Genomic DNA, 57,671 nt, shown 5'->3' with positions numbered 1-57,671 from the left:
CCCAAAAGGGAGTAGAAAGATGTTCTAGTAAACATCAGCATCTCTGCGCAATCAATTGGACTAAAAGAAACTCCCAAAAGGGAGTAGAAAGATAGCTCTACAAGATAGTGGGTTATCGACCATTATAGATTGGTATGATAGGGGAAACTCCCAAAAGGGAGTAGAAAGTTGTCGGTACTAGAATTGGATATGATTGAGAATATAATGGATTGTTGAAACTCCCAAAAGGGAGTAGAAAGTACAGAGAAATTCTAAGCGGTAGTGTGAATGTTGTGTTGTTGAGAAACTCCCAAAAGGGAGTAGAAAGCGATCACTCTTCTCAACAAGTATCCATATGTCCATATATGAAGAAACTCCCAAAAGGGAGTAGAAAGGACTTCATAGTAGACGTCTTGGCAGGAATCGTAGAGAAAACAACAGATAGAAACTCCCAAAAGGGAGTAGAAAGATATGTTAGAAACTTTGTATCCCCTATTGCAATTGTCTTCAGATTAAGGAAACTCCCAAAAGGGAGTAGAAAGGTGTGATATCAATTTGATATCACAGATGATATCAATTTGATATCCGAAACTCCCAAAAGGGAGTAGAAAGTTTTTTGTTACAAATTCTACAAATTCTTCGTACGTTAGGGCGAAACTCCCAAAAGGGAGTAGAAAGTATGCATTAACATATCATCATCAATTACTTCGTTTTCTGCTAACATAGAAACTCCCAAAAGGGAGTAGAAAGTGAGAATGTACTTGATTAACGCATTTAATGCAACATCGTAGTAGTTGAAACTCCCAAAAGGGAGTAGAAAGCTAATGGAGGGAGCTGGTCTAATAAAGGTTGAGCCAAATCCCGAGAAACTCCCAAAAGGGAGTAGAAAGTTTCCAATACTTTCTCTATTTCAGTATCAGGGATATTGTATTTAAATGAAACTCCCAAAAGGGAGTAGAAAGATGCTAAACTCTCTAATCTCAATATAGTCTTTCCTGAATATAAAAAGAAACTCCCAAAAGGGAGTAGAAAGCTTCCATGATTCTTGTTGGGTCCTTTGGATAATCAAATATTGATTGAAACTCCCAAAAGGGAGTAGAAAGAGGTGCATTCAGATTTCTTCTATATTCCTCTCTAAGTATCTTCATTGAAACTCCCAAAAGGGAGTAGAAAGGGAAAAACTTTATCCATTGGCAATGGATTGTTATGAGACTTTCTTAAGAAACTCCCAAAAGGGAGTAGAAAGACAAATCTAGCTAGGTCACGAGTAATATTTTCATATAATCCCCTCAGGAAACTCCCAAAAGGGAGTAGAAAGGCCTGGAGGTACACCGCCTAACAAAAACTATCAACAACAGAAACTCCCAAAAGGGAGTAGAAAGCAAATGACTTTGAGAAACCAGGTGTCTTTAGATTGTTTCTGTAATATGAAACTCCCAAAAGGGAGTAGAAAGCTTCTATTTCATATTTCTCTGCAAGTTCAAATAGTTCTTGACTCATGAAACTCCCAAAAGGGAGTAGAAAGATACTGAATAGATATATTTCTCCTATACCAACTACTGATATCGAAACTCCCAAAAGGGAGTAGAAAGGAGTCATCGTCAAGAACATAGCCATGAGGACAATGGAGTACTAGAAACTCCCGAAAGGGAGTAGGAAGCTCTAGTGGCTCTATTTTGCTACACTAGCTCTACCTCTTCTACTGATTCTATAGCTCTTTGTCTCTTCTTTCTATAGCTCTTTACATCTGCGCTATGCTTCAATACTTCTACAAATGTTGCTGCTGAAGCTAAAAGACCTAGCATCCCTATAGCTCTAAACTCTTTCTCAAATATATCTATAGCTCTGTATTCTTCTAGTTTTTGAAGCACTATATGGGGTATCCGGAACCCTGCTATCTCTATGCGAAGTAGCCATAGGTAAGCTATAGTTGCTATAGCTATAGCGAGTAGCTGTAGAATTTTCACCATTCTTCTATAGGGAGGTATATCTCCTAGACACATGATTAGTACTGGAACCAATATCACTAGAGTTAGTGTTGTTAGTGGCTCCATGTTAGGAACCTTATGTAGATTATATATCTCCCAAACTATTGTAGCTAGCTCACGAATAGCTACTGGAGCACCAACTATGATTGGAAGAATCTTCGGTATACCCCAGAACCTACTGTATCCATAGACCGTTGGGTGATATGTGACAGATACCATTAGATAGAAAAACATTATAGCATATATCACGATACCGCCAAAAACCATTAAGACAATTGCTGGATAGATAGCATAGATAGATGCTACAAGACCTAAACCAACCATGTAGACCTCTAGACGAGGCTCTAATGCAGCAATAATTGAGAGTAGCACATAGAGTCCTAGAAAACCTAGAGAATAGAGCGTATATATGATACTTTGCCAGAGGTACTGATCTTCACCAGTAAAATAGTTGGTAAGAGCAGCTAAACCATAGAGTATAGCTGAAAAGAGAGATATCATAGGTGGTGCATAGACATAGAGCTTAGGCTTCTCAAAATTCGACAAAACTCTACACCAAGTCTATCTCGATAGATCTAGGCTAAAAATCTATCGCTATAGAGATACAGTAATGGTGTATCTCTATCCCTATGATAATGATGACAGTGTATCTAGTCAATAGATCTACTTCAAATAGAGCTTGAGGCACTTAGTTCTAGAACCCTGGTTTACTGGATCTCGATAGGAGATTCTGGATAATCAATTACACTCTATACAGCATGGATACTGTACATCAATCTCTATCCAAAGACGCTTAGTTATATCGTTATGCTAGATTAGAGTTAGGTGTAGCATAAATGCTTTAGATATTGCTATCATCTGGTGCAATATTTATTGAGTAATCACCATGGGTTGCCAAAGATGTTTAGAGATACTATCTCTTTTAGCGGTTTTCGAGGTCTTGGTGATGGTGATTCTGAAGCTATACCTATTGTTATTAATGCTACAACTCTGTATCTATCCGGTATATTCAGAATCTTCTTGACTTCAGCTTCATCAAATGCACCGATCCAGCATGTTCCATAGCCTAGTTCTGTAGCTTCTAGAACTATATGCTCTAGAGCAATAGTTGTATCTATTATAGCCCATTTAGGTGATTTCTCTACATCAGCAAGACCAACTACTACACAAGATGCATCCTTTATAAAGCTCTGATTCCTACAAGCAGGTACAAGCTTCTCCTTGATCTGTTCATCATCAACAACTATGAAATGCCATGGCTGTCTATTTCCAGCACTTGGAGCCCATCTAGCAGCCTCAAGTATCTTCTCTAGATCTTCTCTCCTAATAGGCTCATGTTTATATACCCTAATGCTACGTCTCGAGAGTATAGCTTCATATACATCCATAGACACCACCAACAAATACAGAAACAACAGAAAATAAAAAATTAGCTATATCTACACAACTACACAAAGAAAGATACGTCAATTCCTAGACCAAGCCCTTCAGTATCTTTGACTCAAGCTTATCAGCTATATCGATTTCACTTGGCTCTAGCTCTCCCACCTCTATAACGCTCCACAACTCTGTATGTGTATTCACTTCACCTGGAGCTACTCTCCTCAAAGGCCCTAGAGTCTCTAGCTCTAGAAACAAGTTGTTTGTATAGATCTCTACAGATACATTGAAATCTGGATAAACAGCATCTACATATCTAAACATCTTGATAAACACATAGCCATCAACATAATAAGCTACCCAAGGAGGATTAGCTCTTACACCAATCTTAAGAGGCTTCTCTATAGAGGGATCCTGTACAACAACTATATAGCTATCTGTGAAAATAAGCCTCTTATCCGAAAGCCGTGTATATGGCCATAGAGCTACAACTCTATCAGGTAGAAGACTCTCTCTATAGAAAGGCTTTATAGGCACAATAGCAAATCCACCTCTCTTCATAACAGATAGAGCCCAACAAGAAAACTCTATAGACCATCTACCGATATTAGTCACCCTATGAACAACTTCAACAAAACCACTATTCCCCAAAGGCTTAAACACTATACTCTTCAACACATTATTCAGAAGCTCTGGATTACCCATCACCTCTACAACATCATCTCTAACCTCGATAGAGACAGGTCTATCATCTATAGAGTATGTTCTAGGCATAGACTCTGGAGCAATCCAGAGCCTATGTCCACCATATATCCTCCAGAAACCATCAACAGTCTCTACACCAAAATCAGGCAATACACTAAACAGATTAAGGTTAGGTCTATCTCTAGGAGCTAGATAAAGTACTCTAGGACCAAAATCCTCAGCAACACCTATAGCCATACCACCCATATAAAACACTCTAACCCTAAAACCATCAACATTCATCTCCATACCCATTGAACCACCTATAGATAGAAGTTACTACTCAATACTTAAAAAACTTGATCAATTCAGCAAAATACTCTAGTTATCTCTTCACAAAACGCTTAGAGAGAAGCAGTAGAGAAGCTATAGATACGACAATGAGTATAGATACAATAGCTAGAGTTTCCCCAGAACCTGCTACCGTATATGTTGTTGTGACTGTTTTTGTTAGTATTGATTGTGAGACTACTGTATATGTTGTATGGATTGTGGTAGTTTCTCTACTGACTACAGTAGATATAACTGTTGCTATATCTCTTGTTGTTAATGTTTTTGTAACACTACCTCTTACTGTAGTTGTAACAGGAGTTGTGACAAGTAATGTGGTTGTAACAGGTATTGCGAATGTTACTGTAGTTGTTACCTTATGTGTAATAGTTTCGGTAATAATCTTCTCTATGCAGGGATCATGCGGTAGATATACATAGAGAGACCATGTATATGGATTAAACTGGTTTCTGTAATCATCAATAGATGCATAGCCATTTTCTACAAGCCATTTATTTACATTAATTAGATGAGTCTCGTTATACCTTAGATAAACAACTGCTACAATCCTATTGTATCTATCCATAACATAGACATTATCTACATCTAGATACGCTCTATACCCATATCTATGAACTATATCTGCTAGAGCCTCTCTAGCTATCTCTCCTTCTGGTGTATCTCGTTCAGGTGCATCTATATCAGCTAACCTAACTCTACCTACAGGAAAAGCATCAAGTGTATCTCCATCAACTATACGATAAATATCGACACATACATCAATCTCTATATCTTGTCCCTCTAGATAAATTGTATAATGGATAGCCATAGATATGAATATAAAGAGAAACACCAACAAGATATATCTAATATCTCTATACCTCTAGCTTCAAAAATATGGTTGAAGATATAAAAATTATTATGTTTATAGCAAACGCTTTAGCTCTTGGTTATAGAGCCAGATTCTCTATATAGATGAAGCAGTTTAAACTGTTTTTACATATTTAAAGAAGTATATATAGAGGTATGTATATAGGATCAATAGATATAGTGTTAAAGAGTTTAACAAATATTTAAAGAACATGTTTATATTGTTGAAGCTATTGTTCAACAGATGGTGGTAATCTATGATCCGTATAGCTGTTGTAGCCACTATGCTTGGAAGCATAGTAGACCACATGATCAAGGCTGTTGAAGAAAAAGCACAAAAGTATGGAGCTAATATTGTTGATGTGTATAGAGTTCCAGGTCTTCTCGAAACACCTCTAGTAGTTAAGAAAGTTCTAGAGAAAAACTATGTAGATGGTGTTATAGTTCTTGGAGCAATATATAAAGAAACATCACTAGAAGAATTCCTTTTTAATCAAGTTGTTAACAAGCTCTTGGATCTATCTCTAGAATATGGAAAACCTATAGGCTTCGGTATCTCTGGCCCTGGTATCTATTGGAGCAATAGACTTGTTGAAGAAGGTGGTAAAGAGATTACAGAACTAACCCTAAGCGCTGTTAAAAAGGTTGTAGATATACTGAGATCTATAGATAATAGATATAGAGATAACGAAAAACACTCTCTAGATATAGCCACACATTGATAAGCATCTACATGATCTAGAGACACATCATTTTTCAATACACATCTCTATATACTCAATCCACAAACCTAGTTCTCCCTATACTCCACATCTCTATAATACTCTATATCTATGCATATCAAGAAACATACTACACATATACCATTAATACAAGAAATGGAGAATACATAAAGATGTTCAGTCTCTACCTAGATAAACATATATGTTCTCAATATCTTTAGCCACATCTATTGATACATATAGGAGATCTCTATATATTGACTACTGATGTTCTGTTATGAGAATAGATATACTGATACATAATCAATAGTTAAGCACTATAGTGATGTTCTTATATCTAAAATAGATCTAGTAGCACTATCATATAGATCTACTAACATCTACTAATATCAGATCTATTAATTTCTGGTTCAGTAGCCATGGATAGATCAATAAGGTTAGATTTTTATGCTTTCTCTCTGATGGATCTATAGGTGCACTATATATGGATATAAGTGCACCTATCTTTGACTCCGAGAAACTAAAGACCTGTAGACTACTTAGTAAAAGAGTTAGAGTTAAGTTCTATAGAATCCATGATACATATAGTCATTGGAATCTTGTTGAGAAAAACATCAATACCAAGGACATCGGCATATATATACACATACCTTTCTGTAGATCTATATGCATGTTTTGTCCATATTTTAAGGATGTGTTGAAGAATGAGCAAGAGCTTGAGAAGTACTTTAACTTTTTGTTGAAAGAGATCAAGATGTATGGTAAACAATTAAAAGAGAATGATCTTAATGTTACAGATATACATGTTGGTGGTGGAACTCCTAGTCTTGTTCCACCGAAACTATATAGAGAACTCATCGATACGTTAGCACAATTCTTTAACATTAAGTGTAGCATAGGTATAGAGGTTAATCCTGAAGATTTTAAGAATCGTGAATATGTAGAGAATCTCTATTCAGCTAATGTTGATGAAGTTAGTATAGGTGTTCAAAGCTTCGACAAAAGGATACTAATGTCTATTGGTAGAAAGCATTCTCCAGAAGATAACATAAAGGCTATTGAGAATAGCCTTAAAGCTGGTTTCAAATGGATTAACATAGACTTGATGATCCTTAACCCTAATATTAAAGACTATATCGAGATTCCTCTAGAAGAGAAGCTAAAGATATTTAGAGAAGATATGGAGAAATGCTATACACTAGGTGTTCATCAAATAACGTTCTATCCAACAATAATACCAAGAAGCTCTCCAGGATATAGGTTAGTAGGATACAATAAACTGAGTCAAGAGCTAGACTCAATTGATCTGTTTATTGATGAAGCTATAGACTTTGCTGAATCAAATAATCTATACTTCATCAGGGTATACTCTATCTCTAGACAACGCTATGAATATGCCACAATGAACTCGCTATGGATAGGACCTTTACTAGGGTTTGGTTCAGGTTCATGGAGTACTTTATCCCTATATCAATACATAAACATACACAATCCACTAAAATATATTAATCTAGTGGAAAGAGATATACCTCCAGCTATATACTCAAGAAACATAAATCCATCAGCAAGGATATGGAGATTATTCTTTGACCAACTAAGTAGTTGCGAAATATCTGATAAAGCATTTAGATTAATATGCTTGAATAAAATACCTCTCAGAATAAAGCTTCTGCTAAAGATTATGGAGATAAATGGTCTGGTTAAGAGAAATGGAGATATCTATAGACTATCTAGACGAGGCATTAAAGAAGTATATAAATCCGTTATGAACTATGTAACTAAACCAGTTAGACTAGCAGAAGCAATTACAGAGATATCTAGGTATGAGGATTACCCAAAGATAGTTGAAATAGTGTAGTTCTTGCGTCCTACTACACAATGTATGTGGATAATGTACTAAGTTACTAGATACTGTATAATTTATTCTCTAGATAGAATCGCGTGGTAAAATACATATATAGTCTCTATACAAACCATATATAGGGAATAAGGATGAGTGACGTACTTAGTAAAGAAGAGAAAATAAAGATACTCAAGGCTATTGAGGAAGATATAGAGTTTAGATACGCTATAGCTGGTGCATTAGGGATACTAGATATCCTCAGAAGACTAGATGCAATAGAAAAAAGACTAGAAGAACTAACAAAAACAATAGAAGAACACAACAAAAGACTAGAAGAACACAGCAAAAGACTAGAAGAACTAACAAAAACAATAGAAGAACACAGCAAAAGACTAGAAGAACTAACAAAAACAATAGAAGAACACAACAAAAGACTAGAAGAACACAGCAAAAGACTAGAAGAACTAACAAAAACAATAGAAGAACACAACAAAAGACTAGAAGAACACAGCAAAAGACTAGAAGAACTAACAAATGTTGTTACTATGCTTGTTAAAAGGACATCTGATCTTGAGCAGACTATTGGTGGTTTAACTGAAGCCTCTATTGCTAGATATGTTTATGAAGATCTTGCTAAAGATCTTTCTCATAAAGGTGAACATATACTCAAGAGAGTTAGGAATGCTAGACTTGATGATGTTGATATAGATCTTCTTATAGAGACAAATAGATCTGTATATGTTGTTGAGGTTAAGGTTAAGCCTAGACATGGAGATATAGGTATCCTCTTAAGTAAAATCGATTTAGTTAAAAAACACTATATAGAGAAAGAAGTTGTAGGTATTCTAGCAGGAGTATGGATAGGTAAGGAAGTAGAGAATTATGCGAAAGAAAAAGGGATAGTAGTCTACATCTACTAGAGCCATTAATAGAAAATCTTCTATATACCACATCTTTTATTATTGACTAAGTACTGCGATATCGTTGAACATGATTAGTTGATTCAGATTTATGTGTATTGTTTATTGTCTTATTTGTGTAGATAGTGAATTTATATATTTGGTGTAGGATTTTTAGGTAGAGGTGTAGTTTATGGAGAGTGGATCTCGAGAGAATATAAGTAGTAGAGAGATTGCTAGAAATGCTTTTATAGCTATTGCTAGCACAATAATGTTTATTGTGCTTTATGTTGTGGTTTCAGCTTTAGTAAAGTTTGTTATCAGTGATCTTCTATTGACTAGACTCAATATCGATATAACTGGTTACGAGATTTATATCCAGCTCCTATTAGCATTAATGTTTGGTTACCTCATAGTTAATAGTGTAGCCTGGTTTTTCTACTGGTCTACAAGACCTAGATACGGTCATTCAACAGCTGTTGCTGTTAGAAATGTTGTTAGAATTATTGGTGTAGGAGCTATGGTTGCAGCTATAGCTGGTGGTGTTGCTGGAGGAGTTGCTGGTGTTGCTCTAGGTGGCTTCTTGGGCATGGTTATTGGATTTGCATCACAACAAGTGCTAGGACAAGCAGTAGCAGGTCTATTTGTACTTATCTCGAGACCCTTTAGGATAGGCGATGAAGTTATTGTAGCTGGTGAAGAAGGTGTTGTAGATGATGTATCAACAATGTTTACAGTAATCAAGAAATCAGATGGATCAAGAGTACTGATACCCAATACCACGATTATCGGTGGAAAGATATATATAAAGCCAAAGAAATAGATACAAACATTACAACATATAACAGTATATAGAGCGCCAAAGAATTCCATACACATCACTACTTTTCCTACATACTTCAGAAACCCTCTAAACCTCTTCTCAGATCTCTCAACAAGTATATGTAACCATGTAATCCATTGTCTCTCTTGAAGCTTTACGAATACATCTACATAAAGTTGACTAGCTCAATTACTACTGATGTTCAATTAACACTACTGATGTACCTACACCATATCTCTGACCTCAGTACACTTTCTACAGATACCATGAATTTTAGAACAATCTAGAGAGCTATAGCGATAACAGCTATAGATATTAGGTTCTCCCATAGTAGTATGAAACCCCGCTATAATCCTTATATATCTCGGTAGGTACTCCATGAGATACTTTAGCCATCTTTAGCTCACCGTTATACGGATTCACATTGTCTACATAGTATGTTCCATAGCTGTACTTCTCGTCTTTAAGCAACTAGTAAAACATTGTTATATTTACTGGCTCTATCAATGATTTATCTGTATAAAGTCTAGGGTATCCATGTTCTGAGTATAGCTCTAGCTTGATGAGCTGAATGTATGTAGTGTTTGGAAATATGTAGTATATTACGTGAAGACCTTTAGCGGTACCTTTACCATCACCTTCATAACCTATCCTCGTGTAACCAATGACACTACTTCTATACTCTATAAGAGAATCCTGTAGTATAGCTATAGTGGTTCCCTCTATTACCATTTTGATACCATCTTTATTGATATCGCCTCCTGAATCCATATAGAGAATAAGTCTTAAAGCATTTGCTACACAACTTAAAGCAAACTCATATCTAGAAATACTGGAGCCTTCAGCAACAACTCTCCATCCAACAGAGTTTCCGCTAGAAATATTGAGAGAACCTTCTGTAATTGTAAGAGAAGCTATAGAAGATGAGAGAAGGTTCATAGATACTAGAATAGATATTAGAATAGGTAACAAAGACAACTTAACTCTATTACCTCGATCACTCATACAGATGCATCTCTACTACAAACACATTATGTTTGTTGATAGAGTTGCATCATCATGTGGAGAAGTATATCTTTTAAACTCCTTTTCCAGAGTTCATCAAGATGCTACTTCTCCTTGCACCTTTTCAAATAAGAGGTATAAAAATCTATGTGAAGAGTATCACCATACATATCTGAACACAAATACATGGCATAAAATCTCTGAATAAGAATATGTATACAGAAGTTTATAGCATCTATAGATATTTTTACTGTATTTATATGAAAGAAATATTTAAATACGCAACCATTCTAAGTCTCTAGAGAGTTATCTAGATGTTAATGAAAAGGTGCTAAACATTATGATCTTTAGCGACAACGAGGATCTCTACTCTCGCTTAACTAAGGTGTTATCACCTAGAATGTATGAGAGACTCATGAAGATTAGAGATCCTACACTACATAAATGGATAGCAGAAGTAATAAGTATAGCTAAACCTTCTTCAGTATATATAGTGACCGGTGATAGAGAGGATATAGAGTATGTAAGGAAAGCTGCTATCGAGAGAGGAGAAGAAATCTCTACTATATACCCTATGCATACAGTGCATTTTGATGGACCTAACGATCTTGCTAGAGATAGAAAAAACACAAAAATCTTGATATCCAACAATAATAGTATTCCTCTTATCACTACATACAGTAGAGAGTTAGGTCTTAGAGAGATTTTCGAGTTAGCTGAAGGCATTATGAGCGGTAAAGAGATGTTCGTATCTTTCTATTGTTTCGGACCTAGAGATTCCGATTTCACTATGTATGCTGTTCAAGTAACTGATTCTGCTTACGTAATCCATTCAGAGAATATTCTCTATAGACCTTGTTATGACGTATTCGTTGAAAAAACACCAGATATTGAATATGTGAAGTTTTTTCATTCATCTGGAGAATTGAATGAGAATAGATGGTCTAAGAATACAGACAAGAGAAGGATATACATAGATCTTGAGGGAGCTACAGTCTATAGCATAAACACTCAATATGCTGGAAATAGTGTTGGTCTCAAGAAACTTATGCTCAGATTCTGTGTATATAAAGGTTATAGAGAAGGATGGCTATGTGAACACATGTTTATCGTTGGGGTTAGAGGAAACAGCGATAGAGTAACATATTTCACAGGCGCTTTTCCTGCGGGATGCGGAAAAACATCAACTGTTTTTGCAGCTGATATAGTTGTTGGAGATGATATAGCTATCATAAAAGCTGTAGATGGTATGGCTAGAGCAGTAAATCCTGAAGTAGGGATGTTCGGTATTGTTGATGGTATCAATCCTGAAGAAGATCCAGAAATATATAGACTACTTACATCACCAGAAACAGAAATTATATTTGCAAACACGCTTCTAACAGATGATGGAGAAGTATGGTGGAGAGGAAAATCAGAACCACCTAAACCAGGCATCAATTATGCTGGTAGATGGCCTCCTGAAAACGATAATGCTCTAAAGATCCCGCCTTCTCATCCAAACGCTAGATTCACTATATCTATCAGATATCTAGATAATCTAGATCCGAAAATAGATGATCCTAATGGTGTTCCTATACATGGAATGATTTTTGGAGGACGAGACTACCACACGTTACCTCCAGTTGTAGAGTCTTTCGATTGGATCCATGGAGTAGTCACTATGGGTGCTATTCTAGAATCAGAAAAAACGACAGCTATACTAGATGGTGTTGGTGAAATGGAGTTCAATCCGTTCGCTATACTAGACTTTCTATCTATATCTATTGGTAAATTCTTAAAACTACACCTAGATTTTGGCGAAAAACTGGTAACTAGACCTAGGATATTTAATGTCAACTACTTCTTAAAAGACGAAGAAGGTAGATTTATAGCTGATAAAAGAGATAAAGCTGTTTGGCTTAGATGGATGGAACTTAGGGTACATAGAGATATTGATGCTATAGAAACACCTATAGGCTATATACCTATCTATGGAGATCTCGCTAAACTATTCAACAAGCATCTAGATAGAGAGTATCCTGAAACAAGATATGAGAAGGAATTCATGTTGAGGATAGAGAAACTAATAGATAGAATAGAAAGAGGGTGGAACATATATACAACTATACCAGATACACCACCGATATTCTTCGAAATTATGAAGAACCAAAAGAGAAAACTAGAAGAAGCAAAACAGAAATACGGAAACAAGATAAACCCATTCAAATTCGACAAATCTTGACACAACAAAATACTACCAGATGCTATATCAATGAAAAACACTTAAGCATTACTACTATAGTAAGAAGTCTATATCTTAATTATTCTATATTCTAGAAAATAAGTCTGTATACTGTTTTCAACGCTATATCGATATTTCCGTTTATTGTTTGAGTAAAAATACTGTTTACGATTAACGTTACTTTACTTTAACTAGCATTGATTTAAGTTCTGTACCGTATCTTTCTCTAAATTTCTTGTGTAGAAGCTGGATAGCATTATCTATAGCTACTTCTGCTTCATTTCTATCTCTATGTGAATACATCACGTATACCTCAAGAACCTGTTTCCCTACCTCATCTCCTTTGGGATGAGTTTTTATGTATAGATTTGAAAACACTTTAAGAACATCTTTAACTATTGGTGCAAATGTTGCTTCAGGCACATCCTCGATTACAAATAACCTCTCTACTATATGTATTGGTGGCCCTATAGCTCTTAATCTAGGTTCAACCCATGAACTCCACATAATCTCCATTTCTTTAGGCACACCTGGTAGAGATACTATTATTGTTTCTCCTACTTCAAGCCAAGAACCAGGAGCTGTACCGATGGGATTGGGTATCGGGATAGCGCCTTCGGGTAGATAGGCCATCTTGATCCTCTCTATTGTTAGCTCTATGCCATGTAAACTGTATCTAGCTTTAATCATTTCTAGTGCTTCTTGATTGATAACTAGTCTCTTGTTTACAGCTTTTGATATAGCTTCAAGTGTTCTATCATCATGTGTTGGCCCAAGACCACCTGTTGATACTATAACTCTTGGCTTCTCCTTCAACACCAATGATATGTATCTAGATATCACATCTACATCATCTATTAACGATAATACACCTACAACACGAAAACCTAGAAGAGTTAATCTTCTGCCAATGAAACTCGCATTAGTGTTTATAACTCTTCCCTGCACAATCTCGTTGCCAAGCGTAAAGATCCATGAATCTAGCTCTATATCCACCACCTCAAAACTATTGATACTGTTATCTACCTCTAACTTATATACTTAAGACTATTAATCAGCATCGGTGTAACTACGTGAAGCTGTATGCCGAATGTATAGCTTGTCAAATCAATATAAGGCTAAAAGATATAGAGAAACTCATATATGATGAAGATAAACGTGTAGAGATGATCAAGAACATTGTGGAGAAAGTTAGCAATAGATTGAAGAACTGTAGAGATAGATACGATAGTCTATGTATACCAACAGTTATAGCAACAGATCTATTCAGATACATAAAGCATACCACAGGACTTTCTGACCCATATAGAGAGCTTAAGAAGAGAGCTAATGAAGAAGCTCTAAAGATCTATAGAGAGATAAAACAGATAATAGAAAGCATACCTAGCCCTATAGATAGACTCCGTATAGCTATAAAGATATCGCTTATAGGAAACACACTAGATACAGGTGTTGCAGGATACACACCACCAGATATTAACGACATTAAGAATCTAGCCAATTCTCTTGAAATATACGGAGATATAGATCCAATAATCAACATCTTTATGAATGCTAATGACGTAGCTATCCTAATGGATAACTCAGGCGAAGCTGTATTCGATAAGATTCTAGCTGATGTACTTAAGTATATGGGTAAGAAAGTAATAGCTGTTGTTAAAGGTGGTGCTTTTCAAAACGATATAACTATAGAAGATACTGTAGATGCTAATCTACATGAGAGTTTCGATAGAGTTATTGATACATGTAGTGATGCCTCAAGCATATTCTTAGACGAAGTAAAGCCAGAAGTTATTGAGATACTTAACAATGTTGATGTTGTTGTAGCTAAAGGTATGGCTAACTATGAATATATAACAGAGATAGAGAACATGTTGAAGAAACCTGTGGTATATATGCTTGTAGCTAAATGTAGACCTATTGCGAGAGACATAGGTGTTCCTCTAGGTAAAGCTGTTGTAAAGATAGGGAATAATTTCTAGAATATCTTCTTGAAGCCTTATATAACTACTAAAGTAGTGTTGGTGAGAGGTTAAGAGAATTGTCTTATGAATGGATCTGGACACCTAGAAGAAGAGAGAGACCTATAGCTACCTACACACTTATAGCCATTAATGTAGCAATATACTTTGCCTCATCAGCTCAAAACTTTTTCTCAAGTGTTACACAAGAATGGGTAGATAGATTCGCTTATGTACCAATAATGCTTCAAAACCCTACACAATGGTATAGAATTCTATCAAGCATGTTTCTCCATGGAGATATATTCCACATATTCTTCAACATGATGTTTCTCTACTGGTTTGGGAAAGAGATAGAGCAACTACTAGGGGTAAAGAAATACCTAGCTCTATACCTAGCTTCAGGTATAGTTGCAACAATTTTTCACACAGGATTCACACCAATCATGGGTACACTAAACCTCATTATACCCGCTCTAGGAGCTTCTGGAGCTATAAGTGGACTTCTAGGTGCCTACCTAATGCTCTATCCTAGAAGAAGACTCAATATATGTTGGTTTCTATTCCTGATACCTCTATGTTTTACTACAACAGCTCTATTCTTTCTATTATTCTGGTTCGCTACACAAGTTATATACGGATATCTACGTTTTGGTGGAATAGCGTTTTTTGCACATGTAGGAGGATTTATAGCTGGAATAGCCTTGATATACCTTCTAAAGAGAAGATCTATAGAAACCTTCTACTATTTCCTTAAACCATATGATCTCTACACAACCAAGGGCCTTGGATCTATAGCTAAAACACTACTATCAATACTCCTTATAGCTGTTCTCATAGGCTCTACATACTCTACCGCAAATGCGACAAGATCAGCAAATGTCTACATAATTGATGTAAATGTGTGTAACCAAGACATATGCTTTAGAGATCAAGCAGCATATACACCATTAGGAGATGAAGCTATATCTCCATCAATAGATCTACCCAGGATAGCATTCAACAGACTGCTATGGTCAGGAGTAATAAAGAACGATATAGCTCCACCATCAACGCTTGTCCCCATAGACTTTAGAGGTAATGTTGTTGCACGTGATTACGGTATAAGGATCTTCATGCAAATAGTTGGTAGAGGTGTATATGATGAAAGAGGTGTGCTTATCAATTTTACCGGCAGTATTGTAACTGATGTAATAAATGTAAATATATGGGGTATAGCTAGCCGTGGTAACCGTATATATATCGATAGAGTTGATCTTAAATCACAAGATGTTGCAAAAAACGTAGGCGAATTCATTGTTAGACCCTTTGCCTTGGTATCTTCATTTATAACGCTATCCTCAATATTTGTTGTAGTTTTCAAGGATAGAGATATAACCGAAGAAGAGTTCCTGGGACCCCCTATCTATACACCATGGATCTAGAAACAGAAGACTGAACCATAGATAGAAGATGCTTTTGTATAGAGTATCGCTATGAATACCTAATCACTATGTAGAGTCCTATCAAAACCTTGGTTAAGGCAATCAGATACACAAATTCTATAGGTTCTCTAAGAATAGTTGAGGCAAGTATTGTTGCTACTACTGGTTCTGTTAAAGCTATAGATGCTACAGTAGAGCTTCTATAAAACTTCAAAAGATAGTTCATAACTGTGTGTCCACCTATTGTAGGTATTATTGCTAACATCAAGAACCACATCCATGAAGATGGAATATAGCTCAACACATTCTCTTCCACAAATATAGAATACAGAAGTACTACTGATGCACCTATCCCATATACAGATGCTGTATAGAGCTCTAGATCCATCGATCTCCTCAACACTCTACCTATATGGAAGTATAGTGCAGCAAATATTGATGCTGAAAAACTCTGAACCACTCCCACAATATCTATGGTAGCTGATGTAAATGCATCTCGAAAGAGCATCAGTATACCTAAGAAACCTATGATAGAACCTAAAAGAGTCGGTAAATGACTTATGCTCTTTTCATAGACTGTATAGGCTATAGAGAGATGAAGAGGATATGCAACAACTATTGTAACACTCACAGCTATAGGCAATCTGAAGAGAGACTCCATCCACAGAATTAAGTGTAGAGCGAGTGAAGAGCTTGAAACAAGAAGAAGAACAACCTCTCTTCCACACAACCTCTTTCTACCTCTTCTCCATAGACCATAGATTATGCCCAGAACTATAGATGATATAGAGAGTCTCCAAAAAGCACAAGCAACACCACTAGCATTTGATAATTTCACAAGTATAGATGCTGAACCTATGCTAAGTATAGAGATTATGTAGAGCAACACATGGCAAAAAGGTATCTCTACACCATCTCTCGATACCATTAGCTAATAAACCTCTACACCATCTAAGAGGTAAAACAAGTAATGGTAGAGGTAATTGAGCTATATAAATCTAGCAATAGATCTACCAACAGTAGCAATACTATCGGTACAGATATTCGCTATAATGGATCCTCTAGCAGCTGTTCCAGCACTAGTTGAAGCTCTATCTGGTTTTGGTGATAAAGAGGCTAGAACTTATATTAATAGAGCTTCGATAGTGATATTCGCTCTACTAACAATATTTTCAACAATTGGTGGAGCTGTACTACATATACTGGGACTCGATATCTCTTACCTCAAAATTGCTGCAGGAGTGCTCCTTATGGCTATATCTATAGATACATTGATAACAGGACACAAGCCATCCAGAATAAGTGTTGGTGAATACATTATTGTACCTATAGCTACTCCATTGATAGTTGGTCCAGGCACTATGACACTACTTATAGCTTCGTCTAAAGTTTATGGAATAGTCAACACATTACTAGCTTCATATATAGCCTTCTTAGCTACATACATAATACTCTTGGTATCAAACAAGATTGTAAAGCTTCTTGGTAACACATTTATACATGGTTTAGGGAGATTTATGTCGATAATCATAGCGTCTTTTGCTGTAGAAATGTTTGTATCAGGTCTAAGAAACATAGTCTCTACACTACTTAGTAGCTGATGCACTATGATGTGTAGCGATAGTGTTCAAGAATTCATAGAGAGATACAATATCTCTGCTACTCTATACAGATTTAGCGATACTGTTGAATCTGTTGAAAAAGCATCACATATGTGTGGTGCAGATCCATCGAGTATCATAAAAACACTAGTTCTGATAGCTGATTCTCTACCTGTGATAGCTATAGTTCCAGGTAACAAGAAGCTTAGCTACAGAAAACTAGCAAATGTAGTAAAAGCTAGATCCCTGAGAATGGCTAAACCTCATGAAGTAAAGATGTATACAGGTTTTGATGTAGGTGGAGTTTCTCCTCTAACTGAGTGTATAAAGAGCTATATGATTGTTGTTGATCAAGATGTTGCTGGAAAAGAGTATGTATGGTGTGGTGGAGGAGATTTATATTCTTTAGCTCTAGTAAAGGTTAGAGATATATTAGCTATACTTAATCCAGTAATAGCCGATATATCAGATCCACCTAATAACTAAATCTATTCAAGTCTCTGCAAGATATCGATAAACTGATTATAGTGATACATAGCTATTGATACTGTGTTCTAGATAGAAACCTCTGGTTAATAGAGTAAAAAGCTGTATCTCTCTATAAGCTTCTCTTTATCCACAATATTTATATAGTCGAATATCGTGCCACTACTCTCTCTAAGTCTAAGAACATCGACTAACTCTCTATACCTTCCACCAACAATTCCGCTAGCGATTATAGCTGCTCCTTCAGCTGCTTCTTTAGCTATCCTACCTCTACTCTCTAGTTTAACTATCATAGGACTCTCTCTAAACTTCTTGAACAGATTCTCCTCTAGATATCTAGATAAATCCTCCATAAACTTCTTCACTCTAGTGAAGCGTCCGCTAAAGTATATAGAGTCTGGTTCTGTTGAAACCATTAGCACAGAGATGTCTTTCGCTATAGATTCAAGCATAAGTCTATATCCCTCATCTTCCATCTCAATAAACATCTCTATAGGTGTTCTAAATGGATCTATATTCGATAGATATGCTGCACCACCTCTAAACAAAACCTCTTTAGATACCTCTGCAACATTTGCTACAGCATAGAATATCTCGCCATCGATAAAGCCTCCCCCAAGATAGCTTGGAAAACCAGATGTTCCAGCTAAAGCATCAACTATTTCACCACACTTTACAGCTATAGCTGATGTATATGCGAAACCTACTTCAACAGTAATCAGGTTTACTGAGCTATAGCTTATGTTTTTTGCTTCTGCATGTCTCGCTATAGCTAGTGCTACAGAGTATATCTTGTCTGATGTACCCATATCTATCCTATTGATTTTTCTATACCTAGGGACTGTGGGTAGATGTATAACACCTGGGGTAAAGTAGGTCTTTTCATTCAGCTGTTTATCTTCTTTCAACATCTTCATTAACTTCCTTAAACCAAGTATCCTCAGCCCTCTCTTAACATCGTTTTCAGTTACAAAAGTAGCCATAGCTATCTCTTCATCAGTAGCATCTCTAGCTAATTTAAGAGGCATACCATAACCACTTGAAGCAACAATAGCATCAATTCGATAAACATTATCTATCTGTTTAAGCCTCTTGACAACTATCGATGGGTCTCTAACCATCTCATCTCTAGGTATAGACTCGTCGACAAGAATCTCTCCAGACTCGTCATCAAAACCAAATATATCGTAGCTCTTGGTACCCGAATCTGTTCCAATAACTCTAACCACAACTCTCTACCTCTAACCCTCTGTTTCTACCATGTGTAACAAACACAACCCCACCACCATTGCCTCTCAACAATTGTTCAAGTTCTTCTACAGCTCTTTTTGCAGATTCTTCACTATCTGTTATACCGTAGAATGTTGGACCCCATGAAGATTGACAAGCAGCATATGTGTATCTAGTCATTATCTCGATACCTCTCTCTACAAGAGGATCACAATACACCCCTCCTTGATACTTCATCCATATATAACCAAGCCTTCTATTGAATTCCGTCAAACCTTCGCCAAAACTCTTGAGATCCTTTTCAATAAAACTAGGTATAATCTTCATGAGGACAAGTCTCGATAGATATGAAGCTTCTTCATCACTAGCTCTAACCTCCTCTAGAATCTTAGGCTCACTACTAACTCTAAGCTTATTCAGTTTTCTCCAAGGCCTCTCTGGAACAGCTACCACAAAGAACCAATCATCAGGAATATCTCCACGAAATATCAGCGGCGGGATACTTCTATCCCTAAGTTCTTTCCTAAACCCACCCTCAACTATAAATCCACCATATCTACAAGCATATAGACCTAGAGCTGTTACAAGACCTCTCTTAATAGTTAGAGCTATTTCTTCAAGAGATTTCCTAAGATTGTATAACTCTGAGATACCTAAACCTATGGATAGCCCAAGCGTGGTTATGTACCCTAGACCAGCATTCTCATAAAACCTTTCCCTAACTCTAACAACTACACCACCAGTTTCAAAACTCTTTACCAGAGATTCTGCAAACCTTTTTGCATATGGATCATCAGCTTGAATATCTCTACTCTTCTCAACCTCAACAACAATGAATGGGTAATCAATAGTGAATCCAACTGTTCCGAAAAGTCTTCCAAAACCTCCATGAAGATCCATATTTCCTGCATGAAGATGAGCTGGAGCCTTGATTCTTAAGCATTCCAATGCTATTCACCTAGAAGCATATTGTTATCAATCCTAAAAAGCTTAACAATTAAAGAAGCATAGCAATAATATCCAGCACACAGGATTCAAGATATTTCTAAATCGATAAGCTGTAGCTTAAAGCCTCTATAGTTGATAGATATTCTCTCAATCATCTCTATCTATACACATGTATCTACAGAATATATATAGATTTTTGTGATTTTTGTATCTTTATCTCGATAACAATATAGCTAAAGCATTCATGGTGATTATTTTGAGCTGTAATGTATCTGGATGTATTACTAAATACGATTTATCTATTTATATCACAATAATTGTCGCTATAACTATAGGTTTTTCAGCTCTTTCGAGAATCACTCAATACATTAACACAATGAATAAACCATACATATTAACTACAACTATCCTAATGTTTATAGCTATAGCTCTAGCACATGAATATATACACTATTTTGTAGCTAGATACATTCTTGGAAAAGATGCTAAGATACGTTTATCCATAGGTTTAGGTGGATTAGTTATAGAGTATAAGGAGATTCTATGGAGCGAGTACATCTATATAGCATTAGCTCCACAGATGCTTATAACACTTCCTCTAGCAATAACATATACATTGACTAGAGATCCATTCATCTATATACAGCTAGTGCTACATATATCTGCATCAGCAGTAGATCTACTGAATATAGTAAGAGCTTTAACAATCTTCAGGAACTGTAGATTCATACTATGCAGAGAAAATAAAAAGATTGTAGGATACATGGTTATGAAACCCAACGGCAGATGCACAATATACAGAATATAAGATAACGCAAGACTAGAACCATATACATGAAACCACATGAAATAGATACAGGCTTAAGTATACAGAATATATCCTATATAGTGCTCAACTCTAGAACAATCCATCAAATTACTCACAACACCACTAACTATCATACACATTCAATACTAAATCATTCTCTAACACTATAAAAGAAGCTATTCACCTAAACATAATCACATTAAAACAAATCTCTATTCAAGACTATCTATATGCTTTTCCTATCTTAATCAATACCACAGAAACTAATAACAATACAACAAAAGCTATAACTAATGCAGGCTCTGGAACTGGAATAGGTACAACAGTTTCCGTAGTAGTGACATACGCATTAATAATAACACCATCAAGAGAAACAACAAGACTATTACTACATATACTATCTACACAAAATTGAGTATCGTTATCAATATTCCCAGAACCTTCGGTATTTATTTTTCGCGCTTCTAGAGATAGTTTTCTTGAACCATTAACTGAGTATTTAACCTCAATCTCAACACCATAAACATTAGCGCCATAACTTCTAACTACACCAATACCACTAATATTCAAATCATTATGAATCAGATTAACATTAGCTACAGGAAAACCATTAACTGATAATATTGTTGTAATTTTGATATCATCTAGAGTTATTGTTATGTTTGTATTTTTGGTTGTTTTTATCTCTATGAATGCATATATGCCTGAAGTATTCACATATATTCGAACATAATGTATATCTACTGCTCCCCCTTCATCATCTTTCCACATTATCTGGCATTCTCTTGGATAAGAAGTTGAGTTACAGCACAACCATACTGCATAGTTTGTTATAGGGATTGAGCATACACCTCTTCCTGCTGGACTTATCCATCCAAATATATTCCCCCATTCATTATCTTCTCCATCGAGAACTATACTTAGTTTTCCTGATACTGATTGTGTATTAATGTAGATAGTAGTTATGGTAATAGCTATCAGTAGAAGTAGTAAGGATACAGCTATTGATTTTATCCAAATAGTTTTTCCCTCTATAACCATTTTAAACAACTCTATATAACTATAGGTGAAGTAGTTAATAAATTTCTCTTACATAACTTAGTTAAAACTTGTGAGATAAGTAGTATAATAGATATACATAGAGTAGCATATATAGTATTGTTAATACATTTTGTATAAGGATTGTCAATACTGTATTACCAATGGGTATAGAGATCTATAGAGCGATATTTATAGAGAGACTCTATCGCTTATGGTTATCGATAGATACATCCTGTAGCAGATCCTGTGATACTTCATTATCTTTTGATGTTCTTAGTCATTTCTTTTCTTATTTTCTCGAGTTGCCTAGTGATTCTTATCTCGAACCTCTTTATATATAGTGATAGAACTGCTACTACAGATGATATAAGACCTGTTGCTGTAAGTATTACTGCTATAACTCCTTTAACATAATGTTTTATGCCTGTAAAGAAGTAGTGATATGCTGTATATCCTCCTAAAACAAGTCCTGGTATAAGCATTAGAATTCCTATTGATGATATGAATAAAGTTGGATTATATCTCCACATAAGTCTAACAATATCTTTTGCTATCTTGAGTCCGTGAAGAACATTTAATTTCTTTGCTTTTGGATCTACTCTAGATCTATACTCTATAGGTATTTCACATATATTTCCAAAACTAGCGAAATGACTAACTATCTCAGATTCTAGGCTAAATCCATCCATCTCAAAATCAATAGTGCTTAACTCATCTACTCTAGCCATATACATACCGCTTAATACATCCCTTAAATTAGTACCAAAGAGTATATTAAAGAATTTTGTAAGAACCTTGTTCCCAAACCTGAAAACAGGTTTTTGAGATCCATGACCATAGATTCTAGCACCTATAACTAGATCACATCCATTACTCTCTAAAGCCTCAACCATAGCAGATATGTATTTCGCTGGATACGTCCCATCACCATCTATAACAACTACATATGGAGTTGAAACATATCTCAATCCAGTTCTAACAGCATCAGCTTTACCTCTACCTTCTTGAGGTACAACAAGAACTTGACGTGATCTAGCTATCTCTACAGTTCTATCGCTACTTCCCCCATCAACAACAACTATATTGACTCTAGAGATACCTATAGAAACTATCTCATCTATCACCATACCTATAGCTTTTTCTTCATTAAGTACAGGTATGATTACTGAAACCATAGATAGATCTACAGCACTTCTATATATACTCTTTAAAGAAACTATCTCTGCTTGATTTTCAACACATATACTTTGCATCACCAATTCCACACCCTATATACATAAACTTCTTCAGCACATGATTCCAATAAATTCTACTGAATACACATAGATACCCCCAAGGATATGTTTATCGATAGAGATAATCATATATCCATCTATAGGTATACTGGATAGAGCTAGATATTTAGAGCTACTACCACTAAAAACATTAACTACTGTATTGGTAAATTCCATACACTGCTAAGCCCTTCTACTGCTCTCCTCACTACTGCAATTCCCCATTTAAAAACTTTACTATAGTATTTAAATATACTGGCTAGAGATGCGTATTAAGTAGTATCGCAGTAACTAAATAACTATGTACATTAAGTATATAAAATCTATCCGATAAAAATTTAGGTTATATCACTTCAAGCTCTATTTACTGAAGTACATGAATACCATATACTATCTAGTACCCATATATACATTCTAATGTAGTACATCCTCTAGAACAAGTAGAGATATTTAGTAGAATTCTCTATATGTTTTTCAATATAAAATAAATTTGATTGATTATTGATATAGAATTGTTGTAGAGCTTACCACTCTAACTCTATAGCTAGTTTCTTATTTACGTAGAATGGCTCAATACGTATACTATCGATTGATGCTCTACTGCTTGTTACATGTACTGCTAAAGCTATAGTATTCAATCCGTTTTTAAGTAGGGGTTCAGGTATGTAGAATTCTCTCTGTGGACCTTCATCAACATATCTACCAATAATCTGTCCATTGAAGAATACCAAGATCTTGACATTACTAGCTTTAATGATGAGCTTTAGTGGAGCTACAGTATCTATTGGATAATCTATATGTATCTTGTTTCTGATCCATAGAACTCTACCTTCGGTATCCTTAAAGATCTTGGGGATCTCTATACAGCTCCACGAGCTATCATCTAGATCCTCTGTATACCACTTCTCCTCTAGTCCTTTGGTATATGGTTTAACTTTCCATAAACCATTGACCTTATACTGATATATCTTTAGGATTGGGTGTAGAGCTATACGAGACCAATCTATATATACAGCAATTTCGTTAATACCTTCAGTAAGATACTCTGTTATATCTATAGGTCCTGTATATATCGAGACATATCTCTTGTTCACAAATATTAGGGCTCTTGGATAGTAGAAGTAGTTACTATAGTATGTAGCTTTACCTAGATCTAGAATATATCTACCTCTCTTTTTATCTATATCTAGATACTTTATATAGAGACCTTGTTTCTCAAGAGAATTAGCTGTATCACTAGAACTCTCTGCATCTATATTATTCAGTATCTTTACCACTTCCTCAGGATTGTTAATGAATCTAGCCATACTGAAGTCTCTACCATATCTAGTCTGTATCTTTATGTATCTCCAGTCGTTTAGCTGAATCTCTTCAAGTTTACCTAGGTATATGCCTCCAACAATACCATTGGGGATATAGACAAGACCATCATTTGGATGACCAGTAGCTTCTAGAAGTATAGTTAATCTATTTGCACCTTCTTTCAGTATATTTGATGCATCTATTTCTAGAGTATGGTATCTTGATCCAAGTGTTTTTCCATTAAGTATAGCTGTAGCATAATCGTTAAAGTAGCTTATATAGATATAAGAATTCTTGAGGTACTTAAAAACATCTCTATCTATATTGAAGTCTATTGTATATATGTAGTAGCCATTAGATGTATATCCAACAATCTCTAGAGGCTTCATTGCCTCTATCTCTCTCCCATCGACATCTATGATATCCTCTCTATATCTCCACATATGTCCATACATAATTTTGTGTTGATCTATATCTCTACAGAAATCTTGACTAAGACTAGATCTATAGAGAACTCCATGCATATTCTCAAACTCTATAGATCTACCGTTCACGTATATAGATGAGAGAGGTCTAGAAGATACAAGTAGTATAGATCCACAGCTCTCTTCATCAACTTCTGCTTCTAGAACCAAGCCATCTTCTCTAGATGTTGTTCGCCCAATGAAGTATATATTCGATACCACAATAATTGGAGGATCTACATCATCTATATACCATGTTCTACTAGCTCTATCTCTAGATAGAGCCACAATATATAACCTCCTACCTTCTGATTCTAGAATAGCTATAGAGTCTATGTAGCTATGCACATAACTTAATATAACTAATCTATCGTTCCTCTTATCCACATCCATACCTTCTGTATACACAATAGATATAGGTTTACTAGACTCTATACCTATTTCTCCAACTTCAGATACATCACCATAAACCATGATGAGAGTATCTACATCGAATCTCTCTATGAGTAGCGGTTCTGATAATGTATAAAGAATCCTGAATGGAGTATCCTCTATCTCAGTATCTAGGAGAACTATTTTAGCATTTCTATGAGGAACCATAACAATGTTTCTGTATGGATATACATGACCTCTGTAGATAATCTTCGTGAGTTTAGGGTATATATCTAGATTCCTTAAGATAGCTATAGCTCCACTATCACTAACTCTAGCAAATACCTCAACATCTTTATTGCTCACCTCTACAGCACCATCAACAGGGACTGTTTTTGTTAAAAGTTTGCTGAATGACTTGATGAACATAGCTATCCTCTTCAAGACATAGTATCTCTGCGATAGCTCTCCCCACTCTCTTATTGGTGCTTCATAGTCATACGAAGACGTTATATATTTACCTGTATAGTACCCTGGATTTGTTCCTCCATGAAACATGTATATATTTACTGAATTGATTCCTAATCCTATTGCTGTCTTCAATAGAGTTTCACTCCATTCAGCAGGAATAGATCCTCTACTAGTGGGATAGAGTGAGCCAAAGTATGTAAACCATCCACCCTCTAGCTCCATAAACATCTTCAAGAAACCTTTCCGCATCTTCATATAGCTCTTGATCTTATTGTCGAATTCCTCTATATCCCATGGTACTGGATAATCATCTATAGTGTTTGCAATAGGTGTATCCTCTAGAAACCAATCCTCATTTGTAACTATAGGTATATCCTCTACATATTTTCTAGCTATCTCGTAGAGCTTCAATATGTATGGAGCATCACCCCAGAAATACTCGTTCTCGATTTGGAGAAGAATCGTAGGACCATTACGTGGAACTGTGTATCGAGCTATTATCGGTAGCACAACTCTATACCATTTCTCAACAGCTTCGATATAGTCTTTATCAATAGATCTAAGCACCTTTGTTTTTCTATAAAGCCAGTTAGGATGTCCACCACTATCCCATTCAGAACATATGTATGGCCCTGGTCTAGCTACAAAAAACATACCCAAACTCTTGATCATCTGGATATAGCTCTCTAAATCTCTACTAAACAAATTTGATTCATAAGGTGAATCAAAAACCCTATTGCTAAATATTGCACTATCTTCTTCAGGTTCATGCCAATTCCATGGAATATAGCTAGCAGCGCAATTAAAACCAGCTCTCCTAACCTTCAGCAAACGATCATACCACAGAGCTCTAGGCACTCTAAAATAATGAACTTCACCACACATCAAAAAGACTCTAGAGCCATCAATAGATAGAAAATCATTATCGTACGAAATCTGTATAAACCATCACCTACGATCTCCATTATCCACTAGATCGATACTCTGTATCGAACTCAAATACACATATAAATATAATTTAATTAATAGATAAACAATACAAAAAATATTGCATCTGGATATATCTAGTTTCTATATCTTCTCTATACCTATAGCTTTAGCTAGCTCATATATTATTTGTGGCTTCCACCACTCAATATTCAACGCTTTGATTATACCTATAATCCATATCACCAAGAGACCTAACGATATAAGCACCTGTAGGATCCAGCCCAAAATCGGTACAAGACCTACTATACCACCAATGATAGAAGCAATAATAGCTATTATGAAGAAGGATATCGATAGATATGACCAGTATTTAGCGTATCTATAGTTAGGTTTGAGTGCTAGCGCTAGTATAGCTCCAACAATAGATAACAACCATGCTAACAATCCCCACAACTTCTCGTCATCACTAACACTATAGCTACTTTCTTGAGACATGAGATTCACCACTACTGCTTCTAACCCTCCAACCACTGAATTTAAAATCTTTTATTAAGTCATCAAAGATTATCTAATGTAGATACGAGTTTAAGGTCTTATACATAGAGGTTAATTTAGGGAATAACTTATCGGTAAGTCTCTTCTTAATATAATAACCTTTATGATAACACACTCTACTTGGTTCTGATGATCTCCAGTAATAGTCATCCTCTTTAATTTCTCTGAACGGATACAGCATCTCTAGTAATGCTTATTGATTTATATTAATTTGATACACTTTAGATTATTAATTGAATAGAGTTTGCTCTATATTAAACTCTTGTTGTTTATTGATGATTTTATTTGGTATAACAATTGGTTTTAACTTGATTCAGTAGATACTACTAAACTTATTAATTAGAGTAGCCAGAGTATTCTGTGGTGGAATTATGGAGGTTATTGTTAGGATAGATGCTAAAGGCTGTATTATGATACCTAGCGATATTAGGAAAAAGCTAGGTATTGATAATATTGTTCGTCTTCGTGTTGAAGAAGATAAGATTATTGTTGAGCGTATTAAAGATCCTATAGAGTTTCTAGAGCTATCGGTTGTTAGCGGTACGAATGATGTAGAGATGGAGATCGGTATGCTTAGAAAGGCTATCGATGAAGAGATAGAGGGAGGTATATAGAGGTATGGTGGTTATAGAAACAGATCTCGTACTAGCTTTAGCGTCTAAGACAGATAAACGCCATCTAGAAGCAATGAACATCGTCAGAAATGTGAAGCATCTGATGTTATCTCCCTACACATTAGTTGAGTTAGAGATACTGATAAAGTCTAACAAGATAAAGGTTATTCTACCAGATTTTTATAAAGCTCTAGACCAAGTCATACAGTTCTATAGCATAGGGATCATCCAGGTGAAACCTATCCACATGGTTATAGCTCAGAAACTTAGAGAAACATATGGTCTCACCCATTTCGATAGCCTCCATGCATCAGTAGCTATAGCTGAAAACGATGTTCTATTGAGCTACAATAATGTGTATAGCAAGATAGTAGAGCTAAAATATCTTCATCCAACCAAATTATTGAAATCCAATAGCTATCACTAAGCATTTTTCATAAACTACAGATAGCTAGGAGCTATCTGTATTAAGCATTAAGTTGATGTTATATGCTTATATCTGTGCTCTACTTCTTCTACTTGTTGTCTATTTTCTAACTAGAGAAGTATAGAATTACTAGACAGATTTCTGAACCGAATCCATATAATTCAATTCATTTATTCTTCATAAACTATGTAGCACCACAAACTTCACTTCTACTGATTATGAAGATATAGCACCAATACTTGAAACATATATTAAACAACATTATCTGTTCATCTTTCATAAACAATCTCTACATAAAGATCACACTTTATATCTCTAGATCTCTTAATGATACATGAACCTTTAGTAACACAAATACCTGCAATTATGAATATGATGTAATTCAAACCTATAGACATAGAATACTTACTTCAATTGTATCTTATCTTAACTACAGAATTACTAAACCTTATACAGAGTTCTTGTTTCTGAGCTAAGTTCTTTGAGAGATTTCTTTCCTTAACAAATATATTGCTAGAGAATAACTCAGACATTTAGAGAGTATAGTGAAGTGTTTCCTGTATATAGTGGCCATGTATGTAACATTAGTTAGTAGATCTATTGAAACTTTATTTTAATTCAGATCTTATTGCTATATTTTGTAGAGGGGTATTAGTAAATGGTTCAACTTGTTGAAGAGAGGACTCTATGTAGAGGTAAACGTGTCGAGCTTATCCAGAGAGTATACATGTATAGTACTGAGGTTTTTGTTAAAGACGTTGTTAGATTTGGTCAGAGTGTGGCTATTGTACCGTTTAAAGATATGAGAAAAATTGTTATGGTTAAGCAGTTCCGAGCTCCTATCAATAAATGGATCCTAGAGATTCCTGCAGGTAGGATAGAGTTTGGTGAATCACCTGAAGAAGCTGTTGTAAGAGAGCTTAGAGAAGAGGTTGGCTATGTACCTAAATATGTTCAGAAGCTTGTCTCGGTATATATGTCACCTGGATATAGTGATGAAGTTATACATATATATGTAGCTAAAAATCTTGAGTATGTAGGTGCATCTCCTGAAAAAGGAGAGCTTATAGAGATTGTTGAAGTTGATATTGATAAAGCTCTCGAAATGATTCTAGCAGATGATGCTGCTGATGCTAAAACACTTATAGCACTTCTATCTGTTAAACAACTTAGCTAAAATGAGGATACAGAAAATTAGTTATTGTATAATAAATAGAGATGATAGATAGAATAAAACTCTGGATAGCTTTGTGAAGTACTGAATGAAAGCCCTAGACCTGGTATAGAGATGAGCTAGAGATTGTGAAGATTTTGGAGAGACTAATGCCATAGATTTCGTCAGAATATAATGAAATATTTCTGAGATTAGTAAGCCATGGACTCATTAACAAGTTTTAGATCACTAGAATTCTTTAAGATATTTTTACTCTCATTAATTAGCTATTCGAGGTGATAGCTTGTTAATAGGGATATACGGGTTTGGATCTATAGGAAGACTGGTGGCTAGAGAAGCTATTGAGCGTGGTTATGAGATTGCAGGAGTTATTGATGTAGATAGAGCTCTGATAGGTAGAGATATTGGAGAGATACTGGGAATAGGGTCCATAGGGCTAGAGGTTTCTGATGATGTGAGTGTTCTTGGTGATGCAGATGTTGCAGTACATGCAACAGGATCTTATTTAGACAAGGTCTATAACCAAATAGTCTCTGTACTGGATATGGGGATAGACGTTGTATCTACATGTGAAACTCTTGCATATCCTTACTATAGGTATCCTGTCTTAGCTGTTAAGCTCAACGAAATCGCTTTAGATCAAGGTGTATCAGTTTTAGGCACAGGTATTAATCCAGGGTTCCTCTTAGATACTCTTACAGCATCTTTAGCTTCATCAGTAACACAGGTAAAGTCTATAAGAGCTGTTAGAAGTGTTGATGCTTCTAAGAGGAGAGAATCGTTTAGGAAGAAGATTGGGATAGGGATGGACTTTAGGGTTGTTGAAGATATGATGAAACGAGGAGAGTTATCGGGACATGTTGGTTATGCAGAATCTGTCTACCTTATAGCTCATGCAGGTGATCTTCAGCTAACAAAAGTTCTAGAAGAACAAAAACCATTGGTAGCTGAGGAAACAATAGAGTGGATGGACTTAAGAATAGAGAAAGGCTTCTGTAGAGGAGTCAAGGGTACCGGTATAGGTTATGTATATGATAAAGAGATTATAAGGATAGAGTTCTACGCTTATGTAGGAGCCCCAGAATATGAAGAGATAACTATCGTGGGGAAGAACTATTCTGTAACATGGAAAAGTAGTGGAACACCAGGTGACCAAGGTACTGTTGCAGTTGTTCTAAACATAGCTGAAAAGATAAAGAGGCTACCACCAGGCCTCCATTTAATGACAGACCACATACCATTTAAAATAAGGTTTCTACAGTAAATACATTAGATTTACTCTCTATACCATAACTTTTTCTGCAACAAAAATTCTATGGAATAGTATAGATAGTCTCGTTCTAGTGATCTCTTAAGCTATTAGCCTACATCATATAGAGAGCGATTTACTGAATGATATCTAAATTCATGAACAATTTTGAAGTGATGTTGTGATATCAAGCTAGAAATGTTAGAGTAATAGAGGCGAGATCTAGTGTTTGTTATTACTATCACATTACATAATGATTTAATACATCTATAGGTATAACAAATCTTATATTGAACTATAAAAGATATGAGCTATAGAAACTATCTCAATACCATCATGATGAACAATACACTAAACTTGTTTGATGATACATATGTAGCTGATCTCGATTGACTTAACAATTTTGTTTAGGAAATAATGCAAAGTTGTTTAAATCTTGATGCGTTTTGAGCCATATAGATATTGTTGAACATTATGTAAATCTCTTCTAAATTTCTAGAGCTAAGATCTTTGACAATTATACATAATCTCTCTAGATCTTCATCTGTGTAATTGTATCTATAGTTTACATCGTGTTCACCTAGACCATGAAGCCTGAAGTAAGCTACAGACTTTACTACAGTTGGAAACCTTTTGAGAGGATCTACAATCTCTACCACATTCCTGAACCTAGATACAATATCGGCTACTTTATCCAGGTTCTGTAGCCATGAACCTCTAGGCTCCCAACCAATAACGAATCTATCTGTATCAACTGTAGAAAAGAACTCTAGAGCATTTCTATAGTTTTCTTCGCTATAACCAAAGCTTGGAGGTGTTTGAATAACCACAACTTTTGCATTTAGAATCTCTACAGCTTCAACAACTTTCTCCCATGCCTCGAAAACCTCTTTTGTTGGTCTTAGAAAACCGTATCTATTGCTAAGAGATTTATCTGGAACATGTTTCGCTTTTCTCCATGTTGGTGAATCTAGTGGATGGGTTATTGCTTGCCAAGCTTTTAGAGAAAATACAAATGATTCAGGAGCTTCATCTCTATATCTCTTAAGTTTATCTGTACCAGGTATATTGTAGAACGTCTCCTGTAGTTCAACAGCATTGAATACCGTGTAGTACTTTGATCTAGCTAAGCAGTATCCACAACAACCCACATATGTCTTCATAGAGCTCACTAGATAGAACTCATACTGAATCGCTATTAAATGTAGAGCTTTATTATGCTTTCTGTCAAATAGTGGTAATACCTAATTAACTGGATTGTATCTAGCCATAAATCCATATGAGGTTTAAAACTTATATAGTGGTATATGCTAGCCTCTCTGGGTCTAAGGTGAACAGAAAAAAGATATATGCATCAATAGCTGTAGTAATTGTAGCCACAATCACTATTGTTATTCTATATAGCTACTTCTCCCAATCAAGTAGATCGACATACCCAGATCATGAAGTTCCCAGCCCACTAGAGAAGAACATTATCTACGCTTATAGAGATGCTATAACAGGCATAGATCCAAGTATAGAGGATGACACAGGTATAATAGTGCTTCACCTAGTATATGAAACTCTCCTGAGATATGATCCTATTAGAAATGAGTATCAGTATGTATTAGCTAGAGAAATCGATAGAGTTGATGAAAACACCTGGAGAATTGTTTTAAGAGATGCACAGTTTCATGATGGATCACCTGTTACAGCATACGATGTCAATTTCAGTATATGGAGATCAAAGCTTATGTATGAAGAAAAAGGTCTAGGACTTGGCTATATATGGGATTGTTTAGATGAGATAGATGTGGTAGACAACAAAACTCTCTATATAACTACACTATACTCATGTGATATAAGGGTATCTCTTGCAGCTGCTTATTCAGCATTTATATACAGTAGAAGGATTCTAGAGCTCAGTAAAGCAGACGATATGTTATCTGAAAAACTTACCGAATGGTTTAATTCTGGAAACTCCCTTGGTTCAGGACCATACAGACTCGAGAGATACGAGCCAGAGAATATAGTGGTTCTACGTAAGTTTGAGAATTGGTGGGGATGGAGAGAGATAAACAATCCAGATGCACCCGATATCGTCATAATAAAGATTGTTGAAGATCCGGGAAGCCAAGAAAGAATGCTTAGAACAGGACACATAGATATTGCTTCATCCGTACCTAGAGGATCGCTAAACAGTTTAGAGAAAGATGGCTACAAAATCCATGTTGTTGATACTTTCCATAACTTCATAATGATGTTTAACACAAAGAGATGGCCAACAAATATAACTGAGTTCAGGAAAGCTATAGTCTATGCTATACCATGGAATAGAATTGTGGAGCAAGCACTCATGGGCTACGGTAGAAAGGGAAGTGGATTAATACCATATGGTTTTCCAGGATATAGCAAGAAATGGGAGTTGAATCAAGATCTAGAGAAAGCTAGAGAACTTCTCGAAAGAGTAAGGCTTCTAGATAAAAAGATAGATTTAGAGATCGTCATAACGCAAGGATATGAAGAAGAAGAAGTTTTCGCCAAAATGCTTAAGGAAGCTCTATCAACATTAGGCATAAACCTCCTTATAAAGCCTCTACCTTGGCAACAAGTCAAACAGCAGGGAGAAGCTGTCTGGAGTGATCCTGAATCAGCACCACACATAATTATAAATGACTGGTGGCCAACATATATGGTGCCTTATGATTACTTCAGTCTTCTTGAGTGTCTTGAGCCTGAAGAAGGTGTGTATAATTACTGGAATTGGGCTGGATACTGCAATAAAGAATTCGATGAACTGCTTTACGAAGCTTACTATACCTCGCTCCAAGATATAGATAAATCGTTATCTCTCTATGAAAAAGTTCTAGAAATTGTTTTCGAAGATACGCCTGCTGTTAATCTTTGGGATATGCAACACATATATGTATACGATCCTAGACACGTGGTGATAAGATATGAAGCAATAAACCCGCTATACACATACACTATATTCTTCCAGTATGTTGAGGTGAAGCTATAGCAAAATGTTGTCACTAAACTATCTTCTGAAAAGATTTTTTGCATCATTATTCCTAATACTTGGCACCATAGTTATAACGTTTCTCCTCATCAATTTTGCTCCAGGTGATCCTGCTCTTGTATGGGCTGGAAAACCTCGTGGACCTCAGGCATCTATAGCTATTGAGAAAGCAAGAGAGTATCTAGGTCTTGATCTACCTCTCTATACCCGTATAGCTATACATGTATATAGATTCTTTACAGGAGATTGGGGAACATCTGTTCAATTCAAGCTACCTGTACTCAATCTTGTTGCTAGAAGTTTTATGGCTTCTCTAGAACTTGTGGTATATTCCTTTATTATAGCTATACCGATAGCACTATGGCTAGGGACTACTGTAGCTCTTCGTAGAGGAAGTTATATCGATAGATTGGTATACTATATATCTGTTGTTTTTGCTGGTAGCCCAAGATTTATGGTGGCGGGAATTCTCTATCTCATTCTATATCTATCTGGATACAGCTTCTTAGGTCTAAGAACTTCACCAAGTTATGCAACATTTAGAGGATTAACAGGATTCATAACAATAGATTCTATCATTAGTGGAAGAATAGATGTATTTGTGGATAGCTTATTGAGGCTTTTACCACCAGCTTTAGCACTATCTACATACCCTATAGGTGTTCTTACTAGAGTAATCAGGGTATCTCTATCTGAAACATTTGAAGAAGAATATGTTAGACAGGCCATATCTCTAGGAATAGACAGAAAAAGTATTGTAAGAAGATACGCATACCCAAACATCATCTCTGTTGTAGCTCAACTAATTGGACTTATGTTTTCTTACTTACTTCTTGAGGCAATGGTTGTTGAAAATGTCTTCGTTAGAGAAGGTTTAGGAAACTTAGTCTCGAGAGCTATTGTTGCTTCAGATTTTCCACTACTTATAGGAGCTACAGTATTTACAGCCATAGTGCTCATAATCACGAACACGTTAGCTGATGTTATTCAAGCTATTACGAATCCTAGGGTGCAGATATGATTAGAAGCATTTACGTGGTTGTACATGATATTCTATCAATATTGAGTAGAACTTGGAGAAAGAGATACTCCTTCAGGATAGCCTCAGTAGCCATGACATTTGTATTCTTACTAGCTATCCTAGGTCCACATATAGCTCCCTATCCTAGGCAAGGTCTCGGTCTAGATGTAGATAGATCTAGAGCACTTCTACCTCCTTCTCCAGAACACCTACTGGGTACCGATAGCTTTGGAAGAGATTTATTAAGCAGAATACTTTTCGCATTAAGTAGAGCTCTATATCCAAGCATTGTTGTGGCTTTCGTGAGTCTTCTACTAGGTATAGCTATAGGGTCTACAGCCACGCTTTTGCCTAAACCTATAGAGATATCTCTATCATACCTCATAGAGCTTCTATTAGCTCTACCATCAGTTCTTTTAGCAGCTCTACTAGCGATACTCATGGGGGGTACCCTAACCAGTATAGTTGTAGCACTAATCGTTACTTGGTTCCCATGGTATGCAAGAATAGCATACATACAGGCACGAAATCTCAAAGAACTAGACTTCGTCAAGTTACCTCTATACTACGGTCTATCAAAAGGATATGTTATAATAAAGCATATAGCTCCTAACATACTTGCACCAATGCTTATAGAAGCTTTAAGCGACATGGGTAGCGTAGTTTTAGAAATCTCTACAATAACATTCCTATTCGGGATAGGTATAACCTCTATAGAGGAGCCAGATCTAGGTATGATGATAGCATATAGTTTAAGGGATCTAGCTAGAGCGCCATGGACATTCTTAGCACCTTCTATAGTTCTTGCCACTATAGCTATAGTGTTTACAGTATTTGGTGAAGCGATCTACGAGGAACACCATCCAGTATTGAAGAAGAGGTGGTGGCTATGGTTCTAGCCGTAAAGAGCTCGAAGCTCTATATAGGCTATGAATTAGACGAAGGTATAGCATGGGTTGTAGAAGACCTCAACATGAGTATAGAGAGTAATATAACGTACTGCCTCATAGGTGAATCTGGTTGTGGTAAATCAACTATAGGGAACGCTATAGCAGGACTATTACCACCTTATGCATATACACATGGTAAGCTCATAGTTATGGATAAAAACGTCATAGATGAAGGTGTTAGAAGATTCAATGGAATTAGAGGAAAGATTGTTGTAAAGATACCCCAGGATCCAGCTTCAGCTCTAAATCCATACATGACTATAGGTGATCAGCTAGATATAGCTGTGAAAAACTATTTTCGGAATCTATCAGATAGAGAAGTTAAAGCAAAGACTCTAGAGCTTCTATCTGAGGTTATGTTAGATAGAGAAGTATATGATATGTATCCCCATCAACTTAGTGGAGGAATGAAACAAAGAGCCGCTATAGCTTTAGCACTTGCACCAGAACCTAAGATAATTGTTGCAGATGAACCCACATCATCACTTGATGCATATCTAAAACATGCAATAGCTTCTCTCCTGAAGAAGCTCCAAAGAGAATGGGAACTAACAATGATCTTTATAACACATGAAATCCCTATAGCACAATATGTATGCAATAGAGTAGCTGTTATCTATGCTGGAAGAATTGTTGAAGAAGGATCTGCTTCTGATGTTCTTCAGAATCCTAGACATCCTTATGTAGAGCTTCTGCTTAAAGCTTATCCAAAGAGGTTAGCTAGAGAAAGATTAACAGATATCCCCGGCATGCCACCTCCACCAGGAAGATATCCCCAGGGCTGTAAGTTTGTCCCTAGATGTCCTTATGTCTTCAATAGATGTAGAATTGAAGAACCTCCACTAATAGCTTTAGGAAACCGTTTGATTAGGTGTTGGAGATATTATGAATGATCCATTGCTTAAAATAGAAGATCTACATATATACTATGTGGTTCCTATCGGGAACCTCAAGTTTGGTTATAGAAAGGTATGGGTTTTAAAAGGTATAGATCTAGAAGTATCCTCTAGAACTGTTCTTGGAATTGTTGGAGGTAGTGGTAGCGGTAAATCAACTATATTGAGAGCTATACTAGGATTTGTTAAACCTGCTAGAGGTAGAATTCTGTACCAAGGTATAAATCTACTCAAGCTCAAGCCTAGAGATAGGAAAAAGATAGCAAAAGAGATAAGCTATGTACCTCAAGAACCGAGTCAATCCATAAATCCGAAGATGAGTATAGAAGATGTTTTAACAGAACCACTAAAATCTCTAGGCATAGCCAAAAGCGATATAGATAGAAGAATAGACCTAGTTCTCGAAATGCTCGATCTAGATCGATCAATAAGGAAGATGTATGCCAAAGAACTTAGTGGAGGAATGCTACAGAGAATAGCTATAGCCAGAGCCATTATCTCAAAACCCAGGCTGGTTCTACTAGATGAACCAACAAGTAATCTAGACATCTCTATACAGGCACAGATACTGAACATGTTGAAAGATCTTAAAGAAGAACTCGGACTAACCTATGCATTCGTTTCACATGATATAGATGTTGTGGGCTACATAGCGGATAGAATAGCTGTAATAGCTTCAGGAAAAATAGTTGAAGAAGGACCAACAGAAGAAATACTGAAAGAATCACTACATCCCTATACCCAACTACTCCTAAACCCAGAGAAAACAATAAACAAAACAACAATAAACAACAATCTATGCCCAATAACTGGCTGGTGTCCATGGAAAACAAATAAATGTGAAACCACATCACCGCCAAAAACCAGAATAAACAATAGATACATATACTGTTGGAGATATACAGATCTTAAGTAATAACTATCAACATAGGTTAATAAGCAAATACTCTAAACACCCCATATACAACACTAGAAAAAAGCACCAAAATCTGTTTATGAATGTTAGAGTACCAGTAAAAATAGTTAAATTACTTATACACTCCCACTCTCTAACTTCTCTATCGCCGATCCAAGACCTACAAACATTAATATCCATGCCACAAACTGCAATATACCCACAAATATACCTATTACGAATAGTATGCCTGCCACCATTAATGAAGTAACTTTAAATATATCGTTGAGTTTAAATGATAGAATTATCAAACCTATGTAACCAATAAAGAGCACTATACCCCCTATAACTGCTAATGCTAAACCCCCCAAAATGATTCCAGGGTTTAACGCAAATGCACCAGCAAGAATGATTATTATGGCTATTAACAGTAGTACTATTCCTCCACCATACCCTATCTTTAGGAGTTTTGAAGATGTAGAGAACTTCTCATTCCATTTCACTAATTTTGATACACCTGGAATCATAAATCCGAATAGACCAACCAAATTCAGTATGAAACCAACTATAGCTAATCCTAGCACCGTAGTTAAACCCATGAGCACCCCCGTCTCGCCTTCAGCAAAGGCTGTTGCCAGTATTGCAGATATTGCCACTATAAGTGTGGCACCTACCAGTAGTGTTGCTACTATGAATATTATGGCTCCTGTCCTGAGTTTCCTGAGCCCCTCTATAGCTATGGACTTACTTTCTGTACTTACAGAAGATTGTGATGATTCCATTTTTCTGTACCTCACTCTCTATCTAGCTATGGTTTCTCTTATATAAACTTTACTTTCTATAGACTGGTTAAGTATTATAGATAGATATATAGATAGATATTGTGATATAGAGCTTTGTATCAATGTGGAAACTTATACTTGACAGAATTGCATAAGTGTGTGACACATAGGTATTGTGTATGTGGGGGTGTGCGACCCCGTCGGCTTCTCTCTTCATTCTCTCCGTATCTACGGAGCGTCTGAGAGCCTTCCCACTTTATCTTTTAAGGTTTGATGTTTAAAAATATTTTCTTTTTACCGGTTCATGCATATTTATTAGCTCTAGATTCATCTATCTTTCAATGGGATCTATTGTTGTTGTTTATGTCTTCAGGTAAGCTTGTTAAGAACTATACAGTATTGGAGAAGTATTTTGATTTGTTAGAGAAGATGGGGGTAGATAAATCTCTGTATTTACCGAGTTCAAGTGATATGGATTTTGTTGTGAGGCTTGTATCCTCTGGTAGAAAAAAGTTTTTAGATGTTTTAGAAGAGCTTATTGCTAGAATTGTGGCTAGAGTGCATAGAGAAGCTGCTAAAGAGGCTGTTAGAGAGGCTTTAGGTAGCGATATTGATGAAGAGATTGCTGTAGATATTGTGGCTAGAGATATTGCTGGATGGATTCTAGAAATAGCTGAGAACATGGGTCTAATAAAGATAGATAGTAGCATGATACGCTAAAACTCGTCAAAAGAGTAGTGAGATTGTGTGAGTTAAATTTTTGTAGATCTTTGGCTATAGACTTTTTCTCAAATTATTCTTCGTTTCTGATTACTTCTGATAATCTCTCTATCCCTATTCTTATCTGTTCAACTGTTGGGTATGTGAAGTTGAGTCTCATTGTATCGTGACCATTTTCGTTGTGGTAGAACCCTTTTCCAGGTACATAGAGAACGCCTCTACTGAATGCCTTAGGTAGAAGTTTCTCTGTATCTATATCTCTATTGAGTTTAACCCATACAAACATACCTCCTATAGGTTTTGTCCACCAAGCTTCTTTTGGAAAGTACTCCTCTATGGATTCTATCATTGTGTTTCTCTTTAATCTATAGATAGACTTTATCTTCTCTATATTCTTCTCTATGATTCTTTCCCTCAACGCAAAAGCAGCTATGTATTGATTGAATGAAGGTGTATGTAGATCTGCTATCTGTTTAAACGTCTCGAGACTATCTATAACTTCTTTAGCTGCTATGATATGACCTAGTCTAAGACCTGGTGTCAGTACCTTACTTAATGAACCTATGTAGATAACTCTTCCAGATCTATCTAGTGTGTAGAGTGGGGGGACTGAGGTACCTTCATCAAATATCACTAAACCATATGCATCATCTTCGATTATCAGGAAATCAAATTCTTCAGCAAGCTCAATTAGATGCTTTCTTCTCTCAATAGATAGTGTTACACCCGATGGGTTTTGAGCTGTAGGAACTGTGTAGACGATCTTAACCTTATCTCCATCGGATCTAAGCCTCCTAAGTTTTTCTACAAGAATTTCTGTCTTCATACCTTCATCATCTATTGGAATACCAATGAACCTAGGTTTTCTAGCTCTAAATACATTAAGTGCAGCTATATAGGTAGGCTCCTCAACAACAACCACATCGTTTTCATCTAAATACATTCTAGCCACAATATCTATGGCTTGTTGAGAACCTGTTGTCACTAAAACATTCTCTAGCGATGCCTTTATTCCCCGCGTCCTATAGAGAAAGTCTACTAACTCATTCATGTATATCGATATACCTCTACTTGGCATATACTGAAGAGCATCAGCTCCATAACTCTCTAGAACCTCTATCACTATCCTCTTGAGCTCTACTATAGGAAATGTGGAGGGATCTGGTAACCCTCCAGCAAAACTTATTATCGATTTATCTTCTAGAAACTGAAGCGAGTATCTAGCTACTATTGAAGCTACATGTTCTCCATCTCTTGATCTATACTTTTTATAGTCTATCATAATTCTTCCGCAAATGTTGTAGAACTCCAGAATAAATCTGTTTATGAATATAAAAACATTTTAAAAACGTTAAATCTACGTAATCCACAAAACTTTAGATCGATATATAGATAGTGCAGGAGATGCTGTAGTACAGATGATGAGGTATGAGTATTATAACAATAGTTCCGAGAGATATCATTGCCCTTATTAAAGCTACTAGATATGGTGAAGAAGTAAAGCCTAGTCAACAAGCTAAAAGAAAGGTATTCGAGGAAGAAGGTATCGCTGGTACATATAAAGATAGAATCTTGACAGCTATATTCTACGATATATGGAGACGTATGGGTATAATAGATAGAATAGCTATAGAGTTTACCAATGTTAGTGATATAGCTGTACTAGATCCTTGGTTAAGAGCTGCTTTAAGAGTAGCTATAGAGCTACTCGTTTTCGAGAAATTCGTTAGAGATAGAGATAGAGATACTAGAAATCTGTTTATAAAGTATTTGAAGGGACCTGTAGCTAGTTTTCTATCCAATATTACACACCCTTATGTGGGTATGTACTTCTGGAAACTTGTTGACCGATTAGCTACCTATAGATATGAACCTAGAGATCTCTACCTTAAATGGGAATATAGATACCTAGTTTCTGAATTCATTATAAAGAAGCTTGTAGAGCTTATGGGCAGAGAAGAGACAAAGAAGTTTCTTCAAGCTGTAAACAGAGTTCCTCCGATAAGTGTTAGAGTCAATATACTCAAAGCATCGGTTGATGAAGTTGTTAAAACACTTAGAGAAGAAGGTTTAGAACCAGTAGTAGGTAGATATGTACCAACTGTAGTGAAGTTTAGAGGGCCTTATGATTTCAATAGATCTAGGCTATTCAATGAGGGTAAGATAGTTATTCAAGATGAGGCATCAGCTGTAGCCTCTATTGTACTTGATCCAAAACCAGGTGAAATAGTTGTAGATCTATGTGCTGCACCAGGAGGAAAGACTGAGTATATGGCTGAGCTTATGAATAATAATGGAACTATATATGCTTTCGATATAGATAAGAATAGGATAGCCAGGATGAAGAAGCTTCTGAATAAAACAGGAATAGATATTGTTAAGGTGTATGAAGAGGATGGAAGAAAAGCTTCAAAAATAATTGGTGAAGATGTGGCAGACAAAGTTCTTGTTGATCCTCCTTGCACATCTACAGGAACTATAGCGAAGAATCATGAAGTTAGGTGGAGAGTTGTCTATGAAAGAATAGATGATGTTCAGAGACTTCAGATAGAGCTTCTAGAGACAGCTATAAAGCTTGTGAAACCTGGTGGAAGAATACTGTATACTGTATGTTCTATATTTAGAGAAGAAGGTGAAGACGTTATTAGATACATTCTTGATAGATATAGCGATAAAGTGTTTCTTATACCATTAACTAGACCCTTCGATCCCGGCTTTCTCAAAGGCACAATGAGAGCGTGGCCTCATAGACATTCTGTCAACGGATTCTTTTACGCACTTCTAGAGAAAAAACAATGAGGATGATGCTAGCTGGATACCAGATACAATTAATATTTAACATGATTATGCATAGAGCGAAGATTATTAGTATACATATCACGATTTTGCCTATCCACTATATCTTGAATGCTTCTTAACCCATTATCTCTTCTATATCTTCTAGAGTATTGATACTTCTAAAGACCTCTCTATACTCGCTTAATTCTGTATCTATATGTATGAACTGTACATCTACTTTAAGTTTCCTTAACAGTCTCTGTATACTGTATTCAGTACTTGCTATACCGTATTCAATTATATTAGTTATCTTATTGGTGTATATTGCTGCAAGAGGCTCCATATATACTCCTCCCCAAGTTGGTATACATGCATAGGCATCTTTAACACATAATTCATCTATCTTCTCTATATAGCTACAGCTAATGTTAGGCATATCACCTCCTATAACAAGAACTCTATTAAACATCTTTGTGGCTATATATATACCTCCAATAGGTCCTATACACAGATTGTCTACAACTGTCTCTACACCTAGATCGACTAGATTATGTACATTATATGGGGAAGCTATGGCTATAACCTTCATAACGTTTCTACATAATCCAAGGCGCTCAATTATGTACATAATCAGAGGTCTACCTTTAAAAGGATAGAAGAGCTTATTCACAAAGAATCTAGTGGAGCTTCCTCCAGCTAAAACAGCTACAGATATCATTAAACCACTCTATGGGTTCATCAAACAAGTTTGGGGAAGTATCTATCTATTATAGCTCTATGATTCTCTCTCAATAGTTTCACAGCTCTAGGTAGATAGTTCATTATATCGTCTGGTGTTACACCATCTTCACCAATATCATCTGCTGCTAAATCACCTGCTAATCCATGTATAAGCACACCCATTCTTGTTGCCAATCCTATATCTCTATAACCTATACCATACATAGCCGCTATAGCTCCTGTTAAAACATCACCTGAACCAGCTTTAGCCATTCCGGGGTTTCCAGTCATATTTATATATACATAGCCATCTGGGTACCCTATAAGGCTATGAGCACCTTTAAGCACTATATATGCATTTAATTCTCTACATGATTTTCTAAGAATGCCTATAGGATTTTCTTGGATATTCTTGATTTCGAGACCTATCAAACGAGAGAATTCAGCTAGATGAGGCGTTATTACTGTTTGTGCTTTCCTCTTCCTAATGATTTCTATATCTCTTGCTACAGCTGTTATACCGTCACCATCAACTATAACAGGTCTATCTATATGTGTAATAAGTTCTCTGACAAGTTGTTGAGATTCTTGATTGAGAGATATACCAGGACCTACAGCAACTATATCTATACTGTATTCTTCTACAATATCCAGAATATGTTCGAGATTACTGAGAGCTATAGATCCTTCAGCTGTTTCTTCAAGAGGTATATAAACTACCTCACTACATCTAGCAGCAATATATGGTACAACTGATTTAGGTGTAGCTAATCTAGAGTAACCTCCACCTGCTTTAAGAAAAGAGTAAGATACATAGTATGGTGCACCATAGTAATATCTAGAACCAGCAACAGCTAGAAACTTCCCAAACACACCTTTATGTCCCCACTTAACTCTTTCTGGAGGTTGTATAGGTGTATTCAGTTCTGTCTTTATATCTTCTAGAAGGTTACGTGGATACGATAGAAAAGATACATACAGCTTACCACAGTAACTGTATCCAGGATACAGAATGTTTCCATACTTAGGTAGACCCAATGTAACAGTTAGCCAAGATTTAATAGCAACACCTCTAACAAGCCCGTTATTTCCATCGATACCAGAAGGAATATCGATACTTACGACAGGTTTGCCCCACCTATTTATCTCCTCTATAACCTCTCTATATAGACCCCTCACCTCTCCCCTCAAACCTATACCTATAAGACCTACAACCACATATTCACACCAATCAAGAAGTTTCCTCAATCTATCCAATTCTTCTGAAGTAGACACATTTACAACCTCTATACCCAAGGCCTTAACAAGCTCTAGATTCTTTCTACATAACTCAGTAGCTCTCGAAACATCACCAACAACAACCACCTTCACATCTCCTCCAGCTGAGTAGATCCTTCTACCAGCAACAAGAGCATCACCACCATTATTTCCTGTACCAGCTACAACAAGAAATCTCTTATAAAGAACATCACCAATTTCCTTAACTATAGCCGAGAAAACAGCTGAACCTGCATCCTCCATAAGCAGAAGATGATCTATACCACAAATTTTTGCAGTATCTTCATCAATTCTCTTCATCTCTTCAACACTACAGATCTTCAACACATATTTTGACAACATTCAATCACCGAGATATATCTAGTCTACATTAAAAATCTGCGTTCTTCTAAAATTGCTGTGGAACTAGAGTGTATCTACAAAAATATAACCTATATCGATAATCAATAGTAGTGCCATTATACTTGATGATCATCTTAATATACATTAGATGCTACACGAGAACTGTTTAGCTAAAACATAGAGAATGAACCTATAGAAACACGAAGTATCTAATAGAGCTAGAGTCTCTTCTAGCGCTTATCAAAATTCTAAAAGAAAGTTTAACACATCCAGTATCTTGGTTACACACTAGTTCTAGCAATATATTGGGATGCTATATAAACTGCAGTCTATATAGAGATCGTCCTTACGATACTTGTGGAACAGATTTTTATAACCACATTATTCCTAGATATCTATGTATCTGAATATTTAAAGATTTAATATAAGCCATAAAATGTTTTCACTATCTTCGAGATATACATTCTAATGAACCCCTATAACCAGTTCCCTATAATTTAGGGTGATATTGATAATCATATATAATTGTTATAGATCTATTTTCTTAAATATCTTGTAACCTATGATAAAGAGTACTGTAATCCATGCTATAGGTACAGCAATAGATATGTATGGATTAGCTACAGAGATTTCTTGAGTTAGATCGTATTTCAATTTTATGAAGTATTGGACCACATCTATATAGTTTATGGGATTGATGTGGTTAAGTCTGTGACTAAATTCTGTAAACTCTTTACCAATTAACGGTATATTTAGTGCTAAAGCAATTGCAAATTGTATAAAAGTCCAGAGAAATGCGAAAAGTATGTATAGAGCTAATGCTGTAGCTAAATAGGTTTTGCCACGTGTTACTGATGCTAATGTATAACATAATGTATAGAACATTATGAATGACGCTGATAAACCTAGTGCTAAGACTATGTAGCTAGTTATATCAAGAGTTATTCCAAAAATAATTGCAGAAGATACTGCTATAGAAACAACATATAGAGTTGCTGATGATAAAGCTGTTAGTACACCAGATAAATATCTTAGTAAGTATATATCGAATCTAGTTACAGGTCTAGCCAATATGAATTCTAGTGCACCACTTTCTTTAGGTTTAGCGAAAAGTGTATTGACTAGGTATATCATGACTATCGGGAAAAACGCTACGAGTATATTCATTCCTCCAGATCCTAAAGCCATCTCGATATACATTTGTTCAAAACTAATTCCACCATACGATATAGTGTTCATACCTATCGCACCTTCTTTCTCAAGACTTAGAATCATTGTATCGTTGTATGGATCTAGATCAATATGGTAGACCTCAACAATATTTTTGATCTCTAGAGTTCTATAACTCGTAGATAGATTCTTAAAACTATCTTCACTTGATAAGAAAGCTCTATATGTAGAGTAGTATAGTAGTAGATCTGGTTTAAGATCTATGGAAGAAATATTTGCGCTCAATACAATTAGAATTGAATGACCTGTTCTTCTGCTGATGGTAAATAATTTAAAGACAGCAATAGTATCATTGACAAAAATCCATGCATCTGGAGAACCATAAACAGTAAAGAATGTATCTTCAGGAAATTCAATTCCTTTCCATCTCTCCTCTATTCCTGACAAAGATATGTAGAGATGGTATATTCTTTCTCCTCGGTATCTCGTTATATTGAAATTCATTACATTAGTTCTAATCTCTATAGAATCAGGAGTTTCTCCACATAATTGAGAACCAGTAGCCATGTATACACCTTTTCTAGAACTCGTGCTATAGATAGTCATACCGTTTCTAATAATGTTTATTTCACCATCTATTAATGTTCCTTTTCTATCAAATATTGTTCCTATGATTGTGCATTCCCCGTCTTTCTCGATGTGCAGAGCTACACTATTGATTAATTGAGTCCGTAGAAGCATTATGTAGGTAAGATAAGATAGAGATATCCCTAGAGCTATGGCTACCACAAGGATAATTATTGTTGATATTCTTAGAAAAGATCTCTTAAAGTCATAGAGTATAGGTATCTTCATTTTGCTTCACCTATGATTTTGAAGAACACATCTTCAAGACTTGCTTCCTCTTTTTTGAATTCTTCAACTCTATAACCTTTCTTTACAAGATCTTCAACAATTTCTGAAATATCTCTAGAAATGTTCTCTATATGTATGGTATCTCTATCTATATTAATTATGTCTCCATATTTCTTGAGGATATCTATAGCTCTTTCATCAATACTCGGTATCTTGATAATGAATTTAGGTTTCGCCATACTCTTTATCTCGTCTATGGTCATTATCTTCACGATCCTACCTCTATGTATGAACACAACCTTATCCGCTATATCTTCAACTTCTTTAAGTATATGTGATGAGAATAGAACAGCTCTATTCTCTTTCTTGAATCTCTTAGTAAGCTCTCTGAAAAAAGCTATTCCCTGGGGATCTAGACCGTTAAGCACTTCATCAAATAGAAAGTTGCTTGGGTTATTGATCATCGATACAGCTAATGCGAATCTTTTCTTCATTCCTAGTGAAAAATTCTTTAACTTCATGTTTAATGCATTCCCTAGACCTACTTCTTCAAGAAGTTTCCTACCTAGGGATCTAGCTTCTGTATACGATATACCGTAGTAACCTGCTAGATACACAAAATAGTTGAGGGCTTTTTCATCTAGCTCAAATATAGGTAGCTCAGGAACCCATCCAATATATCTAGAAGCAATTCTCTTCTCATAGGTAATAGAATATCCATTTATCTTTACATCACCTGAGTCAGGATTAAGAACACCTATGCATATCCTTATGGTAGTTGTTTTTCCAGCACCATTGAGACCCACATATCCAACTATCTCTCCATTCTTAACAGAGAATGAGACTCTATCTAAGGCTTTTAAAGAACCAAATGACTTCGATATACCATCAATTTCTATCAAAAAGCACCACACTCCTATGCATAACGAATATACTGAGGTATAAAAACTAGACGATTATAGTGATAACACAGTTTGCTACCTATACCTTTTCAGCTGAGATACCCCTATTCCACTTCAGAAACTCCTCACTTCTGTAGAGTATTTTCCGTGATGCTCTATTCCATGAAATAACTATGAGCAAAAACCATTCCTCATAGCTTTCTTGTACAATCTACATACATCTCTAGAGTACCTTTCTACGAATTCTTTATACCGAGTAACAAAAAGAAGCTGGATTATGGAGATTAAAATCTAAACCCTACAGAATCTATGTAACATTATTAACCATTGTGAAGAAATCCACAAAGATGTATCTCGTCAACTTTACCTTACCTCTAAGAATAGCTTCTCTATTATTGTCTGTGAATGACTTTCGATCACTTTTTGCTCCTCAAGTCTATGTGATTGATAACTAATCAGAATTCTCTTTCTAGAAATCTGTAAGTGTAGCAACAATAAGAGATAATATTATTGAAATGAAAGGATATAGTTGTTAGCAACAACCCTAAATACATTGTCTATCTGAAAATAAATGCTCTAACCATGCAGATGGATAGAGAATCCCTAAGGCTAAGGCCAAATCTAGAATAGTCTGATCCATATAAAGATTCATTGTTCTTAGCAATAGAGATAGAACTTCATCTGAAATTAAAACATAGTAGCTCCGAAGTATAAACATTATCTAGTATTTTGCTAGATGCTATGCGGCTCTTTCTTCTTTAAAGTATATTTCTCCTAGTGCTCTAGGTATAGCTAACCTTTTGCTTATTGGCAATGCGCTTACAAATGTTACAAAAGCTATAGATGCTATATATGGTATCATTGAGAGTATTTGTTGTGGTATCCCGTATTCGAGTTGATATATGTAGAGAGATCTCTCTAGATAGCTAAATATTGTTACAGGTATTAAAGCTATTAGGGGATGCCATAGCGATGCCATAGCTAAAGCTAGTGTTAGAAATCCATAGCCCATGCCTATGTACGAAGACCAAGACTTTTTGTATAGAAGTGTATATACATATCCACTAAAAGCTATAACTATGTAACCTAGAGCTAACGCTATAAACCTTGTTCTCCACATCTTTACACCAAGATGATCTGCTGCCTTAGGATTGAATCCACATGCTCTTATAGCCACACCTATTCTTGATCTGTATAGGAATAACCATATAGCTATAGATACAGCTATAGATATCAAGAGTATTACGCCCCAATTTAGTGTTATAGGTGCTACAAGTGTTCTTCTTCTTAAGTATATTGGGGCTAGAGAAAGCCCTATGTTTCCTACAACAACACTTAATCCATAGAAGATCATATTGAGTACTAATCCTGATAATATATGTGATAAATGCATTACGTTTATGAGTAGAGAGATCAGTATGGCGTATACTATAGCAGATGCTAGAGTTATTGCTAGAGCCACGATAGGATTGAACACAACTGTACATGTATATGTTAAAGCTATAGCAAATACTATGAACCCATCTATTCCTAGGTTTAGTACACCACTACGTTCTACAACTATATCACCTAAAACAGCTAGAGCAATAAATAGGTAGAATTCTTCAAACAATATCCCGAGATCTATCATCTCTTTACCACCACTCTATACCTAGCCACGAATATCGATAAAAGCATGAGAACAAATATCAAACCCACGAAGAATCGTGCAACAGCTTCTGTTAACTCTCCAACCTGTATAACCATTCTCAGATAATGAAGAGATGAGACATAGTATGAAGCGAGAGGTACTACAAGAGGATTGAGATCAGCAAACCATACAACAAGAATAGATATGAACCCCATTCCAGCACCTATCTTCTCTCCCGGTACGAGTTTTCTATGATACATAAGCACTTCGTTACCTCCTACAAAACCAGCTAATGCGCCAGAGAGAACAAAAGCTATTATAGCCACTTTTCTCCTCGAGATACCGCTTAATTCTACAGCTGTTCCACTAGATCCAAGAGCTCTTATAGCTATACCTATTCTAGTCTTATAGAGAAACATATACACAAGTGGAACTAAAGCGAACGATATGATTAGAGGATATATGGAGAAGCTATAGCCAGGGAACCACGGAAATCTACATTGAGTAGGTATAGGGTCTGTTTCTGGATATCCATACACAGTTCTTCCTCTCCATGGACCATAGACTAGGTAGTTAGCTAAGTAATACGCTATGTAGTTCATCATTAGGGTTGTAAGAGCTTCATTAACTCCTAAGAAAGTACGAAGTAGTGCTGGTACTAAAGCCCAGAGAGCTCCAGCAATTGAGGCAAAAACAAGAGATACTGTAGCACCTAGAAAAGGGACCTCACCAACTGGTGTAAAGAGAGCTATATATGTAGCTCCTATTGCTCCTAGAACTATTTGTCCTTCAGCACCTAGATTCCACAACTTTGCGTGAAACGCTATTGCTAGACCTAGTGCTGTTGGTAAGAAAACCGTCATATATCTAAGCGCATCTAGTCTAATGAACACATCTATAACTCTACTAGCAACCAAATCTACGGGAATCCCTAATAGAAATGCTAGAGAAGATACCGCTAGAGCTATTCCACCTATAGCTACGCTAATCCTAAGCAGAATATTGCTCCAAATCGGTAGCTCTCTTCTAACTATAGCTACCTTAACCATAGAGAACCATAGCCTCCTCAATTTCTTCTCTAATACTTGGTGAAATTGTATCAAAAATCTTGACAATCTTGCCTCGTGAAATAACTGCAATCCTATTGGCTAGTCCAAGAGCTTCATCAACATCTTCAGTAACAAGCAGAATACCTACACCTTTATCAGCCATATCCTTAAACACCAACTTCACAAAATTTGAACTAGCTTCATCGAGCATTCTAGTCGGGTTATAAGCTATGATGCACTTTAGAGGAAGAAGCTTTAGTCTAGATATAGAGATTTTCTGTACATTTCCACCAGAGAACTTATACACCTTAACCTTTGGATTTGGTGGATAGATCCTCATACTATTGAGTATACTAGATATATCTGTCTTGCTAATTCCTCTACCTGCTACTAATTTAAGGTTTTCAGCCACAGTCAAATCCAGTACAACACCATCTCTAAACGGATCTTCTGGTAGATACCCAAGACCCATAGCGACTCTTCGAGATGTAGGTGCATCAGTTATATCGACACCATCAAGAAGCACTCTTCCCTCAACTACTTTCTTAAGACCTATAATACCTTCGCAAAGCTCTTTCTGACCATTACCAGCTACACCAACTATAGATAGAATCTCTCCATTTCTAATAGATAGATTTACACCTTCGACAGCTTTTCTACCATAGTCATCAAGTACAGCCAGATTCTCGATCTCCAGTATACCCTTATCGAAGGTCTTAGGAACTGGTTTCCCAATATCATCGCCGGAGACATTGGGAAAAGATGTTATCACCTCTCTACCTTTATTAAACATAGTTTTTCTTAAAACTTCAACAGAAAGTCCACCATTATTTGGATAAACATCTACGAGCTTCCCTTTACGAAGAATAGCTATTCTATCGCATACTTCTACAGCTTCATTTATTTTATGGGTTATGAATATAGCTGAACTACCGAGAGATATAAACATCTTTAATGCTCCATAAAACCTTTCTCTAACTTCTTTAGGAAGGTATGTAGTAGCTTCATCAACTATTAACAGTTTTGGTTTAATGCTTAATGCTTTCACAAGTTCTACAAACTGTTTCTCTGTATAGCTAAGAAGATTAACTGGGACATCTGGCTCTATATCTATCTCAAATCTCTTCGTAATAGATTGAGTCACTTTTTTGGCCATAGAAGGTGAGATCTTCAAGAATAATGCAACATTATCCGCTATGGATAGATCTTCAACTAGTTGAGGTCTTTGGCTAATCATTACTATGCCGTTCTCTATAGCGTCTCTAGGAGATGAAAGATTCATCTTAACTCCATTGAATTCTATATAGCCGCTATCAGGTGTATAGATGCCATAAATTATTTTCGCTAACGTAGATTTACCTGAACCGTTTTCACCTAAAACACCTAGGATCTCACCTTCATAGACATCTAGTGTAACTCTATCTAGAGCAATAATATTTCCAAAACGTTTAGTTACATTAACAATCTTCAGAAAAGCCATTTTTATACCCAAGGCAAAAAATATTTGTAGCGGCGATTATTGTCCTACCTCTTACCCATATATTCTACTCCTTTGATGAACCAATCCATATCCCATAGATCTTGGTGTGTAAGTCTTACACCAGCTGATACTGTAACAGTGGCTCCAATAGCTCTACCTTTGCAGAATCTTGAGTAAGCTTCTTCACCACCCTTTATACAGTAACCTTCAAGAGGACCTATGAATGGATCGAATACTGGAGCTACTATATGTCTGGGTATAGCTCTTATATCTATATCTACATACGCTACAGATTCATGCTCATGGGTAACCGCCGTACCTTGGAGTGACTGTAGTATTGGAGCATTTTTCATCTGTTCATATCTCTTCATAACGTATTCATACACCGATACCTCTCTTCTTGTCTCAGGGTCTCTGAACCTAATGTTCTGTAGCATCGGTATATACTTGGGGTTTATCATCATAACAGATCCGTTGGGATATATGTGGGCTCCAAGTTCAACAGCACCTGTATTGAGTAGATACCAGTAATCCACATTCTCGAGATTGTTTGGCATATATATACCTGCCTTAACCTTAGCCAAGATATCCACATATATTACTTCCCATCTAACCAATTGACCACTTATCACTACATTCGGTCCATATTCGTACATTGGGCTGTAGTGGCTGAACACGTAGACTAGTTTACCTTTCTCGTCGTAAAGTGATTGTGCATATTCAATAACAGCTGTAGAGTCTTCAGTAAAGGCAAGGACATCGACATCATATCTTTCTACAAATGTTTTAGCAGCTTCTCTAGCTGCATCAGGATCATACCAAGCACCTATCTCTATCACATAGACCTTTATGTTCTTGCCAAGAATTCTACCCATCTCCATAGCTCCTATAGCGAAGGCATTGATATGTCTAACGACTTCGGGTATTGTGTGTGCTGCTACATAGCCGAGGTTACCTGTTTGTGTAACTGCTCCAGCTATAAGGCCATTGAGGTAGTATATCTGGTAGAGATCAGCAAAGTATGTACCCATATTTGGTGCTCTTTTGTATCCAGAGCAGTGAAAGAACATAACATTGGGATATTGTAGAGCTTTTTCATATGTTGGATCCATGTGATCGAAACTTGTCGTGAATATAACATTGTATCCTTGTCTAATAAACTCATCTATAACGTTAGCTGTAGCTTCTTTAGAAACAAATTCTTTTTTCTCTGTCTTCAGCCAATCACTAAATAGTTTTTCAGCAACTTGTCTACCTACTTCATGAGCATGTGACCATCCGAAATCACCTATAGGTCCTACGTATATAAATGCTGCTCTTATCTTCTCTGGAGGTTTATGTTCTGTTCGAATTACAGTAGTTGTTGTGTAAACTGATGGTGTGTAAAGGGTATAGAATGAAATTGAACCTATTAGAGCTCCTATCACTATTCCTATGGCTAGACCTATATACAGTCTATTCACCATATTTACACACCTGATGTTCATAAATCTTGAGAAAGTTTATAAGCGCTATCTACAGTATTTATTTAAGCTTATGCATAATCATGTTAAATTTCCAATGATTCATGATTAAAATACTTCCTAAACTTTATTATTTTTAGTGTATCTTCAAGTCACAAGATGGTTAGAATGAGTCATGGAGATATCGAGGTAGTGTTCAAACCAATAGAGACAAGAGCTGTATCTACCTCAAACAAAGTTCTTCTAGATGTTGCTAGAGAATGCGGAATCCCTGTTAGAGCCGATTGTGGTGGTATAGGTGTCTGTGGAAAATGTAGAGTAAGATTCGAGACTATTGATGGAGAGCTCTCTAAACCAACACAAAGCGAACTGAATATTCTTGGGGAAAAAAGTATAGCTGAAGGATATAGGCTTGCATGTCAAGTTAAATTGATTAGCGGTCGCTTCATTATCTATATCCCTTCTGAGAGCATAATCCAAAAATACAGATCTGCTGACATAGGTTTAGAGAAACCTCTAGTGTTGAAGCCAGCTATAAATATCTATAGGGTTAGACCATCTAAGCCAACACTTAATCATCCTTATCCAGATCTCGATAGAGTTGTAGAAGAGATTAAGAAAGCATTAGCTGTAGATGAAGTCGGGATACCTCTAGAGATACTGAGAGAACTACCAGAGATACTGAGGAAAGCTGATTGGGATATAGATGTTGTTCTATGGAGTGGTAAAAAGATAGTTGATGTAAGACCTCACATAGATTCTTTTAAGCCATATGGTTTAGCCATAGATATAGGTACATCTAGAGTTGTGGTACATCTTGTTGATCTCTTATCAGGTGAAACAATAGCTATAGAGTCTATGGTAAATCCACAGACAGTTTATGGAGCAGATATAATATCGAGACTTGTATATGCATCTCGATCTGTAGAGAATCTTCAGAAACTCCATACCGTGATAGTGAATAGCATCAACACTCTTATTGAGAAAATAGTTAATAGAGTATCTATCTCTCTCGATCAGATATATGAAGCTGTAGTTGTATGCAATACCGTTATGCATCATCTGTTTCTAGGTATAGAGCCCAGATACCTTGGTATCGCACCTTACACACCTGGAGCCCGAGGACCTCTACACTATGAGGCTAGAGAACTTGGCCTAAAAATGAATAAGTATGGTATTGTTTACTTGCCACCAATTATAGCAGGTTTCGTGGGTTCTGATGCTGTAGCTGATGCTGTATCTATCGATATAGATGAATGTAGAGAACCATGTATATTAATCGATATTGGAACCAATACAGAGATAATAGTGAATACAGGGAAAAAGATTGTAGCTGGCTCTACACCTGCTGGACCTGCTTTCGAAGGAGCTTCGATGAGCTTCGGTATAAGGGCAATTGAAGGAGCTATAGACCAAGTATATATATACTTCGACAAATCTCTAGGAGATTATGTTGTTAAATATAGTGTTATTGGTGGAAAGAAGCCTGCAGGTGTGTGTGGTTCAGGTTATATAGATCTTGTAGCTAATCTCTATAGAGTTGGTGTACTGAATAAACGTGGCAAATTCTATAACGATATCAAGTCATCAAGAATTGTGAAGGAGAATGGTTTAACAAAATTTATTGTTGTAAGAGCTAATGAAACATCGATAGGTAAGGATATAGCTATAGATGAAAGAGATGTAGACAATTTGTTGCTAGCAAAAGCAGCTATTGCCTCAGGACTGAAAACATTACTTGAGTGGGTTGATCTAGAGGTTAACGATATAGGTAAAATCTATATTGCAGGATCTTTTGGCTCATACATAAATATAGAGAACGCTATAACAATAGGTCTTTTACCAAATATATCTATCTCTAGATATGTTTTCATAGGTAATGCTTCTATCACAGGTGCTAAAGCTATACTCAAGTCTAGAGATATTAGAGATAAAACTGTTTCTCTATCTAAGAGAATAGAGTATGTGGAGATATCTGCATATCCAAACTTTAAGAAACTGTTTACCGAGTCTCTGTACCTACCTTAATATCTACCTTAATTTCAAGACCAAGAGAATAACAATATCTACTGTATAAATTCCAGTAATTCTTGATTTTATTCATAATCTATTGTTTTTCTATCTATTCTTTAGTAGCATTATAAGTAGAGGTATGGAGGAAGCAATTAGACACCATAATGGGGCTGGTGCACCTATAAATGGTGCTGTAAGAGCTCTAGAAGGTCCTAGCTGTATTATAGCTATAACCATTATGGTTAAACCTATAGCTAAAGATGATACAGCATACAGTAGTCCTCTTCTCTTAGGCTCTCTATATAGACCTATCAATGTTATTGGTGCTATAGGTATCAAGATTGCTGACGATGTAACTGAAAGCTCTACTATATAGGCTATTCTCTGTATAGCTATGACACTTGCTATAGCTATCATCAAGACTATAGATATGTATGTCACCAGTATTGCTCTAGATTCACTAGCCTTTTTTGAGTAAGCTGTATAGAGATCTTTAGCAATACAGCTAGCAACCGATAGGACTATGCTGTTTGATGTAGATATAGCTGCTGCTACAATACCTACAAAAACTGTTGATGCAAGGATTGGATGTGTATAGAGTAGAACTGTTGGTGTAACACTATCTCTAGAGCTTATCAAGATCTTCTCTAGGTGGGGAAGCGATATAGCTACATATGATCTGAATACAAGACCCAGAAACACACAAACAATTGTGTATATAAATCCATATATCGAGAAGTATCTGACCATTCTTCTATAGGCTTTAATATCTCTAGGGATATAAAGCCTTTGAACAACTTGGGGATTAGTTAAAGCAAAGAATATCCATGGTATAGATAGTCCCAAAAACATGTTTATAGTCCATCTAAACCCCAATATATTACCATTTGATGTATTAGTTAGCATCACTAAAGCTCTAGATACATCGAGACCAGAATCTGGAAGCATAACCATAACAATCCATGTCACAAGAACTATGGATGTAACAATCATCCAGAGACCTTGAAAAGCATCAGAAGTCGCTACACTCCATATACCTGCAATAGCTATCCACAAGAATGTCGTTATAGCCATAAACGTAACACCAACTGTATAATCAATTCCAAGGGCTTGAAAAATCTCACCTACACCTTTGAATTGTGCTGCTAAATAAGGTGTTAAAGCAAGTAGATATAGAATTGCTATTGCTGATGCCAGAGCCTTGGATCCATAGAGATCCCCCAACATTTCTGATGGCGATACCCATCTCCTTGATCTAGCCTTCATCCATATGGTAGGTCCAACACTAACAAGTATACCTATTGTTGCCACAAGATATACTAGTTCAAATCCTAAAGCAGCTACACCTGTAGCAAAAGAAAGACCCACGAGACCAACCATCATGAAGGCGCTATAGGTTGTTGCAGCATATGTCATAGCTGATAGAAATCCCCCTAATCTATAGCCAGCAACAGTAAATTCTGTAAATCCTTTTCCCATAAGCTTTCTCGATGCAAAAGCTATAAGAGAACTTGTAGAAAAGAAGACTATTAAGGTAATTATGAAGAGCTCCATCATGATTCACAACCTTCTATAGCCTTAAGCCCTAGAGCTATAGCTATAATGGTTAACAGAATCCAGTAAACAAAAAGCGAAAAGCTCCACATACTAACCATAATCTCTGATATGGATGGTATAGAGGGTATGAAGAATAGTATTGTTAGGAATACAAAAGTTAATGCATAACGTTTAAGATTCTTTATCTTAATCACCTATAAACGGTTGTTTACATACTTACCTGTTCAGCTAAGTTTAAAAAACTTAATGCAACATATAGGTTTAGCAACATATATACAGTATGTGTGATACTGTGAATATAGAGACAAAGATACTAGAACTACTGTCTAGAAATCCTGAAGGTATTCCTCAATCAAATTTAGCAAAAGCATTGGGAATATCTAAAGCCTATATCAGTATTATTCTAAGAGAACTAGAGAAACAGAGTTTGATTTATAGAGTACGTATAGGCAATACATACATAGTTAAACCAGTAATACCAAAACATTGTTTGGGTTACAATAAAGAATTAAAAGTCTTTAGAATAGGTATTGTGTGGTCTAGCGAATATCTCTTCCTAGGATATTTTGCTAAAAATCTTAGAGAAAAAGAAGACATAGAGCTTAAAGTTCATGTCTATCCAAGTGCAGTTCAAGCTGTTTTAGCTCTTATAAAAGGTGAAGTAGATGCTTCTCTAAGCCCTATGGTTACACAAATCTATGGCTATCTCCTATCTAGATCTTTCTATATAGCTGGTGGTGGAGCTAGTGGTGGAGGATATATTTACGAATTCCCAGAATCAAAAACAGATATAATCATATCTAGCGAGATATCGACAATGGATTTATGTAGATATCTTGCGCTAAAGCAGAAATATATTGGAGATGTCTCTACAAGATACTTCTCTTCTGCTCAAGAAGCTACACTATTGGCTAGAAAACGTTTAGCTAGATATGCAGTTGTATGGCATCCATTAAATACAGAGATGGAGCTTATTGGTGGTAGAAAGATGTTTGGTTGTCTTGATCTAGAGGAAATGAAGTATTGCTGTACTTTCGCTATATCTAGATCTCTTAGCTATGAAGTTATAGAGACTATGAGCAAGATATATA

General features: G+C 36.0%; 51 protein-coding genes and 1 CRISPR repeat array (2 of these 52 cut by a window edge). Of the genes, 23 read left to right on the top strand and 28 right to left on the bottom strand.

Annotation, left to right across the window (positions count from 1 at the left end; translation table 11 throughout):
- Positions 1–1,639: a CRISPR direct-repeat array (repeat unit 25 nt; unit sequence GAAACTCCCAAAAGGGAGTAGAAAG); it reaches 1,127 nt to the left of the window's first position.
- 19 nt (positions 1,640–1,658) lie between these two features.
- The 4 genes from QXK50_03110 to QXK50_03095 all read right to left on the bottom strand — a co-directional run bounded on the left by QXK50_03110 (position 1,659) and on the right by QXK50_03095 (position 5,214).
- On the bottom strand, positions 1,659–2,513 hold the full coding sequence (locus QXK50_03110) for a hypothetical protein (GenBank protein ID MEM2008152.1): 855 nt from the start codon (positions 2,511–2,513) through the stop codon (positions 1,659–1,661).
- Positions 2,514–2,848: 335 nt separating this feature from the next.
- Positions 2,849–3,355, bottom strand: a complete 507-nt coding sequence (locus QXK50_03105; GenBank protein MEM2008151.1) for a nitroreductase family protein — start codon at positions 3,353–3,355, stop codon at positions 2,849–2,851.
- A gap of 85 nt (positions 3,356–3,440) precedes the next feature.
- A complete protein-coding gene (locus QXK50_03100; protein ID MEM2008150.1) occupies positions 3,441–4,346 on the bottom strand; it encodes a hypothetical protein in 906 nt (301 codons plus the stop codon).
- A gap of 70 nt (positions 4,347–4,416) precedes the next feature.
- Complete coding sequence (locus QXK50_03095) at positions 4,417–5,214, bottom strand: thermonuclease family protein (GenBank protein ID MEM2008149.1); 798 nt, start codon at positions 5,212–5,214, stop codon at positions 4,417–4,419.
- A gap of 274 nt (positions 5,215–5,488) precedes the next feature.
- Between QXK50_03095 and QXK50_03090 the strand changes: the two genes are divergently transcribed.
- The 4 genes from QXK50_03090 (at position 5,489) to QXK50_03075 (ending at position 9,518) form a co-directional block, all read left to right on the top strand.
- Entirely contained in the window at positions 5,489–5,953 is a 465-nt protein-coding gene (locus tag QXK50_03090; GenBank protein MEM2008148.1) for a 6,7-dimethyl-8-ribityllumazine synthase, read from the top strand.
- A gap of 484 nt (positions 5,954–6,437) precedes the next feature.
- A complete protein-coding gene (locus tag QXK50_03085) occupies positions 6,438–7,811 on the top strand; it encodes a radical SAM protein (GenBank protein ID MEM2008147.1) in 1,374 nt (457 codons plus the stop codon).
- A 134-nt stretch (positions 7,812–7,945) separates the two neighbouring features.
- A complete protein-coding gene (locus QXK50_03080) occupies positions 7,946–8,716 on the top strand; it encodes a hypothetical protein (GenBank protein MEM2008146.1) in 771 nt (256 codons plus the stop codon).
- 172 nt (positions 8,717–8,888) lie between these two features.
- Positions 8,889–9,518 carry a mechanosensitive ion channel gene (locus QXK50_03075; GenBank protein ID MEM2008145.1) on the top strand — a complete coding sequence of 210 codons (630 nt, stop codon included), beginning with the start codon at positions 8,889–8,891 and terminating at the stop codon, positions 9,516–9,518.
- 315 nt (positions 9,519–9,833) lie between these two features.
- On the opposite strand, the gene QXK50_03070 is transcribed toward QXK50_03075, so the two are convergent.
- On the bottom strand, positions 9,834–9,989 hold the full coding sequence (locus QXK50_03070) for a hypothetical protein (GenBank protein ID MEM2008144.1): 156 nt from the start codon (positions 9,987–9,989) through the stop codon (positions 9,834–9,836).
- Positions 9,990–10,523 carry a hypothetical protein gene (locus QXK50_03065; protein ID MEM2008143.1) on the bottom strand — a complete coding sequence of 178 codons (534 nt, stop codon included), beginning with the start codon at positions 10,521–10,523 and terminating at the stop codon, positions 9,990–9,992. It abuts the gene before it with no gap.
- Between the two features lie 340 nt (positions 10,524–10,863).
- Here QXK50_03065 and QXK50_03060 point away from each other — a divergent pair, with 340 nt between their 5' ends.
- Complete coding sequence (locus QXK50_03060; GenBank protein ID MEM2008142.1) at positions 10,864–12,747, top strand: phosphoenolpyruvate carboxykinase (GTP); 1,884 nt, start codon at positions 10,864–10,866, stop codon at positions 12,745–12,747.
- A 177-nt stretch (positions 12,748–12,924) separates the two neighbouring features.
- Here QXK50_03060 and QXK50_03055 read toward each other — a convergent pair whose 3' ends face one another.
- A complete protein-coding gene (locus QXK50_03055) occupies positions 12,925–13,743 on the bottom strand; it encodes a nicotinamide mononucleotide deamidase-related protein (GenBank protein ID MEM2008141.1) in 819 nt (272 codons plus the stop codon).
- A 77-nt stretch (positions 13,744–13,820) separates the two neighbouring features.
- On the opposite strand from QXK50_03055, the gene QXK50_03050 reads away from it, so the two are divergent.
- Positions 13,821–14,729: an ARMT1-like domain-containing protein gene (locus tag QXK50_03050; GenBank protein ID MEM2008140.1), complete on the top strand. Its 909-nt coding sequence runs from the start codon at positions 13,821–13,823 to the stop codon at positions 14,727–14,729.
- A 59-nt stretch (positions 14,730–14,788) separates the two neighbouring features.
- Positions 14,789–16,132, top strand: coding sequence for a rhomboid family intramembrane serine protease (locus QXK50_03045; GenBank protein MEM2008139.1), 1,344 nt, complete (start codon positions 14,789–14,791; stop codon positions 16,130–16,132).
- Between the two features lie 49 nt (positions 16,133–16,181).
- On the opposite strand, the gene QXK50_03040 is transcribed toward QXK50_03045, so the two are convergent.
- Complete coding sequence (locus QXK50_03040; GenBank protein ID MEM2008138.1) at positions 16,182–17,060, bottom strand: DMT family transporter; 879 nt, start codon at positions 17,058–17,060, stop codon at positions 16,182–16,184.
- A gap of 55 nt (positions 17,061–17,115) precedes the next feature.
- Between QXK50_03040 and QXK50_03035 the strand changes: the two genes are divergently transcribed.
- Both QXK50_03035 and QXK50_03030 read left to right on the top strand, forming a co-directional pair.
- Complete coding sequence (locus QXK50_03035) at positions 17,116–17,733, top strand: MarC family protein (GenBank protein ID MEM2008137.1); 618 nt, start codon at positions 17,116–17,118, stop codon at positions 17,731–17,733.
- A 6-nt stretch (positions 17,734–17,739) separates the two neighbouring features.
- Entirely contained in the window at positions 17,740–18,219 is a 480-nt protein-coding gene (locus QXK50_03030; protein MEM2008136.1) for a YbaK/EbsC family protein, read from the top strand.
- Between the two features lie 86 nt (positions 18,220–18,305).
- Here QXK50_03030 and QXK50_03025 read toward each other — a convergent pair whose 3' ends face one another.
- Positions 18,306–19,448, bottom strand: a complete 1,143-nt coding sequence (locus QXK50_03025) for a DUF1464 family protein (protein ID MEM2008135.1) — start codon at positions 19,446–19,448, stop codon at positions 18,306–18,308.
- A complete protein-coding gene (locus QXK50_03020; GenBank protein MEM2008134.1) occupies positions 19,441–20,397 on the bottom strand; it encodes a GHMP kinase in 957 nt (318 codons plus the stop codon). Before QXK50_03020 ends, QXK50_03025 begins: the two co-directional genes overlap by 8 nt.
- A gap of 256 nt (positions 20,398–20,653) precedes the next feature.
- On the opposite strand from QXK50_03020, the gene QXK50_03015 reads away from it, so the two are divergent.
- Entirely contained in the window at positions 20,654–21,205 is a 552-nt protein-coding gene (locus QXK50_03015; protein ID MEM2008133.1) for a metalloprotease family protein, read from the top strand.
- 222 nt (positions 21,206–21,427) lie between these two features.
- On the opposite strand, the gene QXK50_03010 is transcribed toward QXK50_03015, so the two are convergent.
- The 4 genes from QXK50_03010 to QXK50_02995 all read right to left on the bottom strand — a co-directional run bounded on the left by QXK50_03010 (position 21,428) and on the right by QXK50_02995 (position 27,554).
- On the bottom strand, positions 21,428–22,246 hold the full coding sequence (locus QXK50_03010; GenBank protein MEM2008132.1) for a hypothetical protein: 819 nt from the start codon (positions 22,244–22,246) through the stop codon (positions 21,428–21,430).
- Positions 22,247–22,503: 257 nt separating this feature from the next.
- Entirely contained in the window at positions 22,504–23,499 is a 996-nt protein-coding gene (locus QXK50_03005; GenBank protein ID MEM2008131.1) for a glycosyltransferase, read from the bottom strand.
- A gap of 545 nt (positions 23,500–24,044) precedes the next feature.
- On the bottom strand, positions 24,045–27,038 hold the full coding sequence (locus tag QXK50_03000; protein ID MEM2008130.1) for a beta-galactosidase: 2,994 nt from the start codon (positions 27,036–27,038) through the stop codon (positions 24,045–24,047).
- Positions 27,039–27,200: 162 nt separating this feature from the next.
- Positions 27,201–27,554 (bottom strand): hypothetical protein, encoded by a 354-nt coding sequence (locus QXK50_02995; GenBank protein ID MEM2008129.1) that lies wholly within the window; start codon positions 27,552–27,554, stop codon positions 27,201–27,203.
- 431 nt (positions 27,555–27,985) lie between these two features.
- Between QXK50_02995 and QXK50_02990 the strand changes: the two genes are divergently transcribed.
- The gene (locus tag QXK50_02990) at positions 27,986–28,228 is read left to right on the top strand and encodes an AbrB/MazE/SpoVT family DNA-binding domain-containing protein (protein MEM2008128.1); all 243 of its coding nucleotides are present in this window, start codon (positions 27,986–27,988) and stop codon (positions 28,226–28,228) included.
- A gap of 4 nt (positions 28,229–28,232) precedes the next feature.
- Positions 28,233–28,655: a PIN domain-containing protein gene (locus QXK50_02985; GenBank protein ID MEM2008127.1), complete on the top strand. Its 423-nt coding sequence runs from the start codon at positions 28,233–28,235 to the stop codon at positions 28,653–28,655.
- 269 nt (positions 28,656–28,924) lie between these two features.
- On the opposite strand, the gene QXK50_02980 is transcribed toward QXK50_02985, so the two are convergent.
- Entirely contained in the window at positions 28,925–29,053 is a 129-nt protein-coding gene (locus QXK50_02980; GenBank protein MEM2008126.1) for a hypothetical protein, read from the bottom strand.
- Positions 29,054–29,313: 260 nt separating this feature from the next.
- On the opposite strand from QXK50_02980, the gene QXK50_02975 reads away from it, so the two are divergent.
- Both QXK50_02975 and QXK50_02970 read left to right on the top strand, forming a co-directional pair.
- Complete coding sequence (locus tag QXK50_02975) at positions 29,314–29,832, top strand: NUDIX hydrolase (protein ID MEM2008125.1); 519 nt, start codon at positions 29,314–29,316, stop codon at positions 29,830–29,832.
- Between the two features lie 280 nt (positions 29,833–30,112).
- A complete protein-coding gene (locus QXK50_02970) occupies positions 30,113–31,093 on the top strand; it encodes a dihydrodipicolinate reductase (GenBank protein ID MEM2008124.1) in 981 nt (326 codons plus the stop codon).
- 392 nt (positions 31,094–31,485) lie between these two features.
- On the opposite strand, the gene QXK50_02965 is transcribed toward QXK50_02970, so the two are convergent.
- The gene (locus QXK50_02965) at positions 31,486–32,241 is read right to left on the bottom strand and encodes a DUF72 domain-containing protein (protein ID MEM2008123.1); all 756 of its coding nucleotides are present in this window, start codon (positions 32,239–32,241) and stop codon (positions 31,486–31,488) included.
- 167 nt (positions 32,242–32,408) lie between these two features.
- On the opposite strand from QXK50_02965, the gene QXK50_02960 reads away from it, so the two are divergent.
- From QXK50_02960 to QXK50_02940, 5 genes are read left to right on the top strand one after another with little or no spacing between them, the layout of a single operon-like run.
- Positions 32,409–34,079, top strand: coding sequence for an ABC transporter substrate-binding protein (locus QXK50_02960; GenBank protein ID MEM2008122.1), 1,671 nt, complete (start codon positions 32,409–32,411; stop codon positions 34,077–34,079).
- 4 nt (positions 34,080–34,083) lie between these two features.
- Positions 34,084–35,100, top strand: coding sequence for an ABC transporter permease (locus tag QXK50_02955; protein MEM2008121.1), 1,017 nt, complete (start codon positions 34,084–34,086; stop codon positions 35,098–35,100).
- Positions 35,097–35,999, top strand: a complete 903-nt coding sequence (locus QXK50_02950) for an ABC transporter permease (GenBank protein MEM2008120.1) — start codon at positions 35,097–35,099, stop codon at positions 35,997–35,999. Before QXK50_02955 ends, QXK50_02950 begins: the two co-directional genes overlap by 4 nt.
- On the top strand, positions 35,990–36,943 hold the full coding sequence (locus QXK50_02945) for an ABC transporter ATP-binding protein (GenBank protein MEM2008119.1): 954 nt from the start codon (positions 35,990–35,992) through the stop codon (positions 36,941–36,943). The genes QXK50_02950 and QXK50_02945 overlap by 10 nt, the downstream gene beginning before the upstream one ends.
- A complete protein-coding gene (locus QXK50_02940; protein MEM2008118.1) occupies positions 36,936–37,862 on the top strand; it encodes an ABC transporter ATP-binding protein in 927 nt (308 codons plus the stop codon). Before QXK50_02945 ends, QXK50_02940 begins: the two co-directional genes overlap by 8 nt.
- Before the next feature lie 116 nt (positions 37,863–37,978).
- Here QXK50_02940 and QXK50_02935 read toward each other — a convergent pair whose 3' ends face one another.
- Entirely contained in the window at positions 37,979–38,623 is a 645-nt protein-coding gene (locus QXK50_02935; protein ID MEM2008117.1) for a DUF973 family protein, read from the bottom strand.
- A 363-nt stretch (positions 38,624–38,986) separates the two neighbouring features.
- Between QXK50_02935 and QXK50_02930 the strand changes: the two genes are divergently transcribed.
- Positions 38,987–39,343, top strand: a complete 357-nt coding sequence (locus tag QXK50_02930; GenBank protein MEM2008116.1) for a hypothetical protein — start codon at positions 38,987–38,989, stop codon at positions 39,341–39,343.
- Positions 39,344–39,416: 73 nt separating this feature from the next.
- Here QXK50_02930 and QXK50_02925 read toward each other — a convergent pair whose 3' ends face one another.
- Positions 39,417–40,625: a PLP-dependent aminotransferase family protein gene (locus QXK50_02925; protein ID MEM2008115.1), complete on the bottom strand. Its 1,209-nt coding sequence runs from the start codon at positions 40,623–40,625 to the stop codon at positions 39,417–39,419.
- Between the two features lie 146 nt (positions 40,626–40,771).
- Here QXK50_02925 and QXK50_02920 point away from each other — a divergent pair, with 146 nt between their 5' ends.
- Positions 40,772–42,142 carry an RsmB/NOP family class I SAM-dependent RNA methyltransferase gene (locus QXK50_02920; GenBank protein MEM2008114.1) on the top strand — a complete coding sequence of 457 codons (1,371 nt, stop codon included), beginning with the start codon at positions 40,772–40,774 and terminating at the stop codon, positions 42,140–42,142.
- A gap of 115 nt (positions 42,143–42,257) precedes the next feature.
- Here QXK50_02920 and QXK50_02915 read toward each other — a convergent pair whose 3' ends face one another.
- From QXK50_02915 to QXK50_02880, 8 genes are all read right to left on the bottom strand, one after another.
- Positions 42,258–42,839, bottom strand: a complete 582-nt coding sequence (locus tag QXK50_02915; GenBank protein MEM2008113.1) for a molybdenum cofactor guanylyltransferase — start codon at positions 42,837–42,839, stop codon at positions 42,258–42,260.
- 20 nt (positions 42,840–42,859) lie between these two features.
- Positions 42,860–44,461, bottom strand: coding sequence for an NAD(P)H-hydrate dehydratase (locus QXK50_02910; GenBank protein MEM2008112.1), 1,602 nt, complete (start codon positions 44,459–44,461; stop codon positions 42,860–42,862).
- A 528-nt stretch (positions 44,462–44,989) separates the two neighbouring features.
- On the bottom strand, positions 44,990–46,486 hold the full coding sequence (locus QXK50_02905) for an ABC transporter permease subunit (GenBank protein ID MEM2008111.1): 1,497 nt from the start codon (positions 46,484–46,486) through the stop codon (positions 44,990–44,992).
- Positions 46,483–47,388, bottom strand: coding sequence for an ABC transporter ATP-binding protein (locus QXK50_02900; protein ID MEM2008110.1), 906 nt, complete (start codon positions 47,386–47,388; stop codon positions 46,483–46,485). The genes QXK50_02905 and QXK50_02900 overlap by 4 nt, the downstream gene beginning before the upstream one ends.
- A gap of 739 nt (positions 47,389–48,127) precedes the next feature.
- A complete protein-coding gene (locus tag QXK50_02895) occupies positions 48,128–49,018 on the bottom strand; it encodes a hypothetical protein (GenBank protein ID MEM2008109.1) in 891 nt (296 codons plus the stop codon).
- Positions 49,015–50,088, bottom strand: a complete 1,074-nt coding sequence (locus QXK50_02890) for an ABC transporter permease (GenBank protein MEM2008108.1) — start codon at positions 50,086–50,088, stop codon at positions 49,015–49,017. Before QXK50_02890 ends, QXK50_02895 begins: the two co-directional genes overlap by 4 nt.
- Positions 50,060–51,547: an ATP-binding cassette domain-containing protein gene (locus QXK50_02885; GenBank protein MEM2008107.1), complete on the bottom strand. Its 1,488-nt coding sequence runs from the start codon at positions 51,545–51,547 to the stop codon at positions 50,060–50,062. Before QXK50_02885 ends, QXK50_02890 begins: the two co-directional genes overlap by 29 nt.
- A 44-nt stretch (positions 51,548–51,591) precedes the next feature.
- A complete protein-coding gene (locus tag QXK50_02880) occupies positions 51,592–53,013 on the bottom strand; it encodes a BMP family ABC transporter substrate-binding protein (GenBank protein MEM2008106.1) in 1,422 nt (473 codons plus the stop codon).
- Positions 53,014–53,178: 165 nt separating this feature from the next.
- Between QXK50_02880 and QXK50_02875 the strand changes: the two genes are divergently transcribed.
- Positions 53,179–55,038, top strand: coding sequence for an ASKHA domain-containing protein (locus QXK50_02875; protein ID MEM2008105.1), 1,860 nt, complete (start codon positions 53,179–53,181; stop codon positions 55,036–55,038).
- A 90-nt stretch (positions 55,039–55,128) separates the two neighbouring features.
- Here QXK50_02875 and QXK50_02870 read toward each other — a convergent pair whose 3' ends face one another.
- Positions 55,129–56,580: a sodium:solute symporter family protein gene (locus QXK50_02870; protein MEM2008104.1), complete on the bottom strand. Its 1,452-nt coding sequence runs from the start codon at positions 56,578–56,580 to the stop codon at positions 55,129–55,131.
- Positions 56,577–56,774: a hypothetical protein gene (locus QXK50_02865; protein MEM2008103.1), complete on the bottom strand. Its 198-nt coding sequence runs from the start codon at positions 56,772–56,774 to the stop codon at positions 56,577–56,579. The genes QXK50_02870 and QXK50_02865 overlap by 4 nt, the downstream gene beginning before the upstream one ends.
- Positions 56,775–56,872: 98 nt before the next feature.
- On the opposite strand from QXK50_02865, the gene QXK50_02860 reads away from it, so the two are divergent.
- Positions 56,873–57,671, top strand: partial view of a MarR family transcriptional regulator gene (locus QXK50_02860; GenBank protein ID MEM2008102.1) — the 5' portion only. It continues 212 nt past the right edge of the window; the window shows 799 of its 1,011 coding nt (coding positions 1–799); the start codon lies at positions 56,873–56,875; the stop codon falls past the right edge of the window.

Origin of the sequence: Ignisphaera sp., from assembly GCA_038831005.1 — an archaeon.
GTDB lineage: Archaea > Thermoproteota > Thermoprotei_A > Sulfolobales > Ignisphaeraceae > Ignisphaera.
The sequence above is the reverse complement of the archived record's forward strand: the minus strand, read 5'-3'. Positions and strand labels throughout refer to the sequence as shown.

Coding starts and splice junctions, on each gene's coding strand:
- QXK50_03105 (MEM2008151.1), bottom strand. CDS start 3,355: ATGGATGTATATGAAGCTATACTCTCGAGACGTAGCATTAGGGTATAT.
- QXK50_03100 (MEM2008150.1), bottom strand. CDS start 4,346: ATGGGTATGGAGATGAATGTTGATGGTTTTAGGGTTAGAGTGTTTTAT.
- QXK50_03090 (MEM2008148.1), top strand. CDS start 5,489: ATGATCCGTATAGCTGTTGTAGCCACTATGCTTGGAAGCATAGTAGAC.
- QXK50_03085 (MEM2008147.1), top strand. CDS start 6,438: ATGGATATAAGTGCACCTATCTTTGACTCCGAGAAACTAAAGACCTGT.
- QXK50_03080 (MEM2008146.1), top strand. CDS start 7,946: ATGAGTGACGTACTTAGTAAAGAAGAGAAAATAAAGATACTCAAGGCT.
- QXK50_03075 (MEM2008145.1), top strand. CDS start 8,889: ATGGAGAGTGGATCTCGAGAGAATATAAGTAGTAGAGAGATTGCTAGA.
- QXK50_03065 (MEM2008143.1), bottom strand. CDS start 10,523: ATGAGTGATCGAGGTAATAGAGTTAAGTTGTCTTTGTTACCTATTCTA.
- QXK50_03060 (MEM2008142.1), top strand. CDS start 10,864: ATGATCTTTAGCGACAACGAGGATCTCTACTCTCGCTTAACTAAGGTG.
- QXK50_03040 (MEM2008138.1), bottom strand. CDS start 17,060: ATGGTATCGAGAGATGGTGTAGAGATACCTTTTTGCCATGTGTTGCTC.
- QXK50_03030 (MEM2008136.1), top strand. CDS start 17,740: ATGATGTGTAGCGATAGTGTTCAAGAATTCATAGAGAGATACAATATC.
- QXK50_03010 (MEM2008132.1), bottom strand. CDS start 22,246: ATGGTTATAGAGGGAAAAACTATTTGGATAAAATCAATAGCTGTATCC.
- QXK50_03005 (MEM2008131.1), bottom strand. CDS start 23,499: ATGCAAAGTATATGTGTTGAAAATCAAGCAGAGATAGTTTCTTTAAAG.
- QXK50_02995 (MEM2008129.1), bottom strand. CDS start 27,554: ATGTCTCAAGAAAGTAGCTATAGTGTTAGTGATGACGAGAAGTTGTGG.
- QXK50_02990 (MEM2008128.1), top strand. CDS start 27,986: ATGGAGGTTATTGTTAGGATAGATGCTAAAGGCTGTATTATGATACCT.
- QXK50_02985 (MEM2008127.1), top strand. CDS start 28,233: ATGGTGGTTATAGAAACAGATCTCGTACTAGCTTTAGCGTCTAAGACA.
- QXK50_02980 (MEM2008126.1), bottom strand. CDS start 29,053: ATGTCTATAGGTTTGAATTACATCATATTCATAATTGCAGGTATTTGT.
- QXK50_02975 (MEM2008125.1), top strand. CDS start 29,314: ATGGTTCAACTTGTTGAAGAGAGGACTCTATGTAGAGGTAAACGTGTC.
- QXK50_02965 (MEM2008123.1), bottom strand. CDS start 32,241: ATGAAGACATATGTGGGTTGTTGTGGATACTGCTTAGCTAGATCAAAG.
- QXK50_02955 (MEM2008121.1), top strand. CDS start 34,084: ATGTTGTCACTAAACTATCTTCTGAAAAGATTTTTTGCATCATTATTC.
- QXK50_02950 (MEM2008120.1), top strand. CDS start 35,097: ATGATTAGAAGCATTTACGTGGTTGTACATGATATTCTATCAATATTG.
- QXK50_02945 (MEM2008119.1), top strand. CDS start 35,990: ATGGTTCTAGCCGTAAAGAGCTCGAAGCTCTATATAGGCTATGAATTA.
- QXK50_02940 (MEM2008118.1), top strand. CDS start 36,936: ATGAATGATCCATTGCTTAAAATAGAAGATCTACATATATACTATGTG.
- QXK50_02935 (MEM2008117.1), bottom strand. CDS start 38,623: ATGGAATCATCACAATCTTCTGTAAGTACAGAAAGTAAGTCCATAGCT.
- QXK50_02930 (MEM2008116.1), top strand. CDS start 38,987: ATGTCTTCAGGTAAGCTTGTTAAGAACTATACAGTATTGGAGAAGTAT.
- QXK50_02925 (MEM2008115.1), bottom strand. CDS start 40,625: ATGATAGACTATAAAAAGTATAGATCAAGAGATGGAGAACATGTAGCT.
- QXK50_02920 (MEM2008114.1), top strand. CDS start 40,772: ATGAGTATTATAACAATAGTTCCGAGAGATATCATTGCCCTTATTAAA.
- QXK50_02915 (MEM2008113.1), bottom strand. CDS start 42,839: ATGATATCTGTAGCTGTTTTAGCTGGAGGAAGCTCCACTAGATTCTTT.
- QXK50_02910 (MEM2008112.1), bottom strand. CDS start 44,461: ATGTTGTCAAAATATGTGTTGAAGATCTGTAGTGTTGAAGAGATGAAG.
- QXK50_02905 (MEM2008111.1), bottom strand. CDS start 46,486: ATGAAGATACCTATACTCTATGACTTTAAGAGATCTTTTCTAAGAATA.
- QXK50_02895 (MEM2008109.1), bottom strand. CDS start 49,018: ATGATAGATCTCGGGATATTGTTTGAAGAATTCTACCTATTTATTGCT.
- QXK50_02885 (MEM2008107.1), bottom strand. CDS start 51,547: ATGGCTTTTCTGAAGATTGTTAATGTAACTAAACGTTTTGGAAATATT.
- QXK50_02880 (MEM2008106.1), bottom strand. CDS start 53,013: ATGGTGAATAGACTGTATATAGGTCTAGCCATAGGAATAGTGATAGGA.
- QXK50_02875 (MEM2008105.1), top strand. CDS start 53,179: ATGAGTCATGGAGATATCGAGGTAGTGTTCAAACCAATAGAGACAAGA.
- QXK50_02870 (MEM2008104.1), bottom strand. CDS start 56,580: ATGATGGAGCTCTTCATAATTACCTTAATAGTCTTCTTTTCTACAAGT.